This window comes from Candidatus Clostridium stratigraminis, from assembly GCF_045310675.1.
GTDB classification, from domain to species: domain Bacteria; phylum Bacillota; class Clostridia; order Clostridiales; family Clostridiaceae; genus Clostridium_AT; species Clostridium_AT stratigraminis.
Window position 1 is genome coordinate 230,686 of the sequence record NZ_JBJHZZ010000003.1, and the last position, 57,671, is coordinate 288,356.

46 protein-coding genes and 1 riboswitch (2 of these 47 only partly in view) are annotated in these 57,671 nt (G+C 31.7%); of the genes, 8 read left to right on the forward strand and 38 right to left on the reverse strand.

From position 1 onward, the window contains the following. A protein-coding gene (locus ACJDUG_RS07790; protein WP_406769382.1) for a PQQ-dependent sugar dehydrogenase crosses the window boundary here: on the forward strand, positions 1-337 show its 3' portion. Its footprint begins 1,109 nt before the window's first position; only the last 337 of its 1,446 coding nucleotides appear in the window; its start codon lies off the left edge, out of view; it ends in the stop codon at positions 335-337. A gap of 203 nt (positions 338-540) precedes the next feature. On the opposite strand, the gene ACJDUG_RS07795 is transcribed toward ACJDUG_RS07790, so the two are convergent. The 3 genes from ACJDUG_RS07795 to rlmD all read right to left on the reverse strand — a co-directional run bounded on the left by ACJDUG_RS07795 (position 541) and on the right by rlmD (position 11,010). Next, positions 541-1,068 carry a helix-turn-helix domain-containing protein gene (locus ACJDUG_RS07795; protein ID WP_406769331.1) on the reverse strand — a complete coding sequence of 176 codons (528 nt, stop codon included), beginning with the start codon at positions 1,066-1,068 and terminating at the stop codon, positions 541-543. A 298-nt stretch (positions 1,069-1,366) separates the two neighbouring features. Further along, positions 1,367-8,965 (reverse strand): S8 family serine peptidase, encoded by a 7,599-nt coding sequence (locus tag ACJDUG_RS07800; protein ID WP_406769332.1) that lies wholly within the window; start codon positions 8,963-8,965, stop codon positions 1,367-1,369. Between the two features lie 689 nt (positions 8,966-9,654). After that, positions 9,655-11,010, reverse strand: a complete 1,356-nt coding sequence (gene rlmD / locus ACJDUG_RS07805; RefSeq protein WP_406769333.1) for a 23S rRNA (uracil(1939)-C(5))-methyltransferase RlmD — start codon at positions 11,008-11,010, stop codon at positions 9,655-9,657. Between the two features lie 284 nt (positions 11,011-11,294). Here rlmD and ACJDUG_RS07810 point away from each other — a divergent pair, with 284 nt between their 5' ends. Together ACJDUG_RS07810 and ACJDUG_RS07815 are read left to right on the forward strand one after the other, a co-directional pair. Beyond that, positions 11,295-13,157 (forward strand): LTA synthase family protein, encoded by a 1,863-nt coding sequence (locus ACJDUG_RS07810; protein WP_406769334.1) that lies wholly within the window; start codon positions 11,295-11,297, stop codon positions 13,155-13,157. 179 nt (positions 13,158-13,336) lie between these two features. Beyond that, the gene (locus tag ACJDUG_RS07815) at positions 13,337-14,125 is read left to right on the forward strand and encodes a TSUP family transporter (protein WP_406769335.1); all 789 of its coding nucleotides are present in this window, start codon (positions 13,337-13,339) and stop codon (positions 14,123-14,125) included. Positions 14,126-14,202: 77 nt separating this feature from the next. On the opposite strand, the gene ACJDUG_RS07820 is transcribed toward ACJDUG_RS07815, so the two are convergent. The 10 genes from ACJDUG_RS07820 to hflX all read right to left on the reverse strand — a co-directional run bounded on the left by ACJDUG_RS07820 (position 14,203) and on the right by hflX (position 24,559). Then, positions 14,203-14,448, reverse strand: coding sequence for a hypothetical protein (locus ACJDUG_RS07820; protein ID WP_406769336.1), 246 nt, complete (start codon positions 14,446-14,448; stop codon positions 14,203-14,205). Between the two features lie 139 nt (positions 14,449-14,587). Continuing rightward, a complete protein-coding gene (ppaX, locus tag ACJDUG_RS07825; RefSeq protein ID WP_406769337.1) occupies positions 14,588-15,235 on the reverse strand; it encodes a pyrophosphatase PpaX in 648 nt (215 codons plus the stop codon). A gap of 148 nt (positions 15,236-15,383) precedes the next feature. Continuing rightward, positions 15,384-16,817: an NCS2 family permease gene (locus ACJDUG_RS07830; protein ID WP_406769338.1), complete on the reverse strand. Its 1,434-nt coding sequence runs from the start codon at positions 16,815-16,817 to the stop codon at positions 15,384-15,386. A gap of 108 nt (positions 16,818-16,925) precedes the next feature. After that, positions 16,926-17,027, reverse strand: a riboswitch (purine riboswitch). A 128-nt stretch (positions 17,028-17,155) separates the two neighbouring features. After that, positions 17,156-17,560, reverse strand: coding sequence for a hypothetical protein (locus ACJDUG_RS07835; protein ID WP_406769339.1), 405 nt, complete (start codon positions 17,558-17,560; stop codon positions 17,156-17,158). Between the two features lie 492 nt (positions 17,561-18,052). Further along, a complete protein-coding gene (locus tag ACJDUG_RS07840) occupies positions 18,053-18,793 on the reverse strand; it encodes a YebC/PmpR family DNA-binding transcriptional regulator (RefSeq protein WP_406769340.1) in 741 nt (246 codons plus the stop codon). Between the two features lie 102 nt (positions 18,794-18,895). Continuing rightward, complete coding sequence (locus tag ACJDUG_RS07845; RefSeq protein WP_406769341.1) at positions 18,896-19,543, reverse strand: YigZ family protein; 648 nt, start codon at positions 19,541-19,543, stop codon at positions 18,896-18,898. Beyond that, positions 19,544-20,203 (reverse strand): HEAT repeat domain-containing protein, encoded by a 660-nt coding sequence (locus tag ACJDUG_RS07850; RefSeq protein WP_406769342.1) that lies wholly within the window; start codon positions 20,201-20,203, stop codon positions 19,544-19,546. It lies immediately after the preceding gene. A gap of 5 nt (positions 20,204-20,208) precedes the next feature. Continuing rightward, positions 20,209-21,621 carry a MocR-like pyridoxine biosynthesis transcription factor PdxR gene (pdxR, locus tag ACJDUG_RS07855; RefSeq protein ID WP_406769343.1) on the reverse strand — a complete coding sequence of 471 codons (1,413 nt, stop codon included), beginning with the start codon at positions 21,619-21,621 and terminating at the stop codon, positions 20,209-20,211. 79 nt (positions 21,622-21,700) lie between these two features. After that, on the reverse strand, positions 21,701-22,597 hold the full coding sequence (locus ACJDUG_RS07860; protein ID WP_406769344.1) for a nucleotidyltransferase domain-containing protein: 897 nt from the start codon (positions 22,595-22,597) through the stop codon (positions 21,701-21,703). A 183-nt stretch (positions 22,598-22,780) separates the two neighbouring features. Continuing rightward, positions 22,781-24,559: a GTPase HflX gene (gene hflX / locus ACJDUG_RS07865; protein WP_406769345.1), complete on the reverse strand. Its 1,779-nt coding sequence runs from the start codon at positions 24,557-24,559 to the stop codon at positions 22,781-22,783. A gap of 106 nt (positions 24,560-24,665) precedes the next feature. Here hflX and hpt point away from each other — a divergent pair, with 106 nt between their 5' ends. After that, entirely contained in the window at positions 24,666-25,190 is a 525-nt protein-coding gene (gene hpt, locus ACJDUG_RS07870; protein WP_406769346.1) for a hypoxanthine phosphoribosyltransferase, read from the forward strand. A 117-nt stretch (positions 25,191-25,307) separates the two neighbouring features. Here hpt and yunB read toward each other — a convergent pair whose 3' ends face one another. After that, positions 25,308-25,961, reverse strand: a complete 654-nt coding sequence (gene yunB / locus ACJDUG_RS07875) for a sporulation protein YunB (protein WP_406769383.1) — start codon at positions 25,959-25,961, stop codon at positions 25,308-25,310. A 306-nt stretch (positions 25,962-26,267) separates the two neighbouring features. Between yunB and ACJDUG_RS07880 the strand changes: the two genes are divergently transcribed. Continuing rightward, positions 26,268-28,739 carry a transglycosylase domain-containing protein gene (locus ACJDUG_RS07880; protein ID WP_406769347.1) on the forward strand — a complete coding sequence of 824 codons (2,472 nt, stop codon included), beginning with the start codon at positions 26,268-26,270 and terminating at the stop codon, positions 28,737-28,739. A gap of 59 nt (positions 28,740-28,798) precedes the next feature. Here ACJDUG_RS07880 and spoVAE read toward each other — a convergent pair whose 3' ends face one another. From spoVAE to spoIIAA, 6 genes are all read right to left on the reverse strand, one after another. Further along, a complete protein-coding gene (spoVAE, locus tag ACJDUG_RS07885) occupies positions 28,799-29,155 on the reverse strand; it encodes a stage V sporulation protein AE (protein ID WP_406769348.1) in 357 nt (118 codons plus the stop codon). A gap of 35 nt (positions 29,156-29,190) precedes the next feature. Further along, on the reverse strand, positions 29,191-30,198 hold the full coding sequence (gene spoVAD, locus ACJDUG_RS07890) for a stage V sporulation protein AD (RefSeq protein WP_406769349.1): 1,008 nt from the start codon (positions 30,196-30,198) through the stop codon (positions 29,191-29,193). Positions 30,199-30,205: 7 nt separating this feature from the next. Continuing rightward, positions 30,206-30,658 carry a stage V sporulation protein AC gene (gene spoVAC, locus ACJDUG_RS07895; protein ID WP_406769350.1) on the reverse strand — a complete coding sequence of 151 codons (453 nt, stop codon included), beginning with the start codon at positions 30,656-30,658 and terminating at the stop codon, positions 30,206-30,208. 119 nt (positions 30,659-30,777) lie between these two features. Beyond that, on the reverse strand, positions 30,778-31,533 hold the full coding sequence (gene sigF / locus ACJDUG_RS07900; RefSeq protein ID WP_406769351.1) for an RNA polymerase sporulation sigma factor SigF: 756 nt from the start codon (positions 31,531-31,533) through the stop codon (positions 30,778-30,780). A 9-nt stretch (positions 31,534-31,542) separates the two neighbouring features. Next, positions 31,543-31,971, reverse strand: a complete 429-nt coding sequence (spoIIAB, locus tag ACJDUG_RS07905; protein ID WP_406769352.1) for an anti-sigma F factor — start codon at positions 31,969-31,971, stop codon at positions 31,543-31,545. Positions 31,972-31,986: 15 nt separating this feature from the next. Continuing rightward, on the reverse strand, positions 31,987-32,322 hold the full coding sequence (spoIIAA, locus tag ACJDUG_RS07910; protein ID WP_406769353.1) for an anti-sigma F factor antagonist: 336 nt from the start codon (positions 32,320-32,322) through the stop codon (positions 31,987-31,989). A 355-nt stretch (positions 32,323-32,677) separates the two neighbouring features. Between spoIIAA and speE the strand changes: the two genes are divergently transcribed. Then, the gene (gene speE / locus ACJDUG_RS07915) at positions 32,678-33,508 is read left to right on the forward strand and encodes a polyamine aminopropyltransferase (protein WP_406769354.1); all 831 of its coding nucleotides are present in this window, start codon (positions 32,678-32,680) and stop codon (positions 33,506-33,508) included. A 36-nt stretch (positions 33,509-33,544) separates the two neighbouring features. Continuing rightward, a complete protein-coding gene (iadA, locus tag ACJDUG_RS07920) occupies positions 33,545-34,732 on the forward strand; it encodes a beta-aspartyl-peptidase (RefSeq protein WP_406769355.1) in 1,188 nt (395 codons plus the stop codon). A gap of 106 nt (positions 34,733-34,838) precedes the next feature. On the opposite strand, the gene ACJDUG_RS07925 is transcribed toward iadA, so the two are convergent. Next, entirely contained in the window at positions 34,839-36,587 is a 1,749-nt protein-coding gene (locus tag ACJDUG_RS07925) for an Eco57I restriction-modification methylase domain-containing protein (RefSeq protein ID WP_406769356.1), read from the reverse strand. A 140-nt stretch (positions 36,588-36,727) separates the two neighbouring features. Here ACJDUG_RS07925 and pdaA point away from each other — a divergent pair, with 140 nt between their 5' ends. After that, entirely contained in the window at positions 36,728-37,666 is a 939-nt protein-coding gene (gene pdaA / locus ACJDUG_RS07930; protein ID WP_406769357.1) for a delta-lactam-biosynthetic de-N-acetylase, read from the forward strand. Positions 37,667-37,804: 138 nt separating this feature from the next. Here pdaA and ACJDUG_RS07935 read toward each other — a convergent pair whose 3' ends face one another. From ACJDUG_RS07935 to ACJDUG_RS08015, 17 genes are all read right to left on the reverse strand, one after another. Next, positions 37,805-38,440, reverse strand: coding sequence for a cyclodeaminase/cyclohydrolase family protein (locus tag ACJDUG_RS07935; protein ID WP_406769358.1), 636 nt, complete (start codon positions 38,438-38,440; stop codon positions 37,805-37,807). Position 38,441: 1 nt separating this feature from the next. Then, positions 38,442-39,710, reverse strand: coding sequence for an imidazolonepropionase (hutI, locus tag ACJDUG_RS07940; RefSeq protein WP_406769359.1), 1,269 nt, complete (start codon positions 39,708-39,710; stop codon positions 38,442-38,444). Between the two features lie 30 nt (positions 39,711-39,740). Continuing rightward, positions 39,741-40,637 (reverse strand): glutamate formimidoyltransferase, encoded by an 897-nt coding sequence (ftcD, locus tag ACJDUG_RS07945; protein WP_406769360.1) that lies wholly within the window; start codon positions 40,635-40,637, stop codon positions 39,741-39,743. An 89-nt stretch (positions 40,638-40,726) separates the two neighbouring features. Beyond that, on the reverse strand, positions 40,727-42,382 hold the full coding sequence (gene hutU / locus ACJDUG_RS07950; protein ID WP_406769361.1) for a urocanate hydratase: 1,656 nt from the start codon (positions 42,380-42,382) through the stop codon (positions 40,727-40,729). 18 nt (positions 42,383-42,400) lie between these two features. Then, a complete protein-coding gene (hutH, locus tag ACJDUG_RS07955; protein ID WP_406769362.1) occupies positions 42,401-43,924 on the reverse strand; it encodes a histidine ammonia-lyase in 1,524 nt (507 codons plus the stop codon). 224 nt (positions 43,925-44,148) lie between these two features. Continuing rightward, positions 44,149-45,330: a DegT/DnrJ/EryC1/StrS family aminotransferase gene (locus ACJDUG_RS07960; protein ID WP_406769363.1), complete on the reverse strand. Its 1,182-nt coding sequence runs from the start codon at positions 45,328-45,330 to the stop codon at positions 44,149-44,151. Between the two features lie 24 nt (positions 45,331-45,354). After that, positions 45,355-46,476: a DegT/DnrJ/EryC1/StrS family aminotransferase gene (locus tag ACJDUG_RS07965; protein WP_406769364.1), complete on the reverse strand. Its 1,122-nt coding sequence runs from the start codon at positions 46,474-46,476 to the stop codon at positions 45,355-45,357. 24 nt (positions 46,477-46,500) lie between these two features. After that, positions 46,501-47,274, reverse strand: coding sequence for a DeoR/GlpR family DNA-binding transcription regulator (locus ACJDUG_RS07970; protein WP_406769365.1), 774 nt, complete (start codon positions 47,272-47,274; stop codon positions 46,501-46,503). Between the two features lie 203 nt (positions 47,275-47,477). Then, the gene (gene pepV / locus ACJDUG_RS07975; RefSeq protein WP_406769366.1) at positions 47,478-48,863 is read right to left on the reverse strand and encodes a dipeptidase PepV; all 1,386 of its coding nucleotides are present in this window, start codon (positions 48,861-48,863) and stop codon (positions 47,478-47,480) included. 89 nt (positions 48,864-48,952) lie between these two features. Beyond that, the gene (locus ACJDUG_RS07980) at positions 48,953-50,083 is read right to left on the reverse strand and encodes a glycosyltransferase (protein ID WP_406769367.1); all 1,131 of its coding nucleotides are present in this window, start codon (positions 50,081-50,083) and stop codon (positions 48,953-48,955) included. A 23-nt stretch (positions 50,084-50,106) separates the two neighbouring features. After that, positions 50,107-51,525, reverse strand: a complete 1,419-nt coding sequence (locus ACJDUG_RS07985) for a flippase (protein WP_406769384.1) — start codon at positions 51,523-51,525, stop codon at positions 50,107-50,109. Positions 51,526-51,571: 46 nt separating this feature from the next. After that, positions 51,572-52,225: a sugar transferase gene (locus ACJDUG_RS07990; protein WP_406769368.1), complete on the reverse strand. Its 654-nt coding sequence runs from the start codon at positions 52,223-52,225 to the stop codon at positions 51,572-51,574. Positions 52,226-52,261: 36 nt separating this feature from the next. Beyond that, a complete protein-coding gene (locus ACJDUG_RS07995) occupies positions 52,262-53,515 on the reverse strand; it encodes an O-antigen ligase family protein (RefSeq protein ID WP_406769369.1) in 1,254 nt (417 codons plus the stop codon). A gap of 15 nt (positions 53,516-53,530) precedes the next feature. Next, the gene (locus ACJDUG_RS08000; RefSeq protein WP_406769370.1) at positions 53,531-54,748 is read right to left on the reverse strand and encodes a glycosyltransferase family 4 protein; all 1,218 of its coding nucleotides are present in this window, start codon (positions 54,746-54,748) and stop codon (positions 53,531-53,533) included. A gap of 40 nt (positions 54,749-54,788) precedes the next feature. Beyond that, positions 54,789-55,841, reverse strand: a complete 1,053-nt coding sequence (gene wecB / locus ACJDUG_RS08005; RefSeq protein ID WP_406769371.1) for a non-hydrolyzing UDP-N-acetylglucosamine 2-epimerase — start codon at positions 55,839-55,841, stop codon at positions 54,789-54,791. Between the two features lie 38 nt (positions 55,842-55,879). After that, positions 55,880-56,962 (reverse strand): glycosyltransferase, encoded by a 1,083-nt coding sequence (locus ACJDUG_RS08010; RefSeq protein WP_406769372.1) that lies wholly within the window; start codon positions 56,960-56,962, stop codon positions 55,880-55,882. Between the two features lie 15 nt (positions 56,963-56,977). Next, positions 56,978-57,671: the 3' portion of a glycosyltransferase gene (locus tag ACJDUG_RS08015; RefSeq protein ID WP_406769373.1), read on the reverse strand. It continues 410 nt past the right edge of the window; 694 of the gene's 1,104 nt are visible here — the last part of the coding sequence; its start codon lies beyond the right edge, outside the window — the gene reads right to left on this strand; it ends in the stop codon at positions 56,978-56,980.

Below are 57,671 nucleotides of genomic sequence, written 5' to 3' on the forward strand. Positions count from 1 at the left end.
GCCGGATAAGTTTGGAGCAACTGCACTTACAGGAGTGCAAGTCTATATGGGTAATGAGATACCCGATTTAGCTGGGAGCCTTGTATTTACTGACTTTGCTCGGGATGATGGATCAGCGCCTCCAATTAGAGGAGTTTTAGCTTATACCAGGGAAAGAACAGATTGTAAACTAAATGATTTTAGTGTTATTGAAACCAATTATAATTTTGGATCTCAATCAGCTTATTATACTAGTTTGGGAACTAATCTGAATCAAACCAGACTATATTTAGGAGTTTATGGCTCTATGAATGTTACTGATTTTAACCAAGGTACTATTTTTCAAATTGTTCCATGATTTAAAAAATTAAAATTATATTTAATATCATATAAGCCCCATTCTAGGATAGACTATAAATTCAGCATGCCTTAAGGCTTTGCACAAATCAGGGTATGAATGCTATAACCATAAAAAGCCCTTCTGATAATATTCTTACTTATTAATATCAGAAGGGCTCTTCATGGCTCCTAGTACCTAAACTTTAACTATAAACTTTATGATCATTTATTATTTTTCTTTTTGAAATATACTGCAAATATGATACCCGCTGCAAATGTTATGGTCGCAATGATGCTTATAGTATTTGTTAAATATAGCGGTAGTTTCATTTGTGTGGGTAAATCAGAAATAGTAATGTCGAATCCTTCTGGAGGCGTTAATATCTTCTTGAAAGAAAAATGTGCAAATCTTGACATCAAAAAAAACAGTGCAGAATAGCAAGAAAAAATATACCCTGCCAGATATCCCTTTTTCTTAATAAGTTTTGACACAAAATTAACTGTCAACTCACTTTTATTGTCTGTTAGAGCTTTCTCAAAAACTTTGTTGTCTATTTCTTTATTAAGAAGATAGTCTGTTGTAACCCCTAAAATTTTACTAATTAATAATATTTTATCTGTATCAGGTAATGACTCACCCAATTCCCATTTTGAAACAGCTTGTCTAGATACACTTAGCTGCGCTGCAAACTGTTCTTGTGACATATTTTTCGTTTTCCTTAAACATTGTAATTTTTCTCCAAAATTCATTCCAATTACCCCCTTCTTTATTAAAATATATTTCAATATATAGCTGCGGTCTACCAAGCAAGCCTTGAATTTCCGCAACTAACAGTTGCAAGTCCAATTTTAAGCTGCTTTTCTTAAAAATATATTAGCTTTTAGCATCTATTAAATAGTCAGTAATGTTACCCAATACACTTACTTCTGGATTTAGTTTATCATAGAATTTATTGATTTTGAATGCGGTGAATTCTTGACGCTTATATACATACTAAAAAAGAACTCCAACTCATCAAAAGTTGAAGTTCTTTCTTTTAAAACAACCTTAGTGTATGCATTGAACTAATGAATTTACAGAGTTGTCTGAAATCCCTCCGCCAGTTCTTATTATAGTATTTCCATACCTTTTACCAAGTACTGTTTTTTGACTTAAAGCTAAATCATTACCTGACAATACTACTGGAGATCCATTAATCGCTGCCACAGGCCCTGCTGCCAATGCATCTACTAGCTCATATCCCTTTGCTATATAAGTCTTATCTATACCACTTCCATAAAACTTATCTATAACTAATGCATTTGTTTCAAATCTATCTTGCCCCCCCAATCTGTTATTTCTTATATCTCCCGAAGTAATTTCATCAAGCTTATTAAGTACATTATTAGATACTACCCCTGAACCACCTATAATATAGGCATTCTCTATATTCTTTGATTTTAACCAGTTATAAGTAGTTGTTGGGATATTGTCTTTTTCCACTAATATTATAGGCATATTATCCCTGCCTGCAACAGATGAAATAGATAAAGCATCTGCTTCACCATATCCATTACTTACAACAATTTTACTTACATTATAACAGTTTTTATCTATATATTTTGCAACTTCTAAGGATGTACCATATCTATCGCTTCCACTAATTCTTGTAACAGTTAATCCTAAAGCTTGTATCTCATTCTTCACATCATCACTAACTACACCGGTTCCCCCTACTATTATAGCATTCTTAGCTTTTAATCTCTTTATCTCATTTACAGTTGAACCCGGAAGAGATTTTGTTTCAGTAAGCAGCAATGGTGCATTTATGTATTTAGCCAAAGGTGTAGCTCCCAAACCATCTGCCATAGCTTTTCCATTTACTATTATTATATTATCAGAATTACTAAATTGACTTTGGCTTAACTTGACAGCTGTATCATATCTGCTGCTTCCTATTAGTGAGTTGACTTGTATATCTCTATTTGCAACGTTAACTATACAGTTAGCAGTGTATCCGCCTTCAATAGTTTTAGCCGTTATTGTTGCTGTGCCTTTTCCTATGGCTGATACTTTTCCAGCATTATCAACTATAGCTACAGAAGTATTGCTGCTTGACCAAGTTACACTTTTATTAAGCGCCTCTGTAGGTTTTACTGTTACTGCAAGATTTGTTGATTCTCCCCTTTTTAAGTTTGCGCTAGTTGTGTCTAAGCTTACTCCTGTTACCTGGTCAGCCTTTCCTATATTTGTTATAGTAACAGTTTTGGTTGTTACATTCCCTGCAGCGTCCGTTGCAACAAAGGAAAAGCTTCCATTTTCGGTAAATGTGTGGCTGGCTGCATTGATTGTGCCTTCATTTGTGGAAGCAGTTACTGTAACACTTGAAGAAGTTGGTGCTGTGTTATACGGGTTTATTGTTATAATAGGTGGAGTTTTATCAATATTTGTTATTGTTACGGTAACGGTGGTCTTTTTACCCAAGTTATCTGTTGCTACAAAGTCAAAGCTTCCATTTTGTATAAAGGTATGACTTTGTGCATTGAGAGTACCTTTGTCAGCACTGGCTGTAACTGTAATATTCTGATTTGTCGGAGTTTTAATATAGTCTCCTATTGATATAACCGGTGCTGGATCTTGTGAAAGATCCTTTTGGGGTGAATATATAATTGTGCTGCCGTACTCACTGACAAAATTGTTTAAAATATTCATAGTTGGAGAATTAGCAGATATATCAAGGTAATTATTCGAAACATCCAAATTCATTAGCATCAGATTTTTAATTGGGCTTATATCTGTTATTTCATTATTTGATATATCAAGACCTAAAAGATTTGTAAGGTTTTTTAATTCATCAATGTTAGAAATATTATTCTTCGAAACATCCAAATCTAATAAATTGCTTAGTTTTTCAATACCTGCGAGATTCTGCAAGCCGCAATCTGATAAATTTAAAATTAATAAATTTGTTAAATTATTAATTTTACTTAAATTTGTTATTTTATTACCTGAGATATCTAAAAACATAATATTGGATAATCCTTCTAATGACGAAATATCAGTTATTTTATTATGTGCAAGATTAAGCTCTCCAAAATTTAAGCCTAAAGCTTTGAGGTTAGACAAGTCACTGATACTTACAATCTGATTATCCGAAAGGTTAAGGTCACACAGATTTGTTAAATTGCCTAGTGGCGTAATGTCTGTGATATTATTTTTTGAAAGATTCATTGATTTTAGATTCACAAAACCTGACAAAGCACTAACGCTGCTGATATTATTTCCTGACAAGGAAAGCCAACCATCATTTAAGCCAATATTTATAAGCCCTCTAAGGGGTGAAATATCTGTTATTTGGTTATTAGAAAGATCAAGTGTCGTTAGGTTTGTATAATGTGATAGTCTGTTTATGTTACTAATCTTATTATCATTTAGATATAATGTTGACAAGTTTTGAAGGTCAGGCAGTAAGGAAATATCCGTAATATTATTTTGACCTAAAGATAAATCCGTCAGATTTGTAAGATTAGCAAATACACTTAAATTATTTATATTATTTTCGTCAAGATATAAAGCCCTGAGATTTTTAAGTCCAGATAATTGGCTGACATCAGTTAACTTGTTTTTCCAGAGGTTAAGAGATTGTAATGTGGTTAATTTTGATAATGGTGAAGCATCAGCTATATTGTTATCGGATAAATCAAAATCTACCAGATTAACTGCATATTCCATTCCGGTAACATCTGTTATATTACTGCTTGAAAGGGATAAGCTCTGTGTAAGTACTCTCATTTCACCTCGGGTAATTATATTATCCTGGTTGGTATCAACTCCGGCATTAATTAAAGCCGATTTAAGATTATCATCCTTAAAGGTTACCGTGGTATCATCGTCAGGCAAAGGAGAATAAATGGTAAAAGTCACTTTTGTGGTATTACCATCATCATCTGTTACTATTAAATCATGTTCTCCTACTTCTGAAACAGTATCACCGTTGTTGAAGCTAACTCCATCCAGCAAAGCAGTTCCTTTATCAAAGGTAATTGTCACAGAACCAAGATATCCGCATCCGTCACTTACACCGGTTACTACTGGCGGTGTAGTGTCTCCGACTTCTCTTAAAATTTGTTGATTTACTTTATCATACGAAAATAAATCATTGTTTTTAGATAACTCAACTAAATCATAAGAATTTGGAAAAGTACCCACTAATGAAAAATCTGACTCGTCGTAAGCACTGTTATTTGTAAAAATAAAGCCATTTTTTGCGAAAATAGTAATGCTTCCCATTGAATTAACAACGCTTGGACTATTCGGATTATATACATTGCCGCTATAAAAAACATAATTTCCATCATAAATGATGTTGTTACTAACATATGACGTAGATGGTATTGAGCCGATAACCCTGTCATTTATTAAATCATAATAGTAAAGTTTATTGCCACCGCCTCCTGATTCACCTATATATAAAATATGATTGTCAGTGTTTAACGCCAAGCCGGGATAGTATACCAAACTAATATTTAATTTTTTTTCATTTTTTGTATTTATGTTATAACTGTAAATATCGCACCATTGATCTCTTTCAGCGTAGTATAAATAATTACCGTCCTTTACGATTTTGTTTGGGTCTGAGCTTGTATAAAAAGTGTTTAAGATGTTTCCGCTTATTTTGTCTATTTCCAAAATCTGATCAGCATCATCTAATGCAACATAAAGCTTATCATTATCACAGATTATATCCGTTGGCCCGCTTTTTAAAGGAATAGTCTTATCGATATTAAGAGTCGTATCATTTATAAAAAATATAGCTTTGTCCTTTTTGGAAATGGCATACAAAATCTTTGATTGATCATCATTAACCCATTTATTCAAATCAGATGTCATACTTAAGGATTTTTCATATGGACTTCTTTGAGTACTCGTCACTGTAGAAGGTATTTGAGGCGATTTTGTGCCCTTAACCTGATCAACTATCTTAGTTTCATTTACGGTTCCATCTTCACTTGTATATTTAACTATGCTGTTACTATTATAACTAAAAGTGAATAAGTCACCGGCATTTGACATTTCCACTAGATCTACACTATTTTTTAAATTCCCAAGCTTTACATGAGTTTCTTCATCATAAATGCTTGAGCTTGTAAAGACCATGCCATATTTGGCAAGAATTATAGTTTGCTCTCCATTATAGTCACCTTCTATATGAAGTGGATTTGCAGGATCAAAAGCTCTTCCAGCATAGAATACATACTTGCCATCACAAAGGGTAACTCTCTGAGGATAAGGGTATCCATAGTCATTGTTATATGTGGTGTGTCCTATAATACTATTATTTATTGTATTATAATAAGTCAAATCAGAGCCGGATAAATTGGCCTCACCAATATATAAAATGTGTGTAACGGGATCTATTGCAATGTCAGGCTCGCATAAAGAAGATAATAAACATATTTCATTATTTGTAGTAAGATCATATTGATTTATTGAACACCATTGATCATTTTCAGCATAATAAATTTTATCTCCATCTACAGCGATACTATAAGGATCATACTTTGTATAAATTTTAGATATCACTGTTTTTGTAGAAGGATCAATAATTAATATTTGATTGGCATCATCCAAAGAGATATATAATTTGTTATTAGCTAATTTGATATCTGTTGGCCCGCTGGCAAAAAACAGAGTTTTATCGACATTTAAAGTTTTATCATTTATAAAATACAAAGCCTTATCATTTTTAGAAATTGCACACAGGGTATTTGTATCATTATCCTTTACCCAATTTGTGATGGCAGAGCCGATATTAAGTGTGGTTATATTTGAGTCAGTTTTAATACCTGATGAACTGACAGGGATAGAAGGAGCATATGTACCACCAACCTGTTGAATGATAGTTGATTGGTTGAGGCTACCCTCATTATTACCATATTTGGTTAAGCTTATATTGGAAGCATTGTATACAAACAGGCTTCCACTGTCTGATGCTTCAATTAAATCTGCCTGATTTTGAAAGCTGCCAAGCTTCTTATGGGTTTGCTCATCGTATATACCAGCGTTAGTGAAAACCAAACCATTTTTTGCAAATACAATGGTTTGCCCTCCATTATAGTCACCTTCTATATGTTTTGGATTTGTAAGGTCAAAGGCTCTACCTGCATAAAATATATAATTGCCATCGCATAGAGTAACTCTTTGGGGATAAGGATATCCATAATCATTGTCATATGTGGTATGGCCGATTATACTATTATTTATTGTATTATAATAGTATAATTTAGAACCTGATAAACCGGATTCACCTATATATAGGATGTGATCTTTTGGATTTATGGCTAAATCAGGACAGTACAAACTTCCTAAAGTTAATCTAGTGTCTGTATTTGAAGAAAGATTGTAGTTATGTACCTCACACCATTGATCTCCTTGAACATAATAAATGTTGTTCCCATCTTTCACTAACCTATAAGGATCAACTACTGTTGTAATTGTGTTTATTATAGCTTTGGTTGCTATATCAACCACAATTATTTCTTTGAGATCATCTAAGGTAATGTAAAGTTTTCCGCTATCGGCAATTATATCTGTAGGTTGAGCTGATAATGTCAATGTTTTGTCAACATTTAAGGTCACGCTATTAATAAAAAGCAAAGACTTGCTGTTTGTAATTGCACATAGATAACTACTTGCGTTATCAAATACCCATTGAGTAATTGGTGTGCTTAAATTTATCTTGGTTGTAGATGCTGAATTATTTTCGATAGTAAAATCCAAAGTTGATGAATTTCCTGCAGCATCTGTTACTACTAAATGATAACTGCCATTTGCGTTCAACACATAGCCACTGATAATTTGGTTGCCATTTAAAAGGGCTTTTCCTTCATTGAATTGAATTGTTACATTTCCAGTATAGGATTTGCCGTTCTCCACTCCAGTTACTGTTGGTGCAGTTTTGTCTACTGTAAAATTATAAGTTGAAGTTGAACCGAAGGGACTGGTTAAAACGACAGTATATTTACCTTCAGCACTAACAACATATCCACTGTTAATTTGGTTTCCATTTAAAGTAGCAGTACCATAATTAAATACAATTGCTTTATCTGTATTATAGGAAGAACCGTCCGTTATCCCATTTAATACAAGAGGTGTTGTATCAATACTAAAATTAACGGTAGTACTGTTATTGCTGCTATCTGTTACGATTAAAGTGTAGGAACCGCTTGTACTTACTGTTGTACCACTGCTAAAGGGAACTCCATTTAATGTTGCCGTTCCTTTGTTAAATTTAATGGTTTGGGCGGTGTTGTATACACCCTTATTTTGTACACCTAAGACTATAGGGTTTAGCGAAGCTTGTACAACTTTTTGTGCGTTAATAAGACCCCAGCCGTAATAAGTATCTAAGGAAGCAGCGCCTAAGTCTGTACAAGTATCTTTAATAAGTTTTTCAAAATAATCTTCAGTTATGCTTTTATCAACGGATTTAGCCAAAGCAGCTACTGAAGCAACATAAGGCGAAGAAAAAGATGTTCCGTTTACCGGTGCATATGTATTTGTTCCGTTTGCCACAGCCACCAGAACATTTTCTCCGGGGGCGCAAACATCTACCATGTTATTATGCTGTGAAAAGTAAGAGGCCTTATTAGCGCTGTTTACGGCACCTACACTTATGACATGATTATCTGAAGCAGGATAAGAAAGACCTCCACAATTGGGATCGCCTGGAGCTCCTTGGTTACCTGCAGCAGCAACAACTATACACCCTTTACTATAAGCATAATCAATGGCATATTGCTCAGCGGGATCTATTTCATAGCTTCCAAGGCTTAAATTAATTACATCGCATCCATTATCAGCTGCCATCATAATTGCAGATATTACCTCATCCGAATATATATTTCCACTAGGGTCTGCAACCTTATAGGGCATAATAGAAACATTCCAGCAAGCGCCTGCTATACCTTTTGAGTTGTTGACAGATGCAGCGATTACACTGGAAACCATAGTGCCGTGGCCTACAGCATCGGAGGTTACATTTGCCATATTATTATAGAAGTCGTAGCCATTTAGGAAGTTAGGACCCTGCAAGTCTTCATGACTTCGATACAAGCCACTGTCAATTACTCCAACTTTAATAGTGCTGGAACCTTTTGTTATATCCCAAGCTTCCGGAATATTAATGTCAGGTAATGCCCATTGATTCGAGAATTTTTCATCATTAGGTGTAACGGAATCCACTTTTCTGAGAACAGGCTTTTCTAAATTCTGAATTATGGAAGAATATGTGTTTTTAAATAATTTTAAATCGGAGATTTCTACCTTAAAAATTCTTTGGGAGCTGTCAGATAGCAGTTTATATTTGAAATTTGATACGCAATCATATACTTTATCCAAGCTAACATTACTTAGAAACCTTATTATGTAGCATTGGTTTTGGTTGCTAAAAATTTCATCGTCGGATTGCGCCTGAATGGCTTGTTGCTCCATAGTAGTTTTGTCTGTGTTATTTGCTGACTTGTTTGAAAGTTCAATGGCTTGAGTTCTTAGGTTGTCCATATTTTCAAAAGGATTTATACCTGCCTGTGCCGAGGCCGGCAGTGGCGGAATTAAGGTAAAGAGCATAGCAAGAATAATAAAAATCGGTAACAGACGTTTTTTCATTTAATGATATCCCCCTAAATTTTCGCGAATATATTGGTAATTATATCATTTTTTACATTTTTAATCAATATTTTCTGTATTTTAGTTGTATTATGAAGTGTATATCAGAAATTAAAATATTTTCAACGCACCCCAGGGTAGATGCTTATTATCAGTAAAACACATAGGGAAATTATATCTATTATATTCAATACCAACTTTTTAAATTTTTCGTACGTTTTTTAATAAGAACAAAAAAATGACTGTCACACATAAAAATAGTTATGTAACAGTCTTGAATTATTATTGTTTTACAAATACGACATTAATGGCTTTTATAAGAGCCTCAACTTTATCTCCCTGCTTAAAACCTGCATCTTCTAAACTCTCTCTCGTCATCACGGACGTTACAACCGGGGAATTATTTCACCCATCAACAGTCATCTTGATTTGAGCCATAACATCATCTGCCTTAATTTCCTCGACTCTTCCCACCAATTTATTTCTTACTCCAGCCTGCATTTGCTATACCTCCTATAATATTATTCCTATTATAGTTTTAGTATTGCCTCCATATGGAAATTCATACATCATAATAGAGTCTGTAATATTATTAACAAAAATTAATTTATATCAGCGAAGTATGGCAACAAGATAATAGTTCATTAGGTCTTCTGTGGTTCAAAACCTTCAAAGCCTTTGAACTCAACCTATTTGCGTACTATCTTTACAACTGTCTCAACGTGTGGGGTATGTGGAAACAAATCCATCAATACCACCTTCTCCACCTTATACCCTTCCTCAGTCAGCACCTTTAAATCATTAACTAAACTCTTAGGGTTACAAGAAACATATATGATTTCTGGAGCATTAAAATCAATAACATATTTTAGGGCTGTTGGGTGAACCCCAGGTCTTGGGGGATCTAAGATAATTATATCTGGCTTTTCCTTTATAGTTTGGATGACCTTTGCCACGTCACCCGCTATGAAGCTGCAGTTGTTTAATCCATTTAATTTGGCGTTTTCATTTGCCGCTGTTACAGCTTCTTCTATTAATTCAATGCCAATTACCTTTTTTGCCTTTTGGGCTACAATTTGCCCTATAGTTCCAGTTCCGCAGTACAGGTCAAATACCGTTTTAGTGTCTGCCTCGCCCATAAAGTTTTTCACTAAGCTATATATCTTTTCTGCACCCTTGGAATTTGTTTGAAAGAAAGACATTGGACTTACTTTAAACTTTAATCCTAGAATTTCTTCTATTATATAGTCTCTACCATAAAGAACTTCTACTCTATCAAAAGCTACCATATCTGAAAGAGAGTCATTTATAAAGTGTATTACGCCTGTAAGCTTTCCTTCGTAATTTATGCCTTTAAGCTTTTCAGTAAATTCAATAAGATTAAAGTCTAGCTGTGAGGTTGTTACTAAGTTAATTAATATCTCACCAGTATTTTTGGCCTTCCTAATTACCAAATTTCTTAAATAACCTTCATGCTTAATGACCTTGTAATAAGATAGCTTTTTTTCTCTGAAATAGTTTAAAACTGTAGATAATATTTTTCTAAAATCAGCATCTACAATTTGGCAGTTTTCTACTGTTACTATTCCAAAGCTTCTTCCCTTTAAATGCATCCCTAAAGTAAGTTCTCCACCCTTTTCATAATCTCCAAAGGTGAACTCCATTTTATTTCTGTAATTAAATTCTTCAGGACTTTTTTCTATTCCAAGAAATTCAAAGTCTTTTACTTCACCAGCATATAAAAGCTCCTGTACCTGATTACTTTTAAACTCTAATTGTTTTTCATAAGGCACTTCCTGATGTGTACATCCGCCGCAGTCATTGTAATGAGGGCAGTTTACTGGCATTTTATAATCAACGTCTCCTAGAATTTCTACTATCTTTGCTTCAGCATAGGCTGATTTTATTTTGCTGATTCTTCCTTTAATTTTTTGTCCAGGAAGTGCGCTTTTTACATAGATCTTTTTATTATCTAGATTAGCAACACCCATTCCTGGAAACTCTGTACTTTCTATATTAAGCTCATATTCCTTGCCTTTTTTCATTTTTACCTCCAAAGTAATTTCAAATGTCATTATAAATCTCATAACATTAATATTATGCATTACCAATTTTATAATGTAAATAAAATCTTTAATTTTTAAGAAATTGAACATAAAAAATATGCTTTTGATTTATTACATATAAATAATAAATTTGTAACAATTTATTCATACTTTTGTAACAATATCGTCATAAAGAAGTCCTATACTTTAAAATGCCTATATTTTGATTTGCATTAGTAAAAAAATAATTAAGCTCTGAAAATGCATCCATGGAGGATTGTTTAATGAAAAAAGCTAAAAACATTCTTATAAATAATTTAGATATTATTTTATTTTTTACAACTTTATCTATAAAAGTATTATTATACGGCAGACAAATTCAAGAAAATTACTTCAAGTATCAAACTATAATTATTCCAATAGCTTCTTCAGTATTGATTCTCTTAAGCTTACTTTTACTATTTAAGAAAAGAAGCAGAATTAAGGCCATTTTAATCTTGGATATTTTTATTAGCTTAATTTTAATCTGCGATATTAATTATTTCAGGTATTTCAAAGATATTCCTACAATATCAGTACTTAGAAATGGTCTAATGCTTGGAACAGTTAAGTCTAGTGTAGCAAGTTTATTTAGGCTTAGTGATTTATTATTTTTAGCAGATATACTTTTGTTCTTTGTAATCAAGAGATTAAATTTAACCAAAAACTTTAGTGAAACAAAACTAGGATATAGATTATGTACCCTTGTAATTTTACTTATTACAGGAGTTGTAATAAACTCAATTTATATTTATAAATTATCTGTTGAACAGCCAAGACTTATTACAACAATGTTTAATAGAATATATATAGCAACTGATCTTGGAATACTTGATGCTCATGGTATAGATATATATAATGAAATTACAAATACTATAGACAGGCATTCAGCCTTGCCAAAAGAAAATGAAGCAGCCATTAAAACCTTTGTTGAAAGTAATTCCATTGAAAATACAAACAAACTGTCAGGTATAGCTAAGGGAAAGAACCTTATTATGATCCAAGTGGAGGCACTTCAACAATTTGTTATTAATCAGAAGATTGAAGGTCAGGAAATTACTCCAAATCTTAATAAATGGATAAAGAAAAGTGCTTATTTCAATAACTTCTTCTACCAGATCTCTTCAGGTGGAACCTCTGATGCAGAGTTTATGACCAATAATTCTCTCTATCCATCTGCCTCAGGTGCGGCATATTATATGTATTCAGGAAACGTATTTGATTCACTTGGAAGCTCCTTCAAAGCAGAAGGATACAGTACTGCTGCTTTCCATGGCTTTAAAAGCACATTCTGGAATAGAAATGTTATGTACAATGCAGAAGGTTTTGATAAGTTTTACAGTGATAAGGATTATACTATTGATTCTAAGGTTGGCCTTGGTCTTAGTGATGAATCCTTTTTAAAGCAATCTGTAGATAAACTTAAGACACTGCAAAGCCCCTATTATGCCTTTCTAATAACCCTAAGCAGCCATTTCCCTTTTGACGACCAAGCAGGTTATGGGGATTTTAATGTAGGCAAATATAATAACACCTTGATTGGTAATTATATTCGAGGGATACATTATACTGACAAGGCTCTTGGAGATTTTCTAGATACCTTAGATAAAGAAGGAATACTAAAGGATTCTATAGTAGTTTTATATGGAGATCATAATGCAATTCCTAAGGAAAATGAACAGGAATTAGCTGACTTTATGAATATTAAGGATATGAATGACATGCAGTGGTCTATGCTTCAGAAGGTTCCATTGCTAATTCATTTCCCAGATGATGAAAATGCAGGCACCTATAATAAATTTTCCGGTGATATGGATGTTTACCCAACCCTTAAGAATTTATTTTCTCTTAAGGGAGGAGAAACTTTTGGTAAGGATTTATTTAATTCAACTGATGAAACCGTAATTTTTAGAAACGGATCCTTTACTGATGGAAATATATATTACTATTCTCCTAATAACACTTATTATAATATTAAAACCGGTGCTGTGACAGCTGAAGATAATAATCTAAAAGTAAAAAAAGATAATGTGCAAATACAGCTTGAATATTCCGATGATATTCTTAAGCATAATTTAATAAAGAAATATAAAGAGAATAGTAATTAATTTAATGACATCCATATGAGTTATTATTTATTGCCTCAATAAGTAATAAACATATGGATACCATTTTTACTGGTTTTTTATATATTAAAAAGAATATCTTTTTTAAAATTAAATTAGACTACTGCAGTAAAACTATGTTAAAATATTTTAGGGAAATCTAATATCAGGCAGGTGTAAATATGCTTTATAATCTTTCTTTAAACCATGATTTTTTTATTAAACTTTTAATACTATGTCCTTTAGGATTTTTGGCAGCTTTAGTAGACTCCATTGCAGGGGGTGGTGGTTTAATAAGTGTTCCTGCCTATTTATTAGCTGGGGTTCCTCCACATCTTTCTCTTGGAACAAATAAGTTTTCCTCTACTGCTGCTTCTTTCACAAGTTCGATAAAATTTGCACGATCAGGCAAAATTAATTTTGAGATAATGAAATACTTAGCTCCTCTAACCTTTGTAGGTGCAGTTTTAGGAGTGACCTCCGTATTAAAGGTAGATCAAAATTTTCTTTCTACTCTAGTTTTAGTTTTAGTGCTGTGTGTTGGTGTATATAGTATTTTTTCAAAAACCATTGGTTTGGAAGATAAATTTGTGGCAATAACAAAAAAAACCATAATGTTAGGAATGCTTTTAGCAATTTCACTTGGTTTCTATGATGGTTTCTTCGGACCTGGGACAGGCTCCTTTTTAATCTTCGGACTTATTAATATATATGGATTTGATTTTGTTAAGGCAAGTGGAAACGGAAAGTTTTTAAATTTCATAAGCAATATTACTTCGCTTTTGTTGTTTGCAATAAATGGACAAATAAATTATATGTTAGGTATTCCAGTTGCTATTTTTATGATTTTTGGAGCAAGAATAGGTACAGTACTTGCTTTAACTAAGGGAGCCAAGCTTATAAAGCCTATATTTGTAACAATGTCCTTAGGAGTTGCAGTAAAAATGCTTTATCAAATGTTTGTAAAATAAATAGTTTTGTTAATCAGCATAAAATAGGATGCAGTTTAACTTATATAAAAGCTGCACCCTATAAAAATTAATTTAATTTATATTATTTTCCTCAATTTATCTCCTTCATATTCTTTTATTAGTCTATTATTTCCTTCATCTTTAACTAATAATCTAACAGTGTTTTCTTTAATCTTTAATACCTTGCCTTTAAGCTTTGTCCCAATTACATTAACAGGTGCTCCATCTACAAGCTCATAAACTAAATTACCATTACAGTAATTACAGTTTTCCTCACTATTTATAACCCTTTTACAATCATTACAATAATAAAGTTTGTTCATTCTAATACACCCTTTCAAAGCATAATTACAGCAAAATAAACCTCTCATAAATTTAAATACTGCATTGTATAGTATATTCTATATTTTCAGACAATTTCCTTCTTTAATGACAAATTTAATAAAAAAACCTTAGGTAGTTTTACCTAAAGTTCTCTTCTCTAACTATATTAATTACTTCCTTTATATAATCAACTGCATATTCTGGTTTATAATTCATAATTTGATCTATGGGAAGTACAGTATATTTTACTAAGCAGGTTTTTGCCCCTGCATTTTTGCCGCAAAGTATATCATAGTGACTATCGCCAATCATTAAGGACTCCTCTGGCTTAATATTAAGCAATTCACAGGCTTTTAATACTGGTTCTGCCTCTGGTTTATGCTTAGAGGTATCCTCTGGAGTAATAATTACATCCATTTTGTCAAATAGATTAAATAGCTTTAACCCTCTTTCTGCTATTAATTTTCTTTTAGAAGTTACTACTCCAACCTTTATTCCTAAGGCTTTTAGTTCTGAAAGAGTTTCTTTTGCGTAAGCTATCTCTCTTGCAGTATCATCATGAATAGATTCATTATATTTAATATATGTATTAAGTAATAAATGAGCATTTTCTTTATCATATCTTGAAAGGGTATCAATTAAGGGTTCCCCAAAATACATTACTATTTCACTTTCTGGCACATCTATATTTAATTCTTCTTTAAATGTATGCTTAAAAGATTCAATTACAAGTTTATTAGTATCGATAAGTGTACCATCAAGATCAAACAATACCGCCTTTATCATGCCTTCTCATCCCCTTTTCTAATTATACTCATTAATTATATTATGATAATTTAATTAATGCAAATATATGCACATTTAGCTGTTTTACTTATATTTACCATAAAAATGCGCCAGAAGAATGGTCTTCGCGGCGCACTTTCCACATTTATTAATGTGGTAGTAATATAAATCTTAAAATGAAAAGTATTGCTAGAACATAAACAATTGGATGAACTTCCTTCTGTTTATTAGTGGCAATTTTAACAATAGGATAGAATATTATTCCAGCAGCAATACCATTTGCTATACTATAGCTAAAGGGCATAATTGCTATTGTAAAGAAAGCAGGAAGTGCTTCAGTAAAATCGTCAAAATTTATCTTTGTAACAGCACCCATCATAAGTACTCCAACAATAACTAACGCTGGAGCCGTTGCTTCTGCAGGAACTATGCCCACAAGACCACTAAAGAAAATAGAAAGTATAAAAAGTATACCTACTGTTAGTGAAGTAAGTCCTGTTCTTCCGCCTTCAGATATTCCTGAAGTAGATTCAACATAAGTTACAATAGTACTTGTACCTAAAATTGAACCAGCAGTGGTGGCAACAGCATCGGATAAAAGAGCTTTGTGCATATTTTTCACTCTTCCTTCTGAATCCAGCATATTTGCCTTTTGTGCAGTTCCTACTAAGGTTCCTATAGTATCAAATAAGTCTACTAAGCTAAAGGTTATTACAACCATTACTAAACTCGTTATAGCACCAACAATTCCTGCAGCACCTAAGCTGCTATTAGAAAGCAATCCCTTGAAATCTAGCTGCATAAAGGTAGGTGCAAGAGATGGTGGAGTACTAACTAATTTAATCCCAGTTAAATGTGTTAATCCAAAAGGTATACCTATAACAGTTGTAAGTATTATGCCTATCAATATAGAGCCTTTAATATTTCTTGCCATCAAAATTCCTGTGATAGCAATCCCAATTATAGTAAGTATTGCACCAGGCTTTGTAAAATCACCAAATTGAACTAAGGTTTCAGGGCTTGCTACTATAAGTCCTCCGCTTTTGAGACCTATTAACGCAATAAACAACCCAATTCCGCCTGAAATAGCAAGCTTTAAATTGTGTGGCAGAGCATCAACTATTTTTTCTCTTATGGAAGTTACAGTTATTATTATAAATAATACGCCGGAAATAAACACAGCGGCTAAAGCTTGCTGCCATGTATATTTCAAAGTTAAGCATACGCTGTAAGTAAAAAATGCATTAAGTCCCATACCAGGTGCTTGTGCAAAGGGTAAATTAGCATATAAGCCCATAACCAAAGTACCTATGGCAGCTGCTATACAAGTTGCAGCAAATACAGAGGCTATAATAGGATCATTTAGTGCGGTAAAGGCAGCCGCCCCATCACCCTTAATACCTGCTGCATTCATCCCTGCGAATTTTAATATATTAGGATTAACAAAAATTATGTAGGCCATGGTAATAAATGTAGTTATACCGGCAATTATTTCCGTTTTAACATTTGTATTATTTTCTTTTAGTTTAAAAAATGATTCTAAAAATGATTTTTGCTGATTGATTTCTTTCGATTTAGACATACCTTATGTTCGCTCCTCTAAGTTGAAATATTGTATAATTAAATAAAAAATCCCCTACTGGGCTAATGGTAAACCCAACAGAGGAAAAAAAGTCAAAAAAACTTAATAAATTCTTAAGGATTCACCCATAGCCTAAAGATTAACGGTCTTTTAGTAGAAACTCTTGAACCATATTTTCAAGATTATATGGATGTAATATTCAATTAAACACATTTCATATGTTAACATAGGTTTTTAGTTTTTTCAACACAATTCTTGTATTTAGAACATTTTTCGCAATTTTCCGAAGGCTTTGTTAAGTAATTTATTAGCTTCATTAAAATATTTTATGTATTAAACTAATAACTTTCTAAGGAGTAAGCAGTGAAAATATATACTATTTTTTCAATAATTGATTTACTAATAATATCTATTGTGCTGTTAAAGTCTTTTAAATTCTTGACATAGTCTTTAAATACAGTAGCTGCAGTTACTTTAAATTTATTTTTTATTTTATGGCTGGCAGTAAATTCTATTATTGCTGTTTCTTCCTTCATAAATCTATAAATTTGGATTTCGGGTGCAGAGCTTAAAACTATAGTACAGAGCTTTTCTATTTGTTTTTTCATAAAATCATTTAGAAATATATCGAAGCATTCTATATCAATTGAATAATTGTGTTGTTTTTTATTGCCATCATTATTTCTTAAGAACACCTTCATAATTGTTACATCACTCTCACAATTCGCAAAAGTATTATGCATTTTTAAACCTTCTTTCATTAAAGCAGTTATTTAATTTATAAACTAAGGTTTATTTTTTCTCAAAATATATTATTTATGCCTATATTGGTAAAAAGTACAAAGAGTGGTTTAAAGTTTTCTGAAATAATAAAGCCTAGGATAAACCTAGGCCTCTCTTCTAACAACATCTTCGATTATTTCCGCTAAAAAAGATAAGAATAATAATTATAAAAATTATCCAGGATCCGCCAAAGCCATTTCCACCACAACATATATCTTCCGTACAACAGCATCTTGAGCTACTACTTCTTCTACCCATGTAAACATCTCCAATCATATTTAATATGTTATATAAATTGGCAATTTCTTCAGTATAATATATGATAAATTTTATAAATTGGAACTATGTTTTTGATTTGCATAAAAAAACCTTTATATGTGAATTTTAATTCACATATAAAGGTTTATATAAGACTCTTCAACAGTTTAGGTAATATGAATATAATTGTTTACTTATTCCTCAAAACCCTCTGGGAACTCTGCATTGTGATATACGTCCTGTACATCATCATCATCTTCAAGTGCATCCAGCATCTTTTGTATCTTTGCAGCAGTTTCTTCATCAACAGCAGTAAAAGTATCAGGTATCATTTTAATATCTGCTTCTAAGAATTCTAAATTATTAGCTTCCAAAGCTTCTCTAACAGTTCCAAATTCTTCTGGTTCTGTTGTAATGATAAATACTTCCTCTTCTGAAGCAAAATCTTCTGCTCCAGCATCAAGAGCCATCATCATTAGTTCATCTTCATCAAGCTCATCAGTTCTTTCTATTATTAGCTGCCCCTTCTTTTGGAACATGAATGATACACAGCCTGCTGAACCCATATTTCCGCCATGCTTTGTAAATGCGTGCCTTACATTACCTGCAGAACGATTTTTATTGTCAGTTAAAACATTTACTATAACAGCAACTCCTGCTGGTCCGTAGCCTTCATAAACTATTTCTTCGTAGTTAGCACCATCAGCTTCTCCAGCACCTTTTTTAACTGCTCTATTAATTGTATCTTGAGGCATATTATTCGCCTTTGCCTTTGCAATAACATCTCTAAGCTTATTATTTATATCTGGATTTGAGCCGCCGTTTTTAGCAGCCATTATAAGCTCTTTTCCTATCTTAGTAAATATCTTTCCTCTTTTAGCGTCTGCCTTACCTTTTTTTGCTTGTATATTATGCCACTTTGAATGTCCTGACATAAAAATCTCCTCCTAACAAAACCCTATATATGTAATTGATTTACGAAAATTTACGCACAAATTATTATAGCATAAAATCTATAAAGGTTACAACTTTATCCGTTATTGTTCTTTATAAAGCCTATTTTCTAATTTAAAATAAAACTCTTCACTTTCTACTTCAAAGGTTACCCTTCCCGAGCAAGCCTCTACTATTTTCTCTTTAATTAATTGGAGATTCCCTGCCTCACAAAAATATTTTACTTTCACTTTATCAGAATAGAAAATCTCCTCAATATACCAATTATTTTGAGCAAACATATATTGAATTTTTCCTAAATGGTCATATTCAAAATTCGCATATAAGGCAGCTCCCTTTATTTTTTCTACTATTCCTGCTTCCTTAATTGCTGAGCTAGCCCCTTTTGAGTAGGCCCTAACAAGGCCGCCAGCTCCTAATAGCACACCTCCGAAATACCTAGTTACAACAATAACAATATCAGTTAAGTTATTTTTCTTTATAACCTCTAGAACAGGTACACCTGCCGTCCCCTGCGGTTCGCCATCATCGCTGTATCTTTGAATTCCCATGTTTACGCCTATAACATAGGCTAATACATTATGATTAGACTCTTTATTTTCTACTTTGGTTTTATTAATAAAGTCTCTAGCTTCCTCTTCGCTATATATTCTCTTAGCATGACCAATGAATACTGATTTTTTTTCTTCAAATTCACTTTTGGCTTCACTTTTAATTGTAAGATAACTCATTTATTTAACCTCTATTTCATCTAGATATTCCTTGGCAGCTCTAATAATATAATCCTTATTACTTCCTTCTTTAATATCCTTCATTTTATCAATTGCTTTATCACTTTTTAGTTTTTTTAAAGCCTTTACAGCATAAAGTACAACTTGAGTATTTTCATCTTCTAAAGCTCTAATTAACGCAGTTTCAGATGCTTTATCTCCAATTTTTCCAAGAGCAGATACTGCCATTCTTCTTATATTTACATGTTTATGAACTATTGACTTTATTGGAATTTCTATTATTTCCTGAGCCTTTAATTCCCCAGCTATCCATAGGGCATATTCCTTATTTTTCGAGGTCATATTAGCAAATTCATTTTTAATATAAAAAATTAGTTTTTCCTTATTTACGCTACTCATTGAATTTAAAACTGAAAGCTTATCTGTCTTTCCCGCATTACATAGGGCTTCAAAGAGTTCTGTTTCATTTTTGCTATTTGCTAAAAATCTATATTTAATTTTTCCTTCTATTAGCTGCTTTTGAACTTCTTCCCTACTTAAACCTCTTATTTTTTCAATAGCCGCTATACTTTTACCTTCTAAAGATAAAAAATAAGTTATTTCACTTTCACTTAAATTATCTATATCCTTCCAATCAATTTTTATAAGACCTTTATCCAAAAAAATCACTCACTTTTAATAATTTCTTTTATAATATTTAAGCCTGTAATTATATCTGCATTACTTACCTTTGAAAATCCTAACCTGAAGTTTCTTTCCCCTTCTTTATAGTGCTTATAGAACATAAAAGCTGGAGTTAAAAGCAGCTTCTTCTCCTTACACTTATAAAATAAAGTAATACTATCTATTCTAACCTTTTCTGATAGGCTTATATAAAAGTTAAGCCCACCTCCCGGTGCTTTAAATTCTATAAAATCACCTAATATTTCTTTTAGCTTTTCTTCCATAAAGGCATATTTTTCTTTATAAATTATATTTAAGTTATTTATATGGCTTTTCCAAAAACCTTTTTCAATATAAAGCTGCAGAGCCCTTTGCATTAGACTAGATGTTGAAATATCCGTGTCTATTTTTGAATTTTGTATTAGGTCTTTAAAATTTTCTGGAGATATTAAATATCCAATTCTTATACCTGGCAGAAATATTTTGGAAAAACTTTTAATATAAATAACTCTGTCATTTAAATCTAAGGATTTAAAACTCTCATATTTAATATTTGTATCGTATATAAGCTCAGACAAGTAATCATCTTCAATTATATAAAAATCATATTCTAAAGCAAGCTTAAGTATCTCCTGTTTCTTTTTAAGACTGTAGGAAAAACCGGTTGGATTTTGAAAATAGCTCATTAAATAAAATATCTTAATTCTATTTTTCTTTAAGATTTCTTTGAATTCTTCTAAATTTATTCCGTCTTCCTCTAAATGTACTTCAAAAATATTTGCCCTTCTTCCCCTAAAAACTGATAATGCACCGCTGTAAGTTGGTTTTTCCACAATAACATTATCATTTACATTCACCAAGGATTTAGAAATAATATCTATCCCCTGTTGAGCCCCGGAAACTATAAGTATATTCTCTAGGTCAATTTCATCATTCCAAAAATATTTATTGATGCTTGTTCTTAAGCCATAGTAACCTAAAGCTTCCTGATTTGCTAAGGCTTCTGCTCCATCTCTATCTAATACCTCGTTTAATACAGCTTTAAAAGAGTCTACTGGAAAAAAGTCACTGCAGGCATTTTCGCCAGTAAAGTCAACGTACGCTTTAAGTTCTTCTAAAGTTAGTTTCTTGAAAATATCAGTATAGTCTTTTTTAAAGCTCTTTGTATATTCACGCTTTTTTGCATAGGTTCCGCTGCCAATTCTCTGCATAGCATAGCCTTCCGCCTCAAGCCTATTGTATACATTTATTATTGTATCGTTGTTTACCTGTAAAAACTTCGATAACTTACGAATAGATGGAAGCTTTTCCCCATCCTCAACTATATTACTATCTATTAATCTTTTAATATGCTTGGCAATTTGTATATATTTAGGTAAATCTTCATTGTTAAACTTAGTTAAAAATTTTTCCATTACATCACCTATATAGTAATTAAGCTACTAGAATAATAAATTATACTAGTAGCTGTATATAAACATTATACATAAAATATTAGATAAAATAAACATTTTCCTTAAACAATACTTTCCCGTCATCTGTTTTATAATCTCTATTATCCTTTTTTATCATATTTCTTTCCCAAAGCTTGTTTAATATATCTTCAATAGCTATATCATAGCTTTCAAACAACTTGTCGTTTTTAATATCTTCTGTGCTTAAAAAGCTATCCTTTCCTCTCATATAATTTAGTAATATGGCGGCTGTATTTCTAATAGTCTCATCCACTGCATCTTCTATAAATTTCAAAGTACTTTCAATGGCTGTTACGGTATCATTTTTATTAAAAAACAAACCATCAACGCAGTTTCTAAAATCATCATTTAAGTTCATTGCCATGGCAATAGCATCTTTACTAATCATATAACCTGAATAATTGATATAAAGCTTAGCATAATTTTCAACACACTTTACAGCAGCTCCATAAGCAGTATAAATTCCATCGTTATAAAGATATTTGTTACATAGATCTATGTTCTTCAATACCTTCCCAAGATATACCATATTCCATCTTTCTCTGTCTAAATCAGGATAATATCTTCCACTGTCATATCTTTGGGTAATATCCATATCCTTTGAAAATACTAACCTTGAAGAAGCAAACATTCGAAGCATAAAACCGCCTCTTAGATCTTCCTCATATAGCTGTAAAAACTTACTTTTACTCATAAGTTTAATGTGTACAGGCACTTGCTTTTCTTCAGTATAAATATTTTTTATATTATTTATTTTCTTATCAATTATTACAAAGAGATCAATATCCGATTCATCCCATAAGTCTCCAGTAACCATACTTCCAAAGACCATTGCAGCAAGTACAGCTTCGTTTCCCTTTAATCTATCTATTATACTATTGAACGCCTTTTGATACTGTAAAATAGTTCTTTCCATAAAATCCCCTCCCTAAAGTCAAAACAAACATATATTAATTATAATACAAATTAGCATAAAAACAATACTTTACTTGCATAATTTGAATAAAAACTTTCAAAAATTATACAATTGCACAGCAGAAATGACAGTTTTAAAATTAAATTAATCTTTATACAGTAAATACAGAAAAATAAAGATATTTTATAACATTAAATTTATACACTTGTTATAGACCTCATCATCTACTTTAGCTGAGATATAAGTTCCATTTTCCCTAAACTCTTCTTTTAAAATCTTAGCGTTTCTATGAAGAAAAGCTGTAATCTCCTGCCTAGAATATGGAATCAAGTATTCTGCTGTAATTAACGTATATGGGAGTAATCCCTCAACTTCCTTTAATAATAAATCTAAATTAATACCCTGCTTAGCAGAAATTTTAATTTGCTTTTCGGTTTTTAAAGCTTCTTCTAATTTAATAATATTTTCTTCATCAGCTTTATCTATTTTATTTATTAAAATTAAAGTTGGCTTATTTTTAACGCCAAGTTCCTCAAGTACAGCTTCAACAGCTTCAATCTGTTCTATTGAGTTCTTAGAAGAACCATCAACTACATGGAGCAGCAAATCAGAATAAATTACCTCCTCTAAGGTTGATTTAAAGGCTTCTACTAAATCATGCGGCAGTTTTCTAACAAAGCCAACAGTATCAGTAAGTGTAATATGCCTACTATCTGGCAATATTACTGCTCTAGTGGTTATATCCAAGGTTGCGAAAAGCATATCTGCCTCAAACACCTTTTCTTTAATGGTACCATCCTTTGGCATTGCAATTTCACATAGTTTATTTCTTAAGGTAGATTTTCCTGCATTAGTATAGCCTACCAAAGAGACCTTAGGTATTTCGTTTCTCTTCTCCCTTTGAGTTTCTCTATGTTTCTTAATCTTTTCAAGTTCACGATATAAATCATATATTCTTTCTTTTATATGTCTTCTGTCTGTTTCTAGTTTCTTTTCACCAGGTCCCTTCGTTCCTATTCCGCCACCAGTTCTAGAAAGTACAGTACCTAAGCCTGAAAGCCTTGCAGCTCTATATTTTAACTGAGCTAGTTCTACTTGTATCTTTGCCTCTCTACTTTTTGCCCTTCTTGCAAATATCTCTAAAATAAGGGTAGTTCTATCAATAACTTTAGCTCCGGTGTACTCCTCTAAGTTTCTTACTTGGGAGGCATCTAATTCATCATCGAAAATAATAACATTTGCTTTTAAAGCCTGCCTCAGCATGGAAATTTCCTCTACCTTACCTTTACCAATATAAAAGGCTGAATCTATCTTACTTCTCTTTTGAAGAACCTTGTAAACAACTTCCACCTGGCAGGCTTTTGCAAGTTCCTTAAGCTCATCTAAGCTTTCTTCACTTTCGATGCCTACCAATATTGCCTTTTCTCCATCCTCTTCTATTATATTATTATTTTTAAGTTCATTTTCTACAAAGTATACCTTATCTAAAAAATTAAAGTTTACAGCTTCTTCAATGTTTATTTCTTCAGTCGTTTCAGCTTTTAACAGGTCATTTTCAATAATACAAAAGCCTAAGGTTGTATCAATAGCTATGCCCTCTTTCACAGACAATGCAGCAATACAGTCCAGCTTTAATTTTGTAAGAGCTGATAAGTCAAGGGCAGAAAGCAATGATGGTCCATTTGGATGAGTATGAACTACTCTTACTCCAGAAAGCTTTTTGTATTTAATATCAATAATAGGTACCTCAACAGTAGTACTGTCTCCTATAGCGACACTGATTACCTTGCCTTTTCTATCTATAGCAACACTTATTTCTTTGTTTATTAAACTTGTAATATTGCTTATTGTTGATACTAGCTCAAGGGTAAAGACTTCTTCTCTTGGAATTACATAATCATAGATTTCCTCTAATTTATCTAATATGGTATTTCTGATACCTTCTATATTCCCATAGATCATTATAACAACTCCGTTTATTTTTATTATTTATATATACTTGACAACTTTCATATAATTTTATACTATTAAAACAATATTGTAAATATCTATGGTGTGGAGGGTTACAATGGAAAACAAAAAGGTAAATATATTAATAACAAAGGAACAAATCGAGAAAAGAATAGCTGAACTTGGCCTTGAACTTTCTAAAGACTATGAGGGTAAGAACCTATATGTGCTTTCTTTACTACGCGGTAGCTTTATATATACAGCTGACTTAGTAAGAAATATAACTGTGCCGACCAAAATAGGTTTCATGACAACTTCAAGTTATGGCCATAATGAACAAAGCTCTGGCTCAGTAAGTGTAGTAAATGATATACCAGATAATATTGAAGGCTGCGATGTTTTAGTAGTAGATGATATAGTTGATACTGGGATTACTATGCAGTTTGTGATGGAACACGTAAAGTCTTTAGGTGCAAACAGCGTAAAATCCTGCGTGCTTCTTGATAAACCTGAGAGAAGAAAAGTAGATGTAAAGCCTAATTATTGCTGTTTTGAAATACCTGATGTATTTGTGGTGGGCTATGGTCTTAACTATGGGGATTATTACAGAAATATACCCTATGTATTTAATTGGGAAGACTAATACTACCTATAGATTAAAATGAAGGTTTATTTAAAAATATAAAATATGCTACAGGAGTCCTGGATTTAATAATATCCATGATTCCTGCAGCATATTTTGTGCTTTACAATATTAAATTTACCTGCTATTTAATTTAAAACCAGCACCTTCCAGACCCATGTTAATTGAGGTATTAGGTATTTTACCAACAATAATGGTTTCAGATATAGGAACTTCACAAGCTACATCAATATCTTCTTTTTTAAGTGGAACCACGACTCGGAGTTTAGCTTGAACCTTTACATAGATTCTATGTCTAGTCTGATTTATACCTGCACTTTCAAATTCAGATTCGTATTTTGTTTCTATATATCCAATAGGATTCATAAACACAGTAATTTTTGGTCCAAACTTAGCTAAAAAGTTGTTTTGAAGTACATACCCAAGTGGTAGTTTAACACCAGTATTACCAATAAGCTTGAGTTGTTTTTGAGAGTCTAAGGCAACATCACATGCAATTTTATTTAATTTTAAGGTATCTGCTTTTAATAAGGTTATATTTCCTTCCCCATCTTTTTCTACATGAATAATATCATTATAATTAAACTGCTTTGAATATTCATTAATTATTGAGGTATAAATAATTTCCATGGACTTAGATCTTATTTCTGCACTAGCAACTGCTATAATTGCTGGTGATATTGCCTTATCTGTTATATAAATAAATAGATTAAAAATAGTTATTATTACAATAAAGCTTAAAATAAGCTTTATTTTTGTTTTTCTTTTAATATTATCACCTCTTTACTATTAATAAAATTATGTTATTATAAGTATATTTAATATTATGTTAAGCTTTAGCAAATATGATTTGTGAATAAAATTTTATTATTTGTCAATATTTGTAATATAGTCATAAACTAATAGTTTTTTTAATAAAATGAGGTAATTATAAGTTTTAAGATTAGGACAAGCAACTAAAATGCCTAATAATACAAATGACATATTTTACAATTAATATTTTATTATTAAAGCTTTATATGATATAATATTTAAAAGTTCTCTTTCCTTATACAAGCATTCAAGGAGGATTAACATATGAATGAAGAAAAGAACTCTGAAAAAATAAAGAAGAAGAAAAAGAGTAAAAAGATTTTAAGGAATATTATATTATCTATATTAGCAGTAATTATTTTAGCTATTGTAGCTGGTGCAGGAATAGGACTTGCCATAATTAATACAGCTCCAGCCTTAAACGTTGACCAGATTTTGACCTTAAAAGAGCCCTCAAAAATTTATGATAAAGATAATAACTACATGGATGATGTTGCAACAAATGAAAAAAGAGATGTTGTTGGAATTAATGAAGTAAGCAAAGACCTACAGCATGCCTTTGTAAGTATAGAGGATGAACGTTTCTATAACCATAAGGGCGTTGACCCCCAAAGAGTTCTAGGAGTAATATACATAGATATTAAAAATAAGCTCACCGGCAAAAGCGGTGTACAAGGAGCCTCTACTATTACTCAGCAATTAATAAAAAATACTATGTTAAATAATACTGTTTCTGCTCAAAGAAAAATTCAGGAAATGTATTTAGCACTTCAGCTTGAAAAGAAATTAACTAAAGAACAGATTTTAGAAGCCTATATGAATACAATCCCCTTTGGAAGTACAGTTCATGGTGTGGAAGCAGCTTCAGAATATTACTTTAGTAAACATGCAAAGGACTTAAGTTTAATTCAAGCTGCATATATAGCAGGTGTTCCACAAGCACCTGGTATTTATAACGCTTTTTTGGATTCAGCAAAAAAAGATCCTAGTAAATACTTAAATAGAACAAAAATGGTATTGGCTGCAATGTTAAAAAATAATTATATTACTAAAAGCCAATACGATCAGGCAGTAAATGGTTTAAGTGTAAAAGCCCTTGAGTTTAATCAAGCTTCTATAAAAAATATGAATAGGCTAAATTACGAGTGGTTTTCACTTCCTGCAATTGAACAAGTAAAAAAAGATTTGAAAGCTCAATATAATTATAGTGATGATGAAGTAAACAGTCTTCTTATGTATGGAGGACTGAAGATTTATACAACTATGGATAGGAACCTTCAAAATGCTGCGCAAAAAATATTAGACGATAGCAAAAATTATGGAGTTAATTACACCCCAGAAAAAACAAATGTAGTTCAGCCTCAAGCCTCTGCAGTAGTAATGGATTACCATACTGGTGAGGTGAAGGCCATAATTGGTGGAAGGGGTACTCAGCCTGCTCGATCTTATAATAGAGCAGCTTTTAATGGTTCAAAGGAATTCCTAAGACCTACAGGATCAAGTATAAAGCCCCTTACTGTATACGGACCTGCAATTGATACAAAGATGGCAACAGCAGGTACAGTAGTAGAGGATTCCCCTTTATCAACCGATATAGGAAAGCAATGGCCCGAAAATGGCAAGCCGTGGAATCCAAGAAACTATGAAACAGGATTTTTTAGAGGCTATGTAACAATTAGAGAAGCAATTAAGAGCTCTATCAATTTAGTAGCTATAAAGGAAGAATATAATATCGGTCTTAAAACCGGTGTTGCTTATGGTGAAAAATTTGGTTTAACCTTCGATAATGATGATAAAACAAGTTTATCTGCACTTTCTCTAGGTCAGCTGCACCATGGTGCAAATACCCTTACTATGGCAGCTGCATTCGGCACCTTTGGAAATAATGGAATGTATACTGAACCTAAAATGTATACAAAGGTTGTTGATAGGAGAGGTGTTACAATACTAGAAAGTAAATTAGTTAATAGAAAAGTTTTATCTCCTCAAGCAGCATATATAATGTATGATATGCTTAAGGGACCAACAAGTGCTGGTGGTACTGGCCCAGCTGCAAGGTTTAGTTCAATGCCTGCAGCAGGTAAAACAGGTACATCTGGAGATAAAAAAGACTTTTGGTTCAGCGGCTTGACTCCTTATTATTCAGGCGCAGTTTGGATTGGAAGCGATACACCTAGAACCTTTAATAGTGGCATAACTAGTTCTACATCAGCAGCACTTTGGGGCAAAATCATGGCTGAGGCACATAAGAGCCTAACAGTAAAAGATATTCAAATGCCTAGTGGCATAGTAACTACATCTATATGTAGAGATTCAGGCAGCTCTCCTACGGATTTATGTGCTAATGATCCAAGAGGCAGCCAAGTTACTAGAGAAATGTTTATTGATGGTACACAGCCAACCACATTGTGCACAATACATGTAAAGGCTGACATAAATAAAGCAAATGGTAAGCTTGCAACGGAAAATACTCCGAAAGATCTACTTGAAAGCAGAATATTTATAAAAAGAGATTATACACCATCAGCTTCACTGCAGGATCAGCCTTATGTACTTCCAAAGGAACTAGATGATACAAAACCAGTGGTTCCTACCATCCCACCTGCAGAAGGAAATAATACAGGAACATTACCAGGTACAACTGATCCTGGTACTACACCAGGCAATACAGATGGAACTGTTCCAGCAAATACAGGTGGAAATACTAATACTAATAATAATACTAATAATAATTAATATAATAAAAAACAAGAAGTAAGATATAACTTACTTCTTGTTTTTTATTTTCCATAATTTTATTCCTTAGTTTTAGAGTTAAATAACAATGCCATTAAATATCCAAAAATAATAGCAGCAGTAATTCCACCTGCAGTTCCTTTTATGCCACCTGTAAAGGCTCCAAGAAGTCCTAAAGAGTCTACTTCTTTCATTACCCCTTTAGCTAGGGCGTAACCAAAACCTGGTAAAGGTACTGTTGCTCCTGCCTTACCTAATTTTACTATGGGTTCATAAATACCTAAAGCTCCTAAAATAACTCCTAAGGTTACGAAGCTTACTAGTATTCTTGCAGGAGTAAGTTTTGTTTTATCTATTAAAATTTGTGCAATAACACAAATTATACCTCCAACTACAAATGCATTTAAAAATTCCATTCTTAAGCCTAGACCTCCTTTATGCTGCCACGGTTTTAAGATTCAATAGCAACTGCATGTGCAATGCCAGGTATAGTAAGTCCCTGCTGACAGGAAGTTGAACTTAAAAGTGCCCCGGTAGAAATCAACAGCACCTTTTTAAGTTTCCCATTTAGTAAGCTTTTATAAATATATCCACAATCAACTACTGCAGAACACCCGCAACCACTTCCTCCTGCATTTGTTAATTGTTTTTCATGATTAAATATTTCATCACCACAGTCTATGTAATTACCACTTATATCATACCCGTATTCCATAATAAGCTCCTTAGTTATTCTCTTCCCTACTATTCCAAGATCCCCAGTTACAATTAAATCATAGTAATCTGGGGTTCTGCCAGTATCCAAAAAGTGCTGTGAAATAGTATTAACTGCTGCAGGAGCCATGGCCTCACCCATATTATTTACATCGTTAACTCCATAATCCTTAACTTTACCTATAGTCGTATAAGTTATATACGGAAAATTCCCTTCTGTCCCTAGTACCATGGAACCAGCTCCAGTAACAGTCCATTGAGCAGTGGGTGCTTTCTGACTGCCATATTCTAATGGGAAGCGAAATTGTCTTTCAGCAGAAGAATAGTGTGAGGAAGTTGCAGCAACTACATGCTTTGCAAACCCACCGTCTAGTATCATAGCTGCTATTGCCAGTGACTCTGTCATGGTAGAACAAGCGCCGTAAAGCCCTAAAAAAGGTATATCCATATCCTTAGCTGCAAAAGTGGATGAAGTTAATTGGTTTAATAAGTCTCCTGCAAATAAATAATCTATGTCATTATCACTTAAATTTGCCTTATTTATACTTTCTTTAATAGCCATATATAAAATACTACTTTCAGCCTTTTCATAGGTATCTTCCTTATTTAAGTCATCTTCAAGTATGACATCAAAGTATTCACTTAGTGGCCCATTTCCTTCCTTTGGCCCCACCACACTAAAGGTAGAAATGATCCTTGGCCTACTGTCTAGTCTTACTGTTTGTTTACCAACTTTTTTGTTCAAGCAAAACTCACCTACTTATAATATAATAAATTATTCCTACTATGACTGAAGAACCTATTCCATAAACTAAAACCGGTCCTGCTATTACAAACATTTTAGCACCTACTCCGAATATAAAACCTTCCTTTTTAAATTCCATAGCTGGTGCTACAATTGAGTTAGCAAAGCCAGTAATGGGTACTAAACTTCCAGCTCCGCCAAAGGCTGCAATTTTATTATAGAATCCTATACCGGTTAAAAGAGCTCCTAAAAAAACCATAAAGATAGAAACTAAAATTGAAACATTATCTTTAGACATTCCTATTCTAGTAAAATAGCTGCTAAAAAATTGGCCAATATCACATAATATTCCACCTACCAAAAAGGCTCTAATACAGTTTCTTAATAAATGAGATTTAGGCTTAACTTCTTCTGAGATATCTTTAAACCTTTGCTTTAAAACCTCTTCTTTATTAGCCATTCTATCACTTCCTTATACATAAAAATGTAATTTCATAAAAGTATTTTATGTAATATTATTTTTGTTATTCAAGGCAATACATTTCAAAAAAAAAATGAATAGGAATTATAAAATAAATCCTATCCACTAAGTCTATCTTTCATCAATTTTAGTACTTTTTTTTCTATTCTAGATACTTGAACTTGGCTAATGCCAAGCATTTTGGCTACTTGAACTTGTGTTTTATCCTTAAAATATCTAAGCATTATTATTTGCCTTGCCTTATTATCTAGATTGATAAGTGCATCTTTTAAGGCTATTTTATCTACAATATCTGAGTCTTCTTCATAATCCTCACTTAATTTATCAATTAAGAGTACTGGAGAAGCATCGTCCTGATGTATTGTATCGTAGAGATATTGCATATTGTTAGTTGATTCTAAGGCATAAACTATTTCTTCAGAATTTATCCCTGAATACTCAGATAATTCTTCTATCGTTGGGTCCCTATCTAATTTTTTTGTTAAGGCTTCTTTGTCATAATGAAGTTTTCTTGCTACATTTTTTACACTTCTGCTTACCTTTATTATTCCATCGTCTCTAAGAAATCTTTTTATTTCACCCATAATCATAGGTACGGCATAAGTAGAAAACTTCACGTTGAATTTACTATCAAAGTTATTAACTGCCTTAACTAGTCCCATAGACCCTATTTGGAATATATCTTCATACTCATAGCCTCTATTTAAGAATTTTTTGCTAATTGCTGAAACTAATGGGAGATTATACTGAATAACTTTATCTAAGGCATTTTTATCCCCTTCTCTAGCCAGCCTAATAAGTTCTAAGTTATCATCATAATTATATTCCTGTTTCTTAAGAATTCCATCATCCATAGCCTTCACCTAACTTAAACTCTTGAAAACTTTCTTCATAATAATCTGAGTTCCCTTACCCTTTTCTGATTTTACTTCTAGACTATCCATAAAAGTTTCCATTACTGTAAAGCCCATTCCTGATCTTTCAAGATCAGGCCTTGATGTGTACAATGGCTGCATTGCGAGCTCAACATTTTCTATTCCAACACCTTCATCATTGATTTTTATTGTTAATGTAGTATCTTCAATCATGGCTTCAATTTTAATAATTCCATTTGCATTTCCATATCCATGGATTATAGAATTTGTAACTGCTTCAGATACAGCAGTTTTAACGTCAGTTAATTCTTCAATAGTGGGATCTAACTGAGATACAAATGCTGCAACAGCAACTCTGGCAAAGCCTTCATTTTGGGATTTGCTTAAAAATTCAATTTTAACAATATTATCGTACATTTTTATCCCCCCTCATTAAATATTCTTAAGTGCTTGTTCTAAATTTTCGTAAACTTTTATAATTTTAAACATGCCTGATAAATCAAAAACTCTTTTAACTGAGTTATTAACATTAGCTATGCATATCTTGCCATTTTTAGCTGTCATTTTTTTGTATCTACCTATAACAACTCCAATTCCCGAGCTATCCATAAAGCTTACATCTTTGAAGTCCAAAATAAGTTTAGCAATTAGTTCTCTATCAAGTCTATCATCTATTTTGCTTCTAACTTCTTCTGCACTATGATGATCTAACTCTCCCATCATAAAAACTACGAGTTTCTCTTCTTCCTTTTGAAACTTTAAGTACATTAATATCCCCCCCTATATTAGAATTAATAATAACTTTTATATAATAAATTTAAAAAGCTTTTTTAATGCTTTTATTATTAAAAGCATCTGTTTACTATTTTTATTATAAATTAAAACAGATATATATTATATTCTATATATTACATAATTTTCCTTCTTTTTTTTAAAACATGAATAAACATTTTTATTATTCCCATTTTATATTTATAATATACAGTAATTTTACATTTTACTTGATCAGTAACTTTCTATATGTGTATTAATGCCCTTTGAAATTTTAAAGCTATTGCCCCAAATAAGAATCATTGCTATAATAATCAGTATGCAAATTATATGATTTAAGGAGGAATTTAACATGGAAATGTGGATAAAAGAAGAACAAATTGCAGACGCTGCTATGACCTATAAAATTAAAGAAACTTTAGTTAGAAAGCAAACAGAATTTCAAGACCTTGCTATTGTGGATACATACGCCTTTGGCCGTATGCTGCTTTTAGATGGAATCGTTCAAACAACCATTAAAGACGAATTTGTTTATCATGAAATGATAACTCATATTCCCTTATTTACACATTCTAAACCAAAGAATGTGTTAGTTGTAGGCGGTGGAGACGGTGGTGTTATAAGAGAAATAATGAAGCACCCCTCTGTTGAAAAAGCAGTACTTTGTGAAATTGATAAATGTGTTATAGAAGAATGTAAAAAGTATTTACCTGAAATCAGCAGTGAACTTGAAAATCCGAGATGTGAGATCTTTGTTGGGGATGGAATAAAGTATGTACATGAACATAAAAATAAATTTGATGTTATTATTGTTGATTCTACTGACCCCTTTGGGGCTGCAGAAGGTCTTTTTGGCGGAAGCTTTTACAAAGAAATTTCAGAATGCTTAACTGATGACGGTATTTTTATTGCACAGACAGAGACACCATTTTATCTTCCAGAAGTAGTTAAAAAAGTATTTAATGATGCAAAAGAAGTATTTCCAATAACAAAGCTTTTCATGGCTGCAATTCCAACCTATCCTGGAGGATATTGGAGCTTTACTATTGGTTCTAAAAAGTATGACCCTGCAAATCCAAATTCAGAAAATATTTTTGACGTAAAAACAAAATATTATAATGGAGATATACATAAAGCGTCTTTCGTTTTACCAAACTATATAAAGAATTTAATTAATAATTAATTTTAATCTAGCAAAGCTGCGTGGGGAGTGAAATTCATGATAAAGCTAATAAAAAAAGGTATTGTTTATGCTCCTGACTATCTAGGAGTGAAGGACATATTAATTTGCCAGGACAAAATAGCTAAAATTGATGATGATATTCCTTTACCGCCTAAGGAGTTTTATGAGGTTGAAGTAATAGATGCCTCTAATCAAATAGTTACTCCAGGTTTTATAGATTTACATGTTCATATTACTGGCGGCGGCGGTGAAGGCGGCTACACCACAAGAACTCCAGAAATTCAATTATCTCAGATAACTACTACTGGTGTTACTACAGTAATTGGTCTTTTAGGAACTGATGGAACAACGCGTTCTCTAAACAGCCTCATAGCAAAGGCAAGAGCCTTAGAGGAAGAAGGAATCAATGCACTATCTTGGACTGGTTGCTATCAGTTTCCTACTAGAACTATTTCTGATACATCTAGAGACGACATTATTTTAATTGATAAAATTATTGGTGTGGGCGAAGTTGCAATCTCTGATCACAGGGGCAGCAAACCTATGGAAAATGATATAGAAAGGCTGGCCCTTGAATGCAGAGTAGCAGGTTTATTATCAAATAAATGCGGAGTATTACAGCTTCATGTAGGGGATGATAGAGAAGGAATTAATATTTTAATTAAAATATTAAATGAATCTCCAATTTTAGCTAAAAATATACTGCCTACTCACATAAATAGAAACATGAATCTATTACATCAGGCTATTAAATATTTGAAAATGGGTGGATACATAGATTTAACTTCAGGAATTACAAGAACTGAGTCCGATCCCATACCTTCTGATGCCTCCTATGGCTTAAAATACCTTCTTGATAAAGGATGTCCATTAGATAATATAACAATGAGTTCTGACAGTAATGGCAGCATGCCGATCTTTGATGAAAATGGAAAGCTTACTGATATATCTGTAGGTTCAATTGAAACAAATATTATAGAGTTTAGAAAAATGGTTCAAGTTTATAATCTGCCTATTGAGAAAGCTCTATGTCCCTTGACTAAAAATCCATCTAGAATACTAAAGCTTGATTATTTAGGAACAATCGCTGTAGAGAAACAGGCCGATTTATTAATAATGAATCCTGATTTATCCTTGGATTATGTATTATGTAAGGGCAAAACCTTAGTGCAACATGGAAATGCCGTAAAATTCGGCACTTTTGAAAAAGATATAAAAAGCTAATAATAAAGGCCCCAAAATACAAAATATGTTACATAATTATAATTATGTAACATATTTTATTTATTATAGCTATTTTCAAATTTATATATCTTTCAATTGTCTTTAACTAATTACTTACATATTCATTAATAATTTTTTGCTCTTTCCTTGTTATTTGAAAAAGAGAGTAAAGATACTCATCAATGTCCACCTTTATATTTTGCATGTTTGGCATTTTTAGTTTCATTAAATTATTTGGATAATAATCATATAAATCTTTACCAAGTTTTTTAGCATAGGCTTTGAAATAATATTCATAAAGCTTGCTATTTAATAACTTTAGAATATATTCATAGCTGTAAGCATTATTCTTTTTTAGAACAAGACAATAAATATCTGCACTAAAGTAACTACCTGTGTCAAGGGCAAATCTATTATTACTTGATTTATATGGAAAAACTATTTTCTCCCCTTCAAATATGCTTTGAGTTCTCCCCCATTGAAGCTGATACCAGCTTCGTAATCCTTTCATGCACTCTCTTCTTTTCATAAGTCTTTCCTTAAAAGGTAAAATGTGATTAATAGAATTTTTGTATTTATCTTCCTCCTGAATTGAATTTGAGTAAATTATAAACTTTCCGGTTTTCTTTACTAGATTTTTTTCTATAGATGAACTTTTAATCCAAGGTCTTATAATATCTGTTTCTAGCTCTTCTTCCCTTATATTTTTCTCTTCTATTATAAAGGCTTTATCGCAGCCTGTTATTACACCTTGATAACTATAACAAATATTTTCTAAACTTATTTCACATTTTTCTTCAATTTTTTTTATTATATTTTGTTCGTCATTATCTCTAAGTATCCAGCTTGTGTTTCTTAATTCACTTTTTTTTATGTAAAAAGTATTGTAATTTTGGATTTTATTTTCTAGAAAACTTGAGTAAAATAAGTCTTGTTTTTTTACTATGGGCTTTATTACCTGGACTTCATTATTTTTTCCTTCTTTAGTAGTAAAAACGATAACTGGATCAATACCTGTATTTTTAAAAGGTCTAACACCATAAAAATCCACAATTTTTTCTATTGAACAAATTTCTTTAAGATATATTCTTAAGTTTTCACCACTTGGAGATTCTAGAAAATACCTTGAAGTAATATAAGTAAGTTTACCTAAACTTTTTAGCTTTTCTAAAGCAGCTGCAAAAAAACAATAGGAAACATCCCCTTTGTCTTTGTAAATCCTATTATACAAATTTTTCAAATTTAGTGAGTAGTCTTTATTAATTGATTTTTGCCCTATGTAAGGTGGATTACCAATTATAATATCATAATTCTCCTGTATTTCATCCACTAAAAAATCTTTTACATTAAAATTATTGCTGCTCATAAATTCACTTTCTGTAAGCAGATCTAATTTTAGTATTTTTAATGCAAAAGGATCAATATCAAAGCCAAATAAATTATTGCTAATGATATGCATATTAATACTAGCTTCACTTAAGGTTAAATTATTTTTGCTATTAATTACATTTAATTTTTCTAAATAAATTGTCCTTAAATATTTAAAACAAGGAATAATAATATTACCGCACCCACAGGCTGGATCTAAAATCTTTAAGAAGGGATTATTAATAATATCCTCTGCTTTTATTGTACTTTCTATAATATATTTAGCTATACCTTCTGGAGTATAGACTAAACCTTTTTCCTTTTTATCCTCTTGCTGGCTAAAATAGTATTCTCCAAAGCTTTCTATTTTACCAATATTTAATTGTTCTTTGCAATTATTAATTTCTTCAAGTTTGTAAATAATATTTATAGGCTCATTAATTAGGCTGAATAGATCATTAATTATTTTAATAAGATCATTAGACATTAGTATATCTCCAAAATATTTATAAGCAATACAAAAAGTATAACATAATCAAATTACTTAAGATAGAAAAAAATCGGGAAAAAAAACTAAAAGAAAGGAGAGGTTATGTTTTACAGCGATTTTCATAGCCAAAAGTAAATATGCTAAAAAAAGCCATATGCTTATCACTAGCTTTTCCATTATCCTTAAATATCTTCCCATTTAATAATAATATTAAAGATATTTTTTCAAAAGCTAATGAAAATAAACCATTCAAGGTAGAAAGTTTTAAAGAGAATCTTCAAGTTGATGATTTAGATAAGAATACAATAAATAATCATATTAAAAAAAATTTAAATAGTTTTTTTGAAAAGAAAATAACTGTTGATGATTTGAAACTTAATACTACAGAGAGAAATTGGTTTTTTCAGCCTAAGAAGGATGGCTCACCTTCTGGAGAACCACCAGATGTATTAGAACTATTAAAAAGTTATTCAGGTTATTATCTTGGAGATACTTCAAAAAAGATTATATACTTAACCTTTGATGAAGGTTATGAAAATGGTTATTCCGCAAAGATACTTGATTCCTTGAAAGCAAATAATGTAAAGGCAGCATTTTTTGTTACTACTGACTATATAAAGAGGAATCCAGATTTAATTAAAAGAATGTCCACTGAAGGACATCTGGTTTGTAATCACTCAACCACTCACCCTTCTATGGCTCAAAGTGCCATGAAGGATAAAGTTAAATTTGAAAATGAATTTGCTAATTGTGAAAAGGCTTTTGAGGAAGTAACCAGTACTAAAATGCCTAAGTTTTTTAGACCTCCAATGGGCAAATATAGTGAATTATCATTATATTACACTCAAGCCCTAGGTTACAAATCTATATTTTGGAGCTTTGCCTATAAGGATTGGCTGCCAGACAATCAGCCATCAATAGAGGCTGCAAAAAAAATAATTATGGAAAGGACTCATAACGGAGGCATTTTCCTTTTACATGCTGTTTCTAAAACAAATGCGGCTATTATGGATTCTATTCTAAAGGAATGGAAAGGAAAGGGCTTTGAATTTAAAACCTTAAATGAGCTGCCTTAGCAATTCTAGCATTATTAACATAAGTACTAATAACCTATATAGTAAATGGCAATTAGCTTAAGAAATAAAAAATGTTACATGAGTTCACTGTAATTAGCTCATGTAACATTCTTAAATATTTCAGCTTTTTGCATTAATTTATAGCTTTGAATTTACTACTTCCATTATTTTTTCTTTTCTTATATGTCCTTCTTTTATAAGGCTATTGCATTCTTCAGATACCTCTGCCTTATAGCTTTCATCCTTAACTGAAGATAAGTTAATTTTAACATTTAATACAGCACTTTCTATGGCAGTTTGTAATAAAAGTGCTGCTACACCTGCATCGGATATAGCATTTTTATTACCATAGGCCGCAGCAATTTCAACATACTTATAGATATCAAACGCCTTTTTAGCTACCTCAAAGGGTATTTCAAGTGCTTTTACATAGCCTTCATTTATTTTTTTAAGTCTATATTCCTTCTCTTCTTCAGTATTTTTAGGGAGCTTAAAGGCATCCATTAATACTAAGAATTCTTCTGCATCCTTTTCCATAAGCATAAGAAAATTATCCTTATTGGCTTTAACTTCCTCTAAACTGCTGATTATTAAGCTCTTCTTATCTTCATCATATTCATTATAGACCTTTTTGCCTATGGTTAAATTAAAAACCATAGAGCAAAGTGCACTGCCTAAGGAAGCTGCAAGAGCTGCTGCACTTCCGCCGCCAGGTGCAGGAGAATTAGAGGCAAGTTCATCTGCAAAACCTTTTACTGTTAAACTTTGAAGCATTTTAAACACATCCTTCTACAATTTTTCCTTCATTTACTACTACTTTACCATTTTTTATTACTGTTTGTACAGCATTGAGTCCAAAATGATATATTAAATAGTTTAAACTTTTGCTATTAAAGATTACAATATCTGCTTTTTTCCCTACCTCAAGACTTCCTATTTCCTTTTCTCTGTCAATGGCACAAGCAGCATTTATAGTCATTGCATTTATTATTTCTTCTGGTAAAAGCCTCATTCCAAAACATGCAAAGGTCATTATGGTTTGGAGCGATTCAGTTGGTGAGGTTCCTGGGTTACAATCTGTTGCAAGTGCAATTGGCACCCCAATTTCTATCATTTTCCTGGCATCTGCAAACTTATTTAGCATAAGATAAAAGGAAGTAGCCGGAAGAAGTACAGCAACTGTACCGCTGCCTGCCATTGCCTTCATGCCATTCTCAGATGCCCCTACTAAATGTTCTGCAGATGCTGCCATAAGTTCCGCTGCAAGCTCTGCTCCTCCAATAGGTTCGATTTCGTCTGCATGAAGTTTAACCTTAAGCCCATTTTTTAAGCCTGACTTTAATATTTCTCTGCTTTCCTCTACTGTGAATACCCCTTCCTCACAAAAACAGTCAATAAACTCTGCTAATCTTTTACTGCTTACATAAGGAATAATTTCTTCAGTCATCAGCTTAATATAAGCCTCCCTATTTGCTTTAAATTCCTCAGGAACTGCATGAGCACCTAAATAGGTAGATACTATATCTATTGGATGTCTTTCATTTAAAGCTTTATTAACTTCTAGCATCTTTACTTCATCCTTAAGGTTTAAGCCATATCCAGATTTACTCTCAATGGTGGTAGTTCCGTGTGATAGCATTAAATTAAGCCTTCCCATAGTTACGTCAGTAAGTTCCTCTAAGGAAAGCTCCCTTGTTTTTCTAACAGTGCTTAGAATACCGCCTCCATTATTTAGAATTTCAATATAGCTTACTTTATTTAGCTTTAAAGGAAGCTCCTTTTCTCTTGAGCCACCATAAACCACGTGAGTATGGCTGTCAACTAAACCTGGAGTTACTGTTTTCCCCGATCCATCTATTATGGTATCTTCTGGTTTAATAATGTTTAAATATCCATCACCACTGCCTATTTCTTTAATAAGGTCATCTTCAATAACAACATAGCCGTTTTCAATTAATCCTGCATTCTTTAACTGCTCTTTACTTTTTTTAAAGCTTCCCTTGCAAGTAACCAAGCAATCAATATTTTTAATTATCGTTGCCAAGCAATCACCACCTAATTTTTAATTGAAGAATTACTCCCATACTCTCTTTTCAAGTATTTGCGCCATTGAAAAATTTTCCACTTGTAAATAATACTCTGCTGTATTTATTAATGCTGCCATAGGTACAAGACCTATAATTTCACTTCCAACAACTGATACTCCGTATCTTTTAGCTTCCATTTTAACCATTTCAAAGGCTCTATACACAGCAGTCTTTTCGTAATTTACCAAGTTCATAGAAACTTGAACTATATTTCTATCCTCCAGCTTTACTCCCATGGCCTTAACGAATCTTAGTCCACCGCCAATATGTCTTACAATTTTTGCTATACTATCAGCAATTTCTATTTTATCTGTAGCTAAATTTACGTTAAAGGCTACTAATGGAACTCTTGCACCAACAGCAGCACATCCCCCTTTGACATTAACTTCTTCTGGGCCGAAATCAGGCTTCCATTCCGCCTTTTTTATCTTTTCAAAAAAGCCTTCATATTGACCTTTTCTTACATTTGCTAGGTTTTGTCTGTTTGAAGAACTTGCAGCATCTTCATATAAATAAACTGGTATATTAAATCTATTTGCAATTTCTTCTCCAACTTTATTTGCAATAGCAATGCATTCTTCCATAGTTACTTCACTTACAGGTACAAAGGGAACTACGTCTAATGATCCCATTCTAGGATGACCACCCTCATGTTTAGTCATATCTATAAATTCATAAACTCTTGAAGCCATGTCTATTATAGCATTTTGAAGGGCTATTGGTTCTCCTATTACAGTAACTACCGTTCTATTGTGGTCGCTATCTGAGGAATAGTCTAAAAGCTTAACCCCCTCTTTTCCTCTTAAGGTATCTACAATTTTTTCAATAACTTCTTTATTTCTTCCTTCGCTAAAATTAGGAATACACTCAACAATTTTACTCATGTTTGCCATCCTTTCAATAATAGAAATCCAGCTTCATAATTAATACTACTTAATACAGAGACTTAAGCTTTGAAGCTGGATATCTTTATTTATTTTTTAAGCATTGGTATTTTTATATCCTTATGTTCATATGCAAAATTTATTGCCTCTTGGTAGCCTGCATCTGCATGTCTTAATACACCCATTCCAGGATCCGTGGTTAATACTCTTCTTATTCTCTCTTCAGCTTCTTTACTACCATCAGCAACTATAACTTGCCCAGCATGTTGAGAAAAGCCTATACCAACGCCTCCGCCATGATGGAAGGATACCCAGGTAGCGCCGCCTATTGCATTAATTGCAAAGTTTAATAGTGCCCAGTCAGAAATAGCATCTGAGCCGTCCTTCATTCCTTCAGTTTCTCTATTTGGAGATGCTACAGATCCACAGTCTAAATGATCTCTTCCAATTACAACTGGAGCTTTAAGTTCTCCCTTTCTTACCATTTCATTAATAGCTAAGCCAAATTTAGCCCTCTCACCATATCCAAGCCAGCATATTCTTGAAGGAAGTCCTTGGAATTCGATTCTTTCCTGAGCCATATTAATCCATCTAGCTAAATGTTTATCTTCAGGGAAAAGCTCAAGTACTTTTCTGTCAGTTGCATAAATATCTTCAGGATCTCCTGATAGGGCTGCCCACCTAAAAGGGCCCTTACCTTCGCAGAATAGTGGCCTTATATAAGCTGGTACGAAGCCTGGAAAATCAAAGGCATTCTTTACTCCTTCTTCTAGCGCAACCTGTCTTATATTATTACCGTAATCAAAAACCTCAGCACCTTTATTTTTAAACTCAAGCATACACTTAACGTGGATAGCTATACTTTTTCTTGCTTTAGTTATATATTCCTCTGGATTATCCTTTCTAAGTTTCAGTGCATCTTCATAGCTCATACCTCCTGGAACATATCCACCTAAGGTGTCATGTGCAGAAGTTTGATCTGTAACTATATCAGGCTGAAAATTCATTTCAAGAAGCTTAGGATATACATCGCTGCAATTGCCAAGAAGGGCTATAGATAATGCCTTTCCCTTCTCTTTTGCCTCTAAAGCCATTTTAACAGCTTCCTCTACACTATCAGTCATAACATCTACATATCTTGTATCTAATCTTCTTTGAATTCTATTTTTATCTACTTCAACACAGATTGCAACTCCTTCATTCATGGTTACTGCGAGAGGTTGAGCGCCACTCATTCCCCCTAGCCCGCCAGTTAAAGTTATAGTACCCTTTAAGCTGTCACTATATTTTTTATGTGCTATTGCTGCTAAAGTTTCATAGGTACCTTGTAATATGCCTTGAGATCCTATATATATCCAGCTTCCTGCTGTCATTTGACCATACATAGTAAGCCCTTGTCTTTCAAGTTCTCTGAAATACTCCCAGTTAGCCCAATGTGGTACTAAATTTGAATTAGCTATAATTGCCCTTGGAGCATCTTTATGAGACTTAAATACTCCAACAGGCTTTCCAGATTGAACAAGCATTGTTTCATCGTCCTCTAGTTCTTTTATGGTATTAACTAAAGCATCAAAGCATTCCCAGCTTCTAGCTGCTCTTCCTGTTCCTCCATATACTATAAGATTATCTGGATCTTCTGCATTTGCAGGATCTAAATTATTCATTAACATTCTAAGTATAGCTTCTTGCTGCCATCCTTTGCAGCTTAATTCAGTTCCTCTAGGTGCGGTAATTGTTCTTTTCATATAAATCCCTCCCATATTCTAAAATTCTATATTAACTACTTTTTCAACTGCTTCTAATAATAATCCATTATTAATAAGTTCAGTGCATTTATCTAATTCTTTGTACATAACCTTGTCTTCTTCTATAAAGGCTATATCTTCTCTAACCTTTTTATAGGCCTCACTTGTTCCAGCCCCAAGTTTAAAATCTTCTCTAAAATCTATAGCTTGACAAGCTGCCATAAGTTCAGTAGCTAATACTCTTTTAACATTTTGAGCAATTGTTAAACATTTTCTAGCTGCAATTGTGCCCATACTCACATGGTCTTCTTGATTTGCTGAAGAAGGTATAGAATCCACAGAAGCTGGATGTGCCAAAACCTTATTTTCAGAAACCAAGGAAGCTGCCGCATACTGAGTAATCATAAAACCAGAATTTAGTCCACCTTTTTTAACTAAGAAAGGCGGCAAATCATTTAGCTGATAATTTATTAATCTTTCAAGTCTTCTTTCAGATATATTAGCAAGCTCAGCAACAGCAATACCTAAAAAATCAAAGGATAAAGCCATTGGTTGTCCGTGAAAATTACCACCGGATATTACATCTCCTTCTGTGGTTACTATAGGATTATCAGTTGCTGAATTTATTTCAATTTCAACTTTTTCCTTTACATAATTTAATGCATCTTTGCTTGCACCATGTACTTGAGGCACACATCTTAAGGTATAAGCATCTTGTACTCTTAGTTCTCCTTGTTTTGTAATTAGATTGCTTCCTTCTACAAGCTTTAAAATATTTTCAGCTGTAACCATTTGTCCCTTATGAGGTCTTATAGTATGAATTTGTGGATAAAATGCATTTTCTATGCCTCTTAAGGCTTCTATAGTAAGAGCTGCAGTTAAATCACTTGTTTTTATTAATTTTATACTTTCAATAAGCGCAATACTTCCAACTGCCGTCATAACCTGTGTACCATTTATTAGTGCCAAGCCTTCCTTGGCTGTAAGCTGAACTAAATTTATATTTGCCTTTTCCATAGCAGCTTCACCAGATAAAACTTCCCCATTATATTCAGCTTCACCTTCACCAAGCATAGGTAGTACCATATGCGAAAGTGGTGCTAAATCCCCAGAAGCACCAAGTGAACCTTTTTCAGGAATTGAAGGATGTACCTTTTTATTAAGCATTTCTATTAAAGTTTCCAAAGTTTCAAGCCTTATTCCCGAATAACCTTTAGAAAGGGCATTGGCTCTTAAAAGCATTATTGTTCTAACTATTTCTTTAGAAAATAAACTGCCATAGCCGCAGGCATGGGATATAATTAAATTTCTTTGAAGAGTTTTACAGTCTTCATGAGTTATAGTTACATCTGAAAACTTTCCAAAGCCAGTTGTTATTCCGTAAACTACCTGGCTGTTTTCCACTATGGAATCAACAATTTTTCTAGATTCAATAACTTTTTTCTTTGCATCACTGCTTAAACTAACCTCATAGCCCTTATAGGCTACATTTACAATGTCATCAAGTGTAAGACTATTGCCATCAATAATAACTTTCCCCATATTATTCACCCACCAATAAAAATAATTTTCTCACTATTACTAATATTCTGCAAATCTTTTAAATAACCTTCAAATTTTAGCATTAGAATTTTCTGAATTTATTTTATCTGCTAGTATTTTAGCATGATAATGCACATATAAAAGCTGCTATTTTCTAGCTTTTTCTTTTTAGCAAAAAAATAAGTCATAATCAAGTATTTTGATTATGACTTATTCTAGTTCAATTAATCATTTATTTTTTCTACAAATTCAACTAATTTTGTTGCTACATACTCTGCATCTTCAAGTGTAAGCAGTGAGTATAGAGGTAAGGAAATTTCATTTTTGTACTGCTCATAAGCGTTTGGATAATCTTCTACTTTATAGCCTAAGTTTCTGTAAGCTGTAAACATAGGTAGTGGCATAAAATGAACATTTGTTGCTATATCTATTTCACCCATTTTTTCAATTAGTAAGTCTCTCTTTTCTTCTGTAAAACCCTTAATTCTTAATGGATATAGATGATAACAGGTTTCCGTTCCACTTTCGACTTGGAATGGAAGAATAGCCCATTCCTTTTCTCCAAGTATTTTATTATATATTTCAAAAAGATTTTTTCTCTTTGCGAGCATGTCATCAAATCTTTCAAGCTGCACAATTCCTATTGCAGACATTATATCTGTCATATTACACTTTAATCCATCTGTTAAAATATCATATTTCCAGGCTCCAGCTTTCATCTTTGATAGTGCATCCTTTGTTTGGCCTTGTAGTGAGGTATATTTTAGTTCCTTATATAAATTCTCACGGCCTAAGAAATTATTATTATTAAAGGTAATGCAGCCGCCTTCTGCAGTTGTAAGATTCTTAACTGCATGGAAAGAAAATATATGAAAGTCCATTTGGCCTCCAACCTTTTCTCCCTTATATTTAGCTCCGAAGGAATGAGCTGAATCAGATATAAGAACTATATCTTCTCTATTCTTTGCCTTAAGCACTGCTCTTACAGCATCGTAATCTACTGGAACTCCTGCAAAATCCACAGTCAATATAGCCTTTGTATTAGGAGTTATAGCATCGTAAATTTTTTGATCATCTATTAGAAAGCTGTCCTTCTTAACATCTACAAATTTTGGTTTTATTCCTCTATGTAATATAGCATTAGAGGTAGCAGCATAGGTATAAGGTGTTGTAATAATTTCATCCTTGCCACCTATATTAAGTATTTTTAATATCAATTCCATGCCAGCAGAATTACTATTTACTGCCACTGCATGATTTGTGTTGCAATACTTTGCTAAATTTTCTTCAAACTTTGCTGTCTTAGGACCTGATGTAATCCAGCCCGACTTCATAACTTCAACTACTGCATCGATTTCTGCTTGTGTTATGTCAGGTGGTGAAAAGGGTATTACCTTATTTTGCATAATGAGCCTTCCTTTCAATATATGTTATTTTGCATAGAATTTTTTTATAGTCTCAGTTACAAAATCTATTTCTTCAGTTGTTATTTCTGGGTATATAGGAAGTGCAATAATTTGCTCAGATACTCTCTCCGCTACAGGGAAATCCCCTTTCTTATAACCAAGATATTCAAAACATTTTTGCATATGAAGCGGCATAGGATAATAAATGCTGTAACCTACTTCATTTTTCTTTAAATACTCTGCAAGACCGTCTCTATCCTCAACGAGTATATTGAAGACGTAGTAAACTTGCTTTTGATTGCCTTTTATCCTTGGAAGTCTTACAAAATCACAATCTTTTAATCTTTCTTTATATAAATTTGCAGCTTCTTCTCTTTTCTTTATAGCATTATCTATGTATTTTAGCTTTACTGATAGAACTGCTGCTTGAATGGAATCTAGTCTTGAGTTATAGCCTATATGGTCATAGTGATATTTCTTTGCAGCTCCATGAACTCTATAGCTTTTTGCTAAGTTTGCTAGGTTTTCATCATTTGTTACTATCATTCCGCCATCACCATAACCACCTAAGGTCTTTGTAGGGAAGAAGGAATAAACTCCAAAGTCTCCAATAGCTCCAGAATGTTTATACTCAGTACTATTACCTTTCCAACGCATTCCAAAAGCTTCTGCAGCATCTTCTAAAACTTTAAGGTCATACTTTTTTGAAAGGTTCATTATCTTATCCATATCTATCATTTGATCAAACAAATGTATAGGAAGAATACCTGCAGTATTATCATTTATTTTTTCTTCGATTTTATTAACGTCAATACCAAAGGTATCTTCATCAATATCTACAAATACTGGTTTGCCGTTATATTTTGTAATACAGGAAGTTGAAGCTAAGAAAGTAAAAGGTGATGTAATTACTTCCTTTCCATTACTAAATCCAAGTATGTCAGATGCTATTACAAGAGCATCTGTGCCTGAGGCAACACCTATTGCATATTTTGCACCAGTATAATCCGAAATAGCTTTTTCAAAATCACTAACTGTATTACCAAGGATAAAACTGCCCTTCTCTATTACTGACTGAATAGCATTATCAAACTCAGCCTTTTTTTCATGATATTCCCTTTGAGAGGTATAAAAATTGACTTTCATACATAATCTCCTTTATTTATAAAATTATTTTACTTCTTCTGCTACTAAAACCTTAACTCCAAGTTTCCTTATCTTTTCAATTTCTTGTTCCTTAGCTTCCCAATCTGTAATAATAAGGTCTAAGTCTTTCATATCTAATGTTTTTGAAAAAAATTCATTGCCAATCTTATCAAAATTAATTAGACAAATCTTTTTACTTGATACTTCTGCTACTGTTCGTTGAAAAATAGCTCCTTCCGGAGTAGAACTGCTTAATCCATGTTTCGAGGATAAGCCTCCACCGGTTAAAAAAGCTACATCAATCCTTAAGTTTTTTACAAATTCAGTTGCTAAGGCATCAACAATACCTTCTTCATGTTTTATTTTACCACAAACAATATAGGTTTCTATGTTACCATAGCTTTTAAGTTTTTCTGCCACCTTTAAAGAATTTGTAACTACTGTAAATACTTTATCCAAAGGAAGATACTTTAATAAAATATAGTGTATGCTGGCACCACCAATATATACAGTGTCGCCCTCCTCAATAAAGCTTGCTGCAAGTTTTGCAACTGAATTTTGATGTTTGGTTCCTTCACCGTATCTAATTTTCTCGTCTATAGGTAATCTTCTTACCTTGGAAACGGATATTGCACCACCATGAGTCTTTTTAATAAGTCCTTCATCTTCTATAATCTTAAGGTCTCTCCTTATGGTATCGATTGAAACATCAAATTCTTCAGCTAAATCCTTTACAAATACTCTACCAGTTAATTTAACTTTAGTTAATATCTTCTCCCGGCGTTCCTCAGCAAACATATAATAACTCCTTCCAATTGTCAGTGAAAAATATCCACAAAAATATTATATCACTTTTATGCTGTTATGTTAATATTTTTTTGCTGTTTTTCGCATTTTTATGCATTTATTTTATAAGATCTATTTTTATATAAAAAATGTACTCAATGTGATAAGCATTTTAGTGCCTATAACATTGAGTACATTTCATTTATTACTTTAAATTAGTTTTCAGCCAATTCTTTAATTGCTTGAGCGTATATTTGAGTCATTTTCAATAAATCATCAATTTCTATATATTCATTTGGTTGATGATCTAGATCTGGTTTCCCGGGGAATATAGGTCCAAATGCTACCATATTAGGCATTTCTTTAGCATAGGTACCTCCTCCTATAGCTAAAAGTTCTGCCTTTTCTCCAGTTTGCTCTTCATATACCTTAGATAAGATTTTTATTAATTTATGATCTTTTGAGAAATAAAGTGGTTCTTGATGTTCAAATTCATCTATTTCAAAACCTGAGGGTTTCAGAGTTTCATTAAAAGGATTCATCATATCATCTAAGGTTTTTGTAACTGGATACCTTAAATTAAGTGATAGAGTAATGTTTTCAGGGTCCATGTCTATGGTTCCAACATTAAAGCTTAAGAATCCGGAAACTTCGTCTTCAAGACATACACCAAAGCTTTCTCCTTTAGTTTCAAGGCCTATTTTTTCAGCTAAAAATTTAAAGGTTTCTTGAATTTCTCCTGAGCATATATTCTCATCATTTAAGAATAGTATTACCTGCATTATTGCATTCTTACCAACCTCAGGGGTACTTCCATGACCTGAAAGCCCTATTGATTTTAATATAACTGTTTCGTCTTTTACCTCATATTTAAAATCAATATTTTTCTTTTTTCCATAGGCTTCTATTTTACTTATTAATTCTTCAGAATTACTTGTATTAATACCTACTTCGCAGTAGTCAGGTACCATATTTGCCCTTTTACCACCTCTCATATAAGTAATTGAGCTATTATCTTTTGCATTTAATTTCTTAGTTATATTAAAAACTGTTAAGCCTTTTTCTGCATAGATAATTGGAAAATCAGCATCAGGAGTAAAGCCAATGCTTGGTTTTTCATCATTTTTTAAATAATACTCTACATCAGCGCTTCCTGTCTCTTCGTTAGTACCAAGTATTATTCTTATTCTCTTCTTTGGCTTGTAACCAGCTTCCTTAAGTGCATACATACCATATAAGGCTGCCATAATAGGTCCTTTATCATCTAAAGCACCTCTTGCATATATTCTTCCATGGTGGATTTCTGCTGCATAAGGTGGATAGGACCAACCATCCCCCTCAGGAACTACATCTAAATGGCCAAGTGCTGCTACTATTTCCTCGCCTTGACCCCATTCGACATATCCAATATAACCATCTAAGTTTTTAGTTTTAAATCCCATAGCTTCGCCAATTTTAAGCATAGTTAAAAGAGCATTATTTACGCCTTCACCAAAGGGCATCCCCGGTTTTGCCTCTTCTTGTACACTCTTAACCTTAAGGATTTTTTGAGTATCCTCAATTAAATTTTGCTTAAGCTCTGTAACCTTTTTATTTAACATAAATTCATACCTCCATGTATAATGTTAGATAATAACAATCCTTTTGATAATAATGTCTTTATATCATTCATCCTATCTATAATTTCTATTTATGAATATAAAGTTTTAATAGATTCATTCAACCTAACAACCAATTTTTCCCAATCAAACTTATTCCTACACAATTCATAAGTTTGTTTTGAATATTCCTTTAAATTATTATTATTAATAAATTCCTCTAATTTTATTGTTAGAGCCTTTGTATCTTCAACTTGTACAATTGCACCATTTTCACCACTTACAAGTTCTTTCGCAATTCCTACGTCAGTTGAAACAATAATATCCCCTAATGCTGCTGCTTCTATATAAACTATCCCGAAGCTTTCAAATCTTGGTCTAGAGCTCAAACAGAAAATCTTTGCTTTCTTGTATTCTTCATACAATTTTTTTCTATCACTAATATTTCCCTTAAAGATTACAATATCTTTTAAGTGTGAGTTATCTTTATAAAAATTTTGTATATAAGCTTGAAATTTTTCTTCAATAGGACCTACCAAAACAAGTTTCCATCCACTTTTTGCAATGTCTTTTATGTTTTTAAATGCTTCTAAGAGCATTTCCGTGTTCTTCTGTTCAGTGCCAATTCGCGCTACATTAAGGATTATATTTTCCTTTTCTTCAAAACAATACGTTATTTTATTATTCTTTAAATAATCATAATCTACTCCATTGGCTATATTAATAAGCTTTTTAGAATGAAACAATCCAATTTTTTTTAGTTCATGATAGATTTCTTCTTGCTCTGCACTAATTAAATCAACTTTATCTAAAAACTTATTAAATAAAAAAAGCTTTATGCCCTTCAATTCTAGTATTTTTTTTACCAACTGATGAGTACAATCTAACTTTAGATAAACTTTACCTTGTGGATTAAAAAACTTATATGTAAATGTGTGAAATACTGAACTTAGTGTAACTGAGAACAACTGTAAAATATCTATATTCCTAGCATTTTTTCTCAAGTACCTCATCCCATCTAAGCTTTGATTGTTATATTTTTTTTCCACATAATCCATCTTTAAGCCCTTAACTTCTTCTTGTAAGTATGGATAATCACCATTTTTATAGCTTATAACATAAGCATCATAATTATATAATTTATAAAGCTTATAAGGAATCATACCCATATCTTTCACTAGATTAACATTTTCTGTTGGTAAATAAAGCACGCAATATTTCATGATTTACCTCCTCAAATAATTAATTAACTGTTAACAATCACATTTTTCACATCTCTTAAATCAAAAACCTTAAATAATATAATTGATAATGAATAAACTAAAATAGAACAGATAATTATTATTATTACATTCATATTGTAATATTTCATAATGGTTATAAACCCACCCATGATAACCGTTGATGGCAACACCTTCATTATATAAATGAATATTTTTGTATGAACAACACGATTTGCATTTTTTTTCATCATAAATAAATTTATTAGTTCAGTACTCATAGTTATTGTTGCAGCGATATTAATTCCATATCTAGGAGTAAAAATTAGATTAAGTGCTAGGTTTGATAAAGCTGAAATTCCAATTATCTTTAAGTATAACTTTTCCATATTCCATGCATTTAATTGATAACCATATATTTCACGGACGAATAAAATAAATATGTAAATTAGTAGAATCCTTAAAGGCTTATAAGCTTCTAAAAAGTCTTCATTAAAGACCAATAAAATAATTTGTTTTGAAAGTATAATTCCTCCAATAGATATTGGTAAAGCTATAGTGACAACAACCTTAGCCACCAAATCATTAAAGTTTTCCAGTTCTTTTTTTAAATTCTTATGGTAATAATTTATTAATGTGGGAAATATGGGTGTAAATAAAATTGCAATCAAATTAATTAAAAACATAATAGGGTAATAAGAGGCTGAATATATTCCTGTTTCACCGCTACCTCTTGTAAACCCAATTACTATTCTATCGATATAATTATTTATCATACTTAAAACGCCAGAAATTAAAAAAGGAGCTCCATAAATAATATAATTTTTAAAGTATATTGTGTTAATTTTAACTTTAGTTTTAGCTCTTTTATTACCATATTTTAAGAAATAAATTACAAACTGATAACTAGAAGCAACAGATAATCCAACAATACTTGCTATTGGAATAATAACACTGTTACTACTTGTTAGAAACTTTAATATAATAATAATTGGAATTAAACTCTTTAATATGTTATATACCGCATTATGATGCATTTCTTGGATTCCATTATAAAACCAGTCAATATTAAATGATAAAGGAAGTAATGTTAATCCATAAGTTAAAAGAATTATTTTAAAATTACTATCTTTATTTATCATAGTGGTAAAGATCAACAACACTAAATTACAAATAATTGCAATGATAAATCGAAAAATTACTATATCTCCAATTAGCTTTCCATAACTGTCTGTATTCTTAGAAACTTCTCTAGTACCATAGGTTTGTAATCCGAACAATGTTATCATTGTAAAATAAATCAATATTGACTGTATAAGAGTTATTATACCAAAATTGTTCTTTCCTAGAATTCTGGCATAATATGCGCCAATTATAAAAGTTAAAACTTGTGCTACTATGTTTGATATACCAGTTGAAATTAAATTTTTTATTACTTTCTTAATATTTTACACCTTCTTTATTATTTTATTAAGTTTAAGTAATTTCAATTTAATAAGCACCTTCTCTTTTAAATACCTTTATAAAGGTGCAAAATATTATTTTAATATCATTCCAAATTGAAAAATTTTTAATATACAAAAGATCATAATAAATAGTTTTCCCTAGCTCAATTTCTCCCCTACCACTAATTTGAGCAAGTCCTGTAATTCCTGGTAACACTAAGAGTCTTTGATTATATTCTAGAGGATAATACTTTACAACTTCAGGTATTTCTGGTCTTGGACCAACAATACTCATATTTCCTTTTATCACATTGAATAATTGAGGTATTTCATCTAAACTTGTTTTTCTCAAAATATTACCAATTTTTGTTATTCTATTATCAGATTTACTTTGGAAAACAAAATTTTTAATATCAGAAGAATCTATTTGTAGTTCCCTCTTACTTTCTGTGTTAACGATCATAGTTCTAAATTTATATATAGTAAAAGGAACACTATTTTTACCTATTCTAGTTTGCCTAAATATTGCAGGACCCTTAGAATCCAGTTTTATCGCAATAACTATAGCTAGATATACTGGAGATAATAAAATGACGCCAATGATTGAAAGTATTAAATCAATTATTCTCTTAACTGCAAATTTATAGCCCTTATTTATTATATCTTTTTTTACATTTATATTTATTGAAATATCTTGCATATGGTTCTCCTTATTGAATATTTCTATAAATTATAATTAATTAATAGTATTTTGAATATTGATTTTAATATAACATTGATATGATTCAGCTGTAGCTAAAAGGATCCAAAAATATGCTATGATTTTAGGTGCTGAAAAAAAGTTGTCAATTGAGTTCATGAAGAAAAAAGAAATCATTGATGCTGCAAAGCCCTTATAAAAATATTTATAAAAATTATCTTCAACAGTATTAGAAAACTTTATAATTTTTGCTGCAGAAGCTATAAGCAGACCTACTAAGGAAAATAGCCCCATAACTCCGAGCTCACATTGTGCTTTCAAGTAAATACTATGGGGGTGAAATTCACCTTTGGCCACATAGGCAATATCTTTTACATTATTTACATACATCGGATAATATGTCCTGTAGTTTCCATTTCCAACTCCTAAAATTGGGTGATCTTTTATCATATACAGTGCTATTTCCCATAGCTTAATTCTAGGAGGATCTTGAAGTTTACTTCCTATAACATTTATTATCTTTGATGTTTGAGGTATGAACATGGCTAAACCTCCACCCGCTAAAAACACAAAAATAAGCTTAAAATTATACATAATAATTAATGAAAACATACCAACAAGTAGTGCTAAAATAGCATTTCTAGAGCCTGATATCACTATATTAAACAATGATATAATACTAAATAAAAAATAAATTATTTTTTTTAGCTTATTTCTTTCTTTAATAAATAATACTAATAAAGGGAATAAAACTAAAATGAAAAATACTCCTAAATTATTAGCGTTTTCAAGAGTAGATGCTACCCTGTTTAAATTTATAAATCTTCCTTTAGAGATTGTACCTAAGCCTTCTAATGATTGCGAAATTCCTATTAAGCCTATTAACATTGAAACAAATATGTATAATTTTAATATTTTATCTAATACCTTTTTCTCATTAATATCATACTTAATAATATAGTATAGCAAAGCATAGGTTGTAAATCGAATGGTTTCGCTTAGAGCCAGTGTTCTATCCTTCGCATAGAGGATAGAAACGTACATCATTGCAATCCATAAAAAGATAAAAATGTTTAGATAATCTCTAAAAAAATTCTTTAATCCGTTAACAAATTTATTTCTGCTGTCTACATCAACTATAAGCTTAAATATATAAATCAGTATTATTAAGGTTAGTATGATATCTCCATTAAAGGGAATATCCTTAAACTTATATTTACTAGGGAATATTGGTAATGCAGCAATATAAAGATATATCATGTAAACAAATATTTTTCTTAATATATTCATAAGAAAACTCCAATCTTATAAATTCAATAATATATTTTCTAATTTTTTTGTTATAGACTCCCTTGAATAGTTCTCTATTGCATATGTTCTTCCATTAATGCCCAAGTCCTTTCTTAGTTCACAATCATTATATAATTTTAAAACTGCCTGTGCGATTTCTTTTGAGTTTTCCGGTTCCACAGTTATTCCTGCTTTTGCATTATTTATTAGTTTTTCAGCTTCACCTTCTACAGCCAAAACAATAGGCAATTCTGAAGCTAATGCCTCAAACATCTTTGATGGTAAGGCCCCTTTAAATAAATCAAGTTTCTTTAATGGTATTACAGTCGCATCCATAGAAGCTATTATTCTCGGCATTTTATCTTTAGACTGAACTGGGAAGAATTCTACATTTTTAAGTTTTCTTTCATTTACCATATTAATCAAATCACTTTTTTCAGGACCATCCCCAAAGAAGAGAAACTTGATATCTTCATAATCTTTTAATATCCCAGCTGCCTCAATAACATTTTCAAGACCCTGAGCAATGCCATGAATTCCTGCATAACATACAGCAAATTTATTATCTACACCAATTTTTTTTCTAAACTCTTCATCTCTATTTTCCCTTTTAAAAAATTCAGTATCAACACCATTAGTTATAAGATGTACTTTATTCTTATCTATACCTCTAGTTACTATATTATCTACTATACCTCTTGTTTGACCTGTAACTGCATTTGCCTTTTTGTAGCAAAATTCCTCAAGATAAGTAGACATTTTAATTAACGCCTTATTATGTAATACACCAAGCTTTACCGCTGACTCTGGCCATAAATCAGAGATGTTAAATACAAATTTAGCTTTTTTTCTTTTTGAAAGTATGTAACCTGACCACCCTAAAAATAATGGCGGCGATTCTGTTATTATAACATCCTGTTTTTCAATATATCTTGACCCAGTCAGTACTGATGATAAAGTAAAGGAAAGATAGTTTCTAAGTCTCTTAGTAAAAGATTTATCCTTAGTGGCATATATTCCTGTACGAACTATTTTAATTCCTTCTAATTCTTCAATTACTACTTTCTTTCCTTTATATTCCTCAAATATTTCACCCTTAGGATAATTAGGCATTGCAGTTAATATGGTAATTTCATGATTAAATTTTCTTAGCTGCTTTGCAAATTCAAAAATTCTATTTTGGGGTGCCCCTACTTCAGGAGGACAATATTGAGTTAAAAATAAAATCTTCATAATTTCACTCCTAACACCTACATAGCACATTAAAACTAATTTATTTTTCAATTATGTCCAATATTTTATTTGCTGCTTTTCCATCACCAAAAATATTATTTTGAGGTCTTTCTGGAATAAAACTTACTATGGAATTTAAAATATTATCTTTATTAGTGCCTACAATTACATTCCATCCATTTTGCACAGTTTCTACCCATTCTGTTTCATCTCTCATGGTTATACATGGTTTTCCCATAAAAAAGGCCTCCTTTTGTACACCACCGCTATCAGTAACAATTTTTTCAGCATGCATTTCAAGACTTATCATTTCTAGGTAACCAATAGGTTCTATAACTTTAATATTTTTATTTAATTTTAAACCATATTCATCTATATACTTTTTAGTTCTTGGGTGCAGAGGTAAAACTACCATTTTGTCACATTCATTTAAAGCCTCAATAATGTTCTTCAACCTTTTAATATCGTTTGTATTTTCAGCCCTATGTATAGTAGTTAAGATATACTGGCCATCCGATAAATTTAGTTTATTAATAATTGAAGTTTTTTCCTTTGCTATATTCTTAAAATGAAGAACTGCATCGTACATAACATCTCCTACATTATATACGCCTTTTTCAATTCCTTCATATTTTAAATTTTTTATTGCAGATTCTGTAGGTACAAATAAATATTTAGATAAATGATCTGTTAATATTCTGTTCTGTTCTTCTGGCATAGCCATATTGAAACTTCTAAGCCCTGCTTCTACATGAGCAACTGGAATTAAAAGCTTGCTTGCACATAATGCACCTGCTAAGGTTGAATTAGTATCCCCATAAACTAAAACTAAATCTGGCTTTTCCTTTTCATATATTTCTTCCAGCCTAATTAGCATATTTCCAGTTTGTTTGCCATGATTTCCAGATCCGACTTCTAAATTATAGTCTGGTTTAGGTATATTAAGTTCTTCAAAAAAAACTTTAGACATATTTTCATCATAATGTTGTCCAGTATGAACTAAAATTTCTTCATGTTTTTTTCTTATTACATTTGATACTGCAGCAGCTTTTATGAACTGTGGTCTTGCCCCAACAATTGTTATTATTTTCATAATGTTATTCTCCTGTAATAAATTTAATTTTAATAAAATTATTTTATAATAGCTTTATAAATAAAATCAACTTTACTAAAATTCTCTTCAATATTATAATTATCAATAACAAATCTTCTTCCATTTTCGCCCATTTTTATTCTCAAGTCCGTATCTGAAATTAACTTTTCCATTGCATTTACTAATTCATCAACATTTTTTTTCTTAGTTACTAAGCTTGTAATTCCATTTGCTGTTGCTTCAGGCAAGCCGCCCACATCAGACACTATAACTGGAGTGCCGCAGGCTTGTGCCTCCACAGCTGCTACTCCAAAACTTTCACTATCCAAGGTTGATGGAAAAACAGCAATATCAAATCTATTTAAGGTGTCCACAACTTTATCTTGACTTAAAAATCCTAAAAATTTTGTATAAGACTCTATTTCAAGTTCTTTACACAAATTTTTCAAATATTCCTTTTGAGTCCCTTCACCGGCAATTTCTAAATATAAATTTTTATATTTTTTATTAACAATTGCAAAAGCTCTAATTAAATATTCAATACCATATTTAGCTTCAAGTGTCTTTACAGTTCCAATTATTATTTTATCTTTCACCTTATATTTGTTTTCAGCAGGTTTAAATACATTGATATTAACACCAAATGGTGTAACTTCAATAGATTTATTAGTATATTTTTTTGTTTCAGCTGCCATAACTTTACTTGTTGATAAAATAATATCTGCCTTAGATAAATTGTATCGAAGGATTTCTTTTTTTAAAATATTACCATTTGGAAAGTCATACACATCACTTCCCCACACTGAAATAATATATGGCTTGAATCCGCTTAATGCACCTAGTAATCCATAACTAGTTGCATAATGTGCATGTAAAATATCTGGTTTTATTTCTGCAATTAGTTTCTTAATCTTACTAACATATGTAATATAATTAAGTTTTGAATATAAGCTTCCATTTCTTACTTTAGCTAATTCAATATGACAACTATGTACAGAAACACCTTCTATTTCACCTGAATTAAGTGAAATTACATGAACATCATATCCTTTTCTTTTAAAGAAATCACACCATTTCTTTGTATGTATGCTATTAGCATCTGATAAATAGCATATTTTCATAAATATTCCTCCAAATTAGCTTTGCAAATTATCAACTACCTTTTTTGCTCTTGCCTTCCAGGTATTTTCAGCTATAATTTTATTTATATTGTTTGTCTTTTCATCTAATAATTCCTGATTTTTAAATATATATATTAATTGCTTCCTCAATGACTCTTTAGAATAATCTATAGACCATCCAATATTATTTTTTTCTATGAATTCTCCTGCCGCCGTATTTTTAGTAGAAATTATAGGTTTCTGATATGCAATATAATCAAAAAGCTTAACAGGAACAGCAAACTCCCAATATTTTAGAGGTTCTACAAAAATATTAAACAAATCTGCCTCTTTAAAATAAGGAATTAAATCATCCCCGGATTTGTGAATTACCTGTATCCTATCACTGATATATTTTTCATATTTAGTTTTCTCATTTTCCCACTCTTTTTTCCTACAGCAAACAGTTAATTTTAGTTCTTTAATTTCACTTACTACTTGAAATAGATACTGTAAATTGTAAAGATAGTTTAATCCCCCTACATAAAATATATGTAAATTATTGATTTCATCCTTTTTATTGTATCCACAATATGTATTCTTATCATCCAAAGCAGGAGGAAGTTCTTCAACTCTGCCTTTAAAATCAAAAGGTATATATTCATACATCCTCGCTGAAGGTAAATAAAGCACATCCACAAGTCGATTGTATTTGTATAGATCATAATGA

Excerpts from the sequence above, each read along its gene's own strand:
- ACJDUG_RS07795 (WP_406769331.1), bottom strand. The coding sequence starts at position 1,068 with ATGAATTTTGGAGAAAAATTACAATGTTTAAGGAAAACGAAAAATATG.
- ACJDUG_RS07800 (WP_406769332.1), bottom strand. The coding sequence starts at position 8,965 with ATGAAAAAACGTCTGTTACCGATTTTTATTATTCTTGCTATGCTCTTT.
- rlmD (WP_406769333.1), bottom strand. The coding sequence starts at position 11,010 with ATGAAAAAAGGCAAGGAATATGAGCTTAATATAGAAAGTACAGAGTTT.
- ACJDUG_RS07810 (WP_406769334.1), top strand. The coding sequence starts at position 11,295 with ATGAAAAAAGCTAAAAACATTCTTATAAATAATTTAGATATTATTTTA.
- ACJDUG_RS07815 (WP_406769335.1), top strand. The coding sequence starts at position 13,337 with ATGCTTTATAATCTTTCTTTAAACCATGATTTTTTTATTAAACTTTTA.
- ACJDUG_RS07820 (WP_406769336.1), bottom strand. The coding sequence starts at position 14,448 with ATGAACAAACTTTATTATTGTAATGATTGTAAAAGGGTTATAAATAGT.
- ppaX (WP_406769337.1), bottom strand. The coding sequence starts at position 15,235 with ATGATAAAGGCGGTATTGTTTGATCTTGATGGTACACTTATCGATACT.
- ACJDUG_RS07830 (WP_406769338.1), bottom strand. The coding sequence starts at position 16,817 with ATGTCTAAATCGAAAGAAATCAATCAGCAAAAATCATTTTTAGAATCA.
- ACJDUG_RS07835 (WP_406769339.1), bottom strand. The coding sequence starts at position 17,560 with ATGCATAATACTTTTGCGAATTGTGAGAGTGATGTAACAATTATGAAG.
- ACJDUG_RS07840 (WP_406769340.1), bottom strand. The coding sequence starts at position 18,793 with ATGTCAGGACATTCAAAGTGGCATAATATACAAGCAAAAAAAGGTAAG.
- ACJDUG_RS07845 (WP_406769341.1), bottom strand. The coding sequence starts at position 19,543 with ATGAGTTATCTTACAATTAAAAGTGAAGCCAAAAGTGAATTTGAAGAA.
- pdxR (WP_406769343.1), bottom strand. The coding sequence starts at position 21,621 with ATGGAAAAATTTTTAACTAAGTTTAACAATGAAGATTTACCTAAATAT.
- ACJDUG_RS07860 (WP_406769344.1), bottom strand. The coding sequence starts at position 22,597 with ATGGAAAGAACTATTTTACAGTATCAAAAGGCGTTCAATAGTATAATA.
- hflX (WP_406769345.1), bottom strand. The coding sequence starts at position 24,559 with ATGATCTATGGGAATATAGAAGGTATCAGAAATACCATATTAGATAAA.
- hpt (WP_406769346.1), top strand. The coding sequence starts at position 24,666 with ATGGAAAACAAAAAGGTAAATATATTAATAACAAAGGAACAAATCGAG.
- ACJDUG_RS07880 (WP_406769347.1), top strand. The coding sequence starts at position 26,268 with ATGAATGAAGAAAAGAACTCTGAAAAAATAAAGAAGAAGAAAAAGAGT.
- spoVAE (WP_406769348.1), bottom strand. The coding sequence starts at position 29,155 with ATGGAATTTTTAAATGCATTTGTAGTTGGAGGTATAATTTGTGTTATT.
- spoVAC (WP_406769350.1), bottom strand. The coding sequence starts at position 30,658 with ATGGCTAATAAAGAAGAGGTTTTAAAGCAAAGGTTTAAAGATATCTCA.
- sigF (WP_406769351.1), bottom strand. The coding sequence starts at position 31,533 with ATGGATGATGGAATTCTTAAGAAACAGGAATATAATTATGATGATAAC.
- spoIIAB (WP_406769352.1), bottom strand. The coding sequence starts at position 31,971 with ATGTACGATAATATTGTTAAAATTGAATTTTTAAGCAAATCCCAAAAT.
- spoIIAA (WP_406769353.1), bottom strand. The coding sequence starts at position 32,322 with ATGTACTTAAAGTTTCAAAAGGAAGAAGAGAAACTCGTAGTTTTTATG.
- speE (WP_406769354.1), top strand. The coding sequence starts at position 32,678 with ATGGAAATGTGGATAAAAGAAGAACAAATTGCAGACGCTGCTATGACC.
- iadA (WP_406769355.1), top strand. The coding sequence starts at position 33,545 with ATGATAAAGCTAATAAAAAAAGGTATTGTTTATGCTCCTGACTATCTA.
- ACJDUG_RS07925 (WP_406769356.1), bottom strand. The coding sequence starts at position 36,587 with ATGTCTAATGATCTTATTAAAATAATTAATGATCTATTCAGCCTAATT.
- pdaA (WP_406769357.1), top strand. The coding sequence starts at position 36,728 with ATGCTAAAAAAAGCCATATGCTTATCACTAGCTTTTCCATTATCCTTA.
- ACJDUG_RS07935 (WP_406769358.1), bottom strand. The coding sequence starts at position 38,440 with ATGCTTCAAAGTTTAACAGTAAAAGGTTTTGCAGATGAACTTGCCTCT.
- ftcD (WP_406769360.1), bottom strand. The coding sequence starts at position 40,637 with ATGAGTAAAATTGTTGAGTGTATTCCTAATTTTAGCGAAGGAAGAAAT.
- hutU (WP_406769361.1), bottom strand. The coding sequence starts at position 42,382 with ATGAAAAGAACAATTACCGCACCTAGAGGAACTGAATTAAGCTGCAAA.
- hutH (WP_406769362.1), bottom strand. The coding sequence starts at position 43,924 with ATGGGGAAAGTTATTATTGATGGCAATAGTCTTACACTTGATGACATT.
- ACJDUG_RS07960 (WP_406769363.1), bottom strand. The coding sequence starts at position 45,330 with ATGCAAAATAAGGTAATACCCTTTTCACCACCTGACATAACACAAGCA.
- ACJDUG_RS07965 (WP_406769364.1), bottom strand. The coding sequence starts at position 46,476 with ATGAAAGTCAATTTTTATACCTCTCAAAGGGAATATCATGAAAAAAAG.
- ACJDUG_RS07970 (WP_406769365.1), bottom strand. The coding sequence starts at position 47,274 with ATGTTTGCTGAGGAACGCCGGGAGAAGATATTAACTAAAGTTAAATTA.
- pepV (WP_406769366.1), bottom strand. The coding sequence starts at position 48,863 with ATGTTAAATAAAAAGGTTACAGAGCTTAAGCAAAATTTAATTGAGGAT.
- ACJDUG_RS07980 (WP_406769367.1), bottom strand. The coding sequence starts at position 50,083 with ATGAAATATTGCGTGCTTTATTTACCAACAGAAAATGTTAATCTAGTG.
- ACJDUG_RS07990 (WP_406769368.1), bottom strand. The coding sequence starts at position 52,225 with ATGCAAGATATTTCAATAAATATAAATGTAAAAAAAGATATAATAAAT.
- ACJDUG_RS07995 (WP_406769369.1), bottom strand. The coding sequence starts at position 53,515 with ATGAATATATTAAGAAAAATATTTGTTTACATGATATATCTTTATATT.
- ACJDUG_RS08000 (WP_406769370.1), bottom strand. The coding sequence starts at position 54,748 with ATGAAGATTTTATTTTTAACTCAATATTGTCCTCCTGAAGTAGGGGCA.
- wecB (WP_406769371.1), bottom strand. The coding sequence starts at position 55,841 with ATGAAAATAATAACAATTGTTGGGGCAAGACCACAGTTCATAAAAGCT.
- ACJDUG_RS08010 (WP_406769372.1), bottom strand. The coding sequence starts at position 56,962 with ATGAAAATATGCTATTTATCAGATGCTAATAGCATACATACAAAGAAA.